Origin of the sequence: Synechococcus sp. CBW1107, from assembly GCF_015841355.1 — a bacterium.
Taxonomy (GTDB): Bacteria; Cyanobacteriota; Cyanobacteriia; order PCC-6307; family Cyanobiaceae; genus Regnicoccus_A.
The window spans coordinates 877825-931781 of sequence record NZ_CP064908.1 but is presented as its reverse complement, the minus strand read 5'-3'; the positions used below and the strand labels follow the sequence as shown (position 1 = coordinate 931781).

Annotated in this window: 62 protein-coding genes (2 of these 62 only partly in view); 35 read left to right on the top strand and 27 right to left on the bottom strand. The window is 66.6% G+C overall.

Annotated features, from left to right (window positions below; genetic code table 11):
• The 5 genes from I1E95_RS05005 to I1E95_RS04985 all read left to right on the top strand — a co-directional run.
• Positions 1-2648, top strand: partial view of an efflux RND transporter permease subunit gene (locus I1E95_RS05005; RefSeq protein WP_197165989.1) — the 3' portion only. The gene continues 766 nt to the left of window position 1, outside the view; 2648 of the gene's 3414 nt are visible here — the last part of the coding sequence; its start codon lies off the left edge, out of view; it ends in the stop codon at positions 2646-2648.
• Entirely contained in the window at positions 2648-2932 is a 285-nt protein-coding gene (locus tag I1E95_RS05000; RefSeq protein ID WP_197165982.1) for a hypothetical protein, read from the top strand. The genes I1E95_RS05005 and I1E95_RS05000 overlap by 1 nt, the downstream gene beginning before the upstream one ends.
• Before the next feature lie 190 nt (positions 2933-3122).
• Positions 3123-4133 carry an efflux RND transporter periplasmic adaptor subunit gene (locus I1E95_RS04995; RefSeq protein ID WP_197165980.1) on the top strand — a complete coding sequence of 337 codons (1011 nt, stop codon included), beginning with the start codon at positions 3123-3125 and terminating at the stop codon, positions 4131-4133.
• The gene (locus I1E95_RS04990; protein WP_197165978.1) at positions 4130-7405 is read left to right on the top strand and encodes an efflux RND transporter permease subunit; all 3276 of its coding nucleotides are present in this window, start codon (positions 4130-4132) and stop codon (positions 7403-7405) included. Before I1E95_RS04995 ends, I1E95_RS04990 begins: the two co-directional genes overlap by 4 nt.
• A 1-nt stretch (position 7406) precedes the next feature.
• Positions 7407-7697 carry a hypothetical protein gene (locus I1E95_RS04985; protein ID WP_197165977.1) on the top strand — a complete coding sequence of 97 codons (291 nt, stop codon included), beginning with the start codon at positions 7407-7409 and terminating at the stop codon, positions 7695-7697.
• Positions 7698-7705: 8 nt separating this feature from the next.
• Here I1E95_RS04985 and I1E95_RS04980 read toward each other — a convergent pair whose 3' ends face one another.
• Positions 7706-9397, bottom strand: coding sequence for an alpha-D-glucose phosphate-specific phosphoglucomutase (locus I1E95_RS04980; RefSeq protein WP_197165975.1), 1692 nt, complete (start codon positions 9395-9397; stop codon positions 7706-7708).
• Between the two features lie 105 nt (positions 9398-9502).
• Here I1E95_RS04980 and I1E95_RS04975 point away from each other — a divergent pair, with 105 nt between their 5' ends.
• A complete protein-coding gene (locus I1E95_RS04975; RefSeq protein WP_197165973.1) occupies positions 9503-9877 on the top strand; it encodes a hypothetical protein in 375 nt (124 codons plus the stop codon).
• A gap of 35 nt (positions 9878-9912) precedes the next feature.
• On the opposite strand, the gene I1E95_RS04970 is transcribed toward I1E95_RS04975, so the two are convergent.
• The 7 genes from I1E95_RS04970 to I1E95_RS04940 all read right to left on the bottom strand — a co-directional run bounded on the left by I1E95_RS04970 (position 9913) and on the right by I1E95_RS04940 (position 16155).
• Positions 9913-10395: a hypothetical protein gene (locus I1E95_RS04970; protein WP_197165971.1), complete on the bottom strand. Its 483-nt coding sequence runs from the start codon at positions 10393-10395 to the stop codon at positions 9913-9915.
• A gap of 38 nt (positions 10396-10433) precedes the next feature.
• On the bottom strand, positions 10434-11651 hold the full coding sequence (locus I1E95_RS04965; protein ID WP_197165970.1) for an FAD-dependent oxidoreductase: 1218 nt from the start codon (positions 11649-11651) through the stop codon (positions 10434-10436).
• On the bottom strand, positions 11648-13111 hold the full coding sequence (locus I1E95_RS04960; RefSeq protein ID WP_322781923.1) for a phospholipase D-like domain-containing protein: 1464 nt from the start codon (positions 13109-13111) through the stop codon (positions 11648-11650). The genes I1E95_RS04965 and I1E95_RS04960 overlap by 4 nt, the downstream gene beginning before the upstream one ends.
• A 57-nt stretch (positions 13112-13168) precedes the next feature.
• On the bottom strand, positions 13169-13342 hold the full coding sequence (locus tag I1E95_RS04955) for a hypothetical protein (protein WP_197165968.1): 174 nt from the start codon (positions 13340-13342) through the stop codon (positions 13169-13171).
• Positions 13342-14451, bottom strand: a complete 1110-nt coding sequence (locus I1E95_RS04950; protein WP_197165966.1) for a DUF4912 domain-containing protein — start codon at positions 14449-14451, stop codon at positions 13342-13344. Before I1E95_RS04950 ends, I1E95_RS04955 begins: the two co-directional genes overlap by 1 nt.
• A gap of 199 nt (positions 14452-14650) precedes the next feature.
• The gene (locus tag I1E95_RS04945) at positions 14651-15412 is read right to left on the bottom strand and encodes a phycobilisome rod-core linker polypeptide (protein WP_197165964.1); all 762 of its coding nucleotides are present in this window, start codon (positions 15410-15412) and stop codon (positions 14651-14653) included.
• Between the two features lie 116 nt (positions 15413-15528).
• Positions 15529-16155 (bottom strand): phycobiliprotein lyase, encoded by a 627-nt coding sequence (locus I1E95_RS04940; RefSeq protein ID WP_197165962.1) that lies wholly within the window; start codon positions 16153-16155, stop codon positions 15529-15531.
• A gap of 55 nt (positions 16156-16210) precedes the next feature.
• Between I1E95_RS04940 and I1E95_RS04935 the strand changes: the two genes are divergently transcribed.
• On the top strand, positions 16211-17110 hold the full coding sequence (locus tag I1E95_RS04935; RefSeq protein ID WP_231594876.1) for an EamA family transporter: 900 nt from the start codon (positions 16211-16213) through the stop codon (positions 17108-17110).
• Here the strand turns inward: I1E95_RS04935 and I1E95_RS04930 are convergent.
• Entirely contained in the window at positions 17076-17465 is a 390-nt protein-coding gene (locus tag I1E95_RS04930) for a hypothetical protein (RefSeq protein ID WP_197165960.1), read from the bottom strand. The genes I1E95_RS04935 and I1E95_RS04930 overlap by 35 nt on opposite strands.
• Positions 17458-18126, bottom strand: coding sequence for an iron-sulfur cluster biosynthesis transcriptional regulator SufR (gene sufR / locus I1E95_RS04925; RefSeq protein ID WP_197165959.1), 669 nt, complete (start codon positions 18124-18126; stop codon positions 17458-17460). Before sufR ends, I1E95_RS04930 begins: the two co-directional genes overlap by 8 nt.
• 303 nt (positions 18127-18429) lie before the next feature.
• Between sufR and I1E95_RS04920 the strand changes: the two genes are divergently transcribed.
• The 7 genes from I1E95_RS04920 to I1E95_RS04890 all read left to right on the top strand — a co-directional run bounded on the left by I1E95_RS04920 (position 18430) and on the right by I1E95_RS04890 (position 24583).
• Entirely contained in the window at positions 18430-18801 is a 372-nt protein-coding gene (locus I1E95_RS04920) for a ferredoxin-thioredoxin reductase catalytic domain-containing protein (protein ID WP_197165957.1), read from the top strand.
• 5 nt (positions 18802-18806) lie between these two features.
• A complete protein-coding gene (sufB, locus tag I1E95_RS04915) occupies positions 18807-20249 on the top strand; it encodes a Fe-S cluster assembly protein SufB (protein ID WP_197165955.1) in 1443 nt (480 codons plus the stop codon).
• Between the two features lie 65 nt (positions 20250-20314).
• Positions 20315-21103, top strand: coding sequence for a Fe-S cluster assembly ATPase SufC (sufC, locus tag I1E95_RS04910; RefSeq protein ID WP_197167109.1), 789 nt, complete (start codon positions 20315-20317; stop codon positions 21101-21103).
• A gap of 11 nt (positions 21104-21114) precedes the next feature.
• On the top strand, positions 21115-22359 hold the full coding sequence (locus tag I1E95_RS04905) for a SufD family Fe-S cluster assembly protein (protein WP_370594576.1): 1245 nt from the start codon (positions 21115-21117) through the stop codon (positions 22357-22359).
• Between the two features lie 5 nt (positions 22360-22364).
• Positions 22365-23666 carry a SufS family cysteine desulfurase gene (locus I1E95_RS04900; protein ID WP_197165951.1) on the top strand — a complete coding sequence of 434 codons (1302 nt, stop codon included), beginning with the start codon at positions 22365-22367 and terminating at the stop codon, positions 23664-23666.
• 14 nt (positions 23667-23680) lie between these two features.
• Positions 23681-24076, top strand: coding sequence for a L,D-transpeptidase (locus I1E95_RS04895; RefSeq protein WP_197165949.1), 396 nt, complete (start codon positions 23681-23683; stop codon positions 24074-24076).
• 180 nt (positions 24077-24256) lie between these two features.
• The gene (locus I1E95_RS04890) at positions 24257-24583 is read left to right on the top strand and encodes a hypothetical protein (RefSeq protein WP_197165947.1); all 327 of its coding nucleotides are present in this window, start codon (positions 24257-24259) and stop codon (positions 24581-24583) included.
• A gap of 6 nt (positions 24584-24589) precedes the next feature.
• On the opposite strand, the gene I1E95_RS04885 is transcribed toward I1E95_RS04890, so the two are convergent.
• Positions 24590-25321: a methyltransferase gene (locus I1E95_RS04885; RefSeq protein WP_197165946.1), complete on the bottom strand. Its 732-nt coding sequence runs from the start codon at positions 25319-25321 to the stop codon at positions 24590-24592.
• 100 nt (positions 25322-25421) lie between these two features.
• On the opposite strand from I1E95_RS04885, the gene I1E95_RS04880 reads away from it, so the two are divergent.
• The 6 genes from I1E95_RS04880 (at position 25422) to I1E95_RS04855 (ending at position 31646) form a co-directional block, all read left to right on the top strand.
• Positions 25422-26393 carry an integron integrase gene (locus tag I1E95_RS04880; RefSeq protein WP_197165945.1) on the top strand — a complete coding sequence of 324 codons (972 nt, stop codon included), beginning with the start codon at positions 25422-25424 and terminating at the stop codon, positions 26391-26393.
• A gap of 1078 nt (positions 26394-27471) precedes the next feature.
• Entirely contained in the window at positions 27472-28326 is an 855-nt protein-coding gene (locus I1E95_RS04875; RefSeq protein WP_231594875.1) for a DUF389 domain-containing protein, read from the top strand.
• 432 nt (positions 28327-28758) lie between these two features.
• Positions 28759-29244, top strand: coding sequence for a hypothetical protein (locus I1E95_RS04870; protein ID WP_197165943.1), 486 nt, complete (start codon positions 28759-28761; stop codon positions 29242-29244).
• 130 nt (positions 29245-29374) lie between these two features.
• Positions 29375-29665, top strand: a complete 291-nt coding sequence (locus tag I1E95_RS04865) for a type II toxin-antitoxin system RelE/ParE family toxin (protein ID WP_197165942.1) — start codon at positions 29375-29377, stop codon at positions 29663-29665.
• Between the two features lie 9 nt (positions 29666-29674).
• Positions 29675-29983, top strand: coding sequence for an addiction module antidote protein (locus tag I1E95_RS04860; protein ID WP_197165941.1), 309 nt, complete (start codon positions 29675-29677; stop codon positions 29981-29983).
• 400 nt (positions 29984-30383) lie between these two features.
• Positions 30384-31646: an RNA-directed DNA polymerase gene (locus tag I1E95_RS04855; RefSeq protein WP_231594954.1), complete on the top strand. Its 1263-nt coding sequence runs from the start codon at positions 30384-30386 to the stop codon at positions 31644-31646.
• Between the two features lie 168 nt (positions 31647-31814).
• Here the strand turns inward: I1E95_RS04855 and I1E95_RS04850 are convergent, their stop codons facing one another.
• The 3 genes from I1E95_RS04850 to I1E95_RS04840 form a co-directional block, all read right to left on the bottom strand.
• A complete protein-coding gene (locus tag I1E95_RS04850) occupies positions 31815-33071 on the bottom strand; it encodes an IS256 family transposase (protein ID WP_197161565.1) in 1257 nt (418 codons plus the stop codon).
• A 412-nt stretch (positions 33072-33483) separates the two neighbouring features.
• Positions 33484-33651, bottom strand: a complete 168-nt coding sequence (locus I1E95_RS16805; protein WP_231594874.1) for a hypothetical protein — start codon at positions 33649-33651, stop codon at positions 33484-33486.
• Between the two features lie 119 nt (positions 33652-33770).
• Positions 33771-34178, bottom strand: a complete 408-nt coding sequence (locus tag I1E95_RS04840) for a nucleotidyltransferase family protein (RefSeq protein ID WP_197165938.1) — start codon at positions 34176-34178, stop codon at positions 33771-33773.
• Positions 34179-34290: 112 nt separating this feature from the next.
• Between I1E95_RS04840 and I1E95_RS04835 the strand changes: the two genes are divergently transcribed.
• The 7 genes from I1E95_RS04835 (at position 34291) to I1E95_RS04805 (ending at position 36974) form a co-directional block, all read left to right on the top strand.
• Positions 34291-34515 carry an AbrB/MazE/SpoVT family DNA-binding domain-containing protein gene (locus I1E95_RS04835; protein WP_197165937.1) on the top strand — a complete coding sequence of 75 codons (225 nt, stop codon included), beginning with the start codon at positions 34291-34293 and terminating at the stop codon, positions 34513-34515.
• A gap of 296 nt (positions 34516-34811) precedes the next feature.
• On the top strand, positions 34812-35057 hold the full coding sequence (locus I1E95_RS04830) for a hypothetical protein (protein ID WP_197165936.1): 246 nt from the start codon (positions 34812-34814) through the stop codon (positions 35055-35057).
• Entirely contained in the window at positions 35057-35401 is a 345-nt protein-coding gene (locus I1E95_RS04825; RefSeq protein WP_197165935.1) for a type II toxin-antitoxin system VapC family toxin, read from the top strand. The genes I1E95_RS04830 and I1E95_RS04825 overlap by 1 nt, the downstream gene beginning before the upstream one ends.
• A gap of 43 nt (positions 35402-35444) precedes the next feature.
• Positions 35445-35687, top strand: coding sequence for a ribbon-helix-helix domain-containing protein (locus tag I1E95_RS04820; protein ID WP_197165934.1), 243 nt, complete (start codon positions 35445-35447; stop codon positions 35685-35687).
• A gap of 15 nt (positions 35688-35702) precedes the next feature.
• Positions 35703-36140 (top strand): TA system VapC family ribonuclease toxin, encoded by a 438-nt coding sequence (locus I1E95_RS04815; RefSeq protein WP_197165933.1) that lies wholly within the window; start codon positions 35703-35705, stop codon positions 36138-36140.
• 232 nt (positions 36141-36372) lie between these two features.
• Positions 36373-36594: a hypothetical protein gene (locus I1E95_RS04810; RefSeq protein ID WP_197165931.1), complete on the top strand. Its 222-nt coding sequence runs from the start codon at positions 36373-36375 to the stop codon at positions 36592-36594.
• The gene (locus tag I1E95_RS04805) at positions 36591-36974 is read left to right on the top strand and encodes a type II toxin-antitoxin system VapC family toxin (protein ID WP_197165930.1); all 384 of its coding nucleotides are present in this window, start codon (positions 36591-36593) and stop codon (positions 36972-36974) included. Before I1E95_RS04810 ends, I1E95_RS04805 begins: the two co-directional genes overlap by 4 nt.
• A gap of 47 nt (positions 36975-37021) precedes the next feature.
• On the opposite strand, the gene I1E95_RS04800 is transcribed toward I1E95_RS04805, so the two are convergent.
• From I1E95_RS04800 to I1E95_RS04780, 5 genes are read right to left on the bottom strand one after another with little or no spacing between them, the layout of a single operon-like run.
• Complete coding sequence (locus I1E95_RS04800; protein ID WP_197165929.1) at positions 37022-37180, bottom strand: hypothetical protein; 159 nt, start codon at positions 37178-37180, stop codon at positions 37022-37024.
• A 23-nt stretch (positions 37181-37203) separates the two neighbouring features.
• Positions 37204-37431, bottom strand: coding sequence for a nucleotidyltransferase substrate binding protein (locus tag I1E95_RS04795; protein WP_197165928.1), 228 nt, complete (start codon positions 37429-37431; stop codon positions 37204-37206).
• On the bottom strand, positions 37341-39242 hold the full coding sequence (locus I1E95_RS04790; protein ID WP_197165927.1) for a transglutaminase domain-containing protein: 1902 nt from the start codon (positions 39240-39242) through the stop codon (positions 37341-37343). The genes I1E95_RS04795 and I1E95_RS04790 overlap by 91 nt, the downstream gene beginning before the upstream one ends.
• The gene (locus I1E95_RS04785; RefSeq protein ID WP_197165925.1) at positions 39233-40138 is read right to left on the bottom strand and encodes a hypothetical protein; all 906 of its coding nucleotides are present in this window, start codon (positions 40136-40138) and stop codon (positions 39233-39235) included. Before I1E95_RS04785 ends, I1E95_RS04790 begins: the two co-directional genes overlap by 10 nt.
• Positions 40125-41036 carry a MoxR family ATPase gene (locus I1E95_RS04780; RefSeq protein ID WP_197165923.1) on the bottom strand — a complete coding sequence of 304 codons (912 nt, stop codon included), beginning with the start codon at positions 41034-41036 and terminating at the stop codon, positions 40125-40127. Before I1E95_RS04780 ends, I1E95_RS04785 begins: the two co-directional genes overlap by 14 nt.
• Positions 41037-41122: 86 nt before the next feature.
• Between I1E95_RS04780 and I1E95_RS04775 the strand changes: the two genes are divergently transcribed.
• On the top strand, positions 41123-42004 hold the full coding sequence (locus I1E95_RS04775) for an ABC transporter permease (RefSeq protein WP_197165921.1): 882 nt from the start codon (positions 41123-41125) through the stop codon (positions 42002-42004).
• A gap of 80 nt (positions 42005-42084) precedes the next feature.
• Positions 42085-42360 (top strand): hypothetical protein, encoded by a 276-nt coding sequence (locus I1E95_RS04770; RefSeq protein ID WP_231594873.1) that lies wholly within the window; start codon positions 42085-42087, stop codon positions 42358-42360.
• Positions 42361-42390: 30 nt separating this feature from the next.
• Here I1E95_RS04770 and trmH read toward each other — a convergent pair whose 3' ends face one another.
• Positions 42391-43080, bottom strand: coding sequence for a tRNA (guanosine(18)-2'-O)-methyltransferase TrmH (gene trmH, locus I1E95_RS04765; protein WP_197165919.1), 690 nt, complete (start codon positions 43078-43080; stop codon positions 42391-42393).
• Between the two features lie 20 nt (positions 43081-43100).
• Positions 43101-44219 (bottom strand): S1C family serine protease, encoded by a 1119-nt coding sequence (locus I1E95_RS04760; RefSeq protein WP_231594872.1) that lies wholly within the window; start codon positions 44217-44219, stop codon positions 43101-43103.
• A 130-nt stretch (positions 44220-44349) separates the two neighbouring features.
• Between I1E95_RS04760 and I1E95_RS04755 the strand changes: the two genes are divergently transcribed.
• A complete protein-coding gene (locus I1E95_RS04755) occupies positions 44350-44688 on the top strand; it encodes an MGMT family protein (protein ID WP_197165916.1) in 339 nt (112 codons plus the stop codon).
• Positions 44685-46055 (top strand): 16S rRNA (cytosine(967)-C(5))-methyltransferase, encoded by a 1371-nt coding sequence (locus tag I1E95_RS04750; protein WP_197165914.1) that lies wholly within the window; start codon positions 44685-44687, stop codon positions 46053-46055. The genes I1E95_RS04755 and I1E95_RS04750 overlap by 4 nt, the downstream gene beginning before the upstream one ends.
• Positions 46056-46077: 22 nt before the next feature.
• On the opposite strand, the gene I1E95_RS04745 is transcribed toward I1E95_RS04750, so the two are convergent.
• The 3 genes from I1E95_RS04745 to I1E95_RS04735 are packed head-to-tail and all read right to left on the bottom strand — an operon-like array spanning position 46078 to position 49463.
• Positions 46078-48237, bottom strand: a complete 2160-nt coding sequence (locus I1E95_RS04745; protein WP_197165912.1) for a transglycosylase domain-containing protein — start codon at positions 48235-48237, stop codon at positions 46078-46080.
• A 7-nt stretch (positions 48238-48244) separates the two neighbouring features.
• Complete coding sequence (gene chlG, locus I1E95_RS04740) at positions 48245-49171, bottom strand: chlorophyll synthase ChlG (protein ID WP_231594952.1); 927 nt, start codon at positions 49169-49171, stop codon at positions 48245-48247.
• A 58-nt stretch (positions 49172-49229) separates the two neighbouring features.
• Positions 49230-49463 carry a DUF2862 domain-containing protein gene (locus I1E95_RS04735; protein ID WP_197165903.1) on the bottom strand — a complete coding sequence of 78 codons (234 nt, stop codon included), beginning with the start codon at positions 49461-49463 and terminating at the stop codon, positions 49230-49232.
• A 45-nt stretch (positions 49464-49508) separates the two neighbouring features.
• Between I1E95_RS04735 and hisF the strand changes: the two genes are divergently transcribed.
• Genes hisF through ubiE form a run of 3 tightly spaced genes read left to right on the top strand, consistent with a single transcriptional unit; the run spans position 49509 to position 51467 of the window.
• On the top strand, positions 49509-50342 hold the full coding sequence (hisF, locus tag I1E95_RS04730) for an imidazole glycerol phosphate synthase subunit HisF (protein WP_197165901.1): 834 nt from the start codon (positions 49509-49511) through the stop codon (positions 50340-50342).
• A gap of 42 nt (positions 50343-50384) precedes the next feature.
• A complete protein-coding gene (locus I1E95_RS04725) occupies positions 50385-50729 on the top strand; it encodes a hypothetical protein (RefSeq protein WP_231594871.1) in 345 nt (114 codons plus the stop codon).
• Positions 50730-50753: 24 nt separating this feature from the next.
• Positions 50754-51467, top strand: coding sequence for a bifunctional demethylmenaquinone methyltransferase/2-methoxy-6-polyprenyl-1,4-benzoquinol methylase UbiE (ubiE, locus tag I1E95_RS04720; RefSeq protein ID WP_197165899.1), 714 nt, complete (start codon positions 50754-50756; stop codon positions 51465-51467).
• 26 nt (positions 51468-51493) lie between these two features.
• On the opposite strand, the gene I1E95_RS04715 is transcribed toward ubiE, so the two are convergent.
• Positions 51494-52285 carry a hypothetical protein gene (locus tag I1E95_RS04715; protein ID WP_197165897.1) on the bottom strand — a complete coding sequence of 264 codons (792 nt, stop codon included), beginning with the start codon at positions 52283-52285 and terminating at the stop codon, positions 51494-51496.
• Entirely contained in the window at positions 52176-53459 is a 1284-nt protein-coding gene (locus I1E95_RS04710) for a hypothetical protein (protein WP_197165895.1), read from the bottom strand. The genes I1E95_RS04715 and I1E95_RS04710 overlap by 110 nt, the downstream gene beginning before the upstream one ends.
• Positions 53460-53571: 112 nt before the next feature.
• Between I1E95_RS04710 and I1E95_RS04705 the strand changes: the two genes are divergently transcribed.
• Positions 53572-53715, top strand: coding sequence for a hypothetical protein (locus I1E95_RS04705; protein WP_197165894.1), 144 nt, complete (start codon positions 53572-53574; stop codon positions 53713-53715).
• Between the two features lie 20 nt (positions 53716-53735).
• On the opposite strand, the gene I1E95_RS04700 is transcribed toward I1E95_RS04705, so the two are convergent.
• Positions 53736-53957 carry the 3' portion of a hypothetical protein gene (locus tag I1E95_RS04700; RefSeq protein WP_197165892.1) on the bottom strand. It continues 66 nt past the right edge of the window, so 222 of the gene's 288 nt are visible here — the last part of the coding sequence; the start codon falls outside the window, past its right edge; it ends in the stop codon at positions 53736-53738.

Sequence of the window (53957 nt, the reverse complement as noted above, 5' to 3'; positions counted from 1 at the left end):
TGCGCAGCACTGACGATGGCGGGCTGGTGCGGCTCAGAGATGTGGGTCGAGTCGAGCTTGGCGCTGAAACCTACGACGCGAACGCCACCGATATCAGGGCTGTTCCGTCAGTGGGTCTGCTGGTGTACCAGTTGAGCGGAAGCAATGCTCTTGAGGTGTCTCGGGGTGTCAAGAAGGTGCTCGACGAGTTCAGTCTCACGATGCCCCCTGGCATCAAGATCGAGCAGATTTATGACAATACTGATTTCATCAATGCGTCGATTCAGGGAGTGACCAACTCCCTTCGTGATGCCGTGGTTCTTGTTGTGCTGATCCTGTTTCTGTTTCTGCAGAACTGGAAAGCCACGCTCGTGCCTGGCATCGCCATTCCCGTGGCTTTGGTGGGCACCTTCCTGTTCGTGAAGGTGGCGGGCTTCTCGCTCAACCAGCTCACCCTGTTCGGCCTTGTGCTGGCAACGGGTCTGGTGGTCGATGATGCAATCACTGTGATCGAGGACACCTCCACAAAGAAGTCTCAGGGAATGACCGCCCTGGAAGCAGCCATGAGCACCATGAACGAGCTGTTCGGTGCAGTGATCGCCACGTCGCTGGTGCTCTTCGCTGTGTTCATGCCGGTGCTGTTCTTCCCCGGCGCCACAGGAACGATCTATCAGCAGTTTGCCGCCACGATCATCTTCTCGGTGGCGATTTCCACTTTCAATGCCCTCACCTTCTCGCCGATGCTCTCGGCTCTTCTGCTCGCCCGTGAGGGTGATCCGCCGAACCGTCGCACCTACGCCATCGCAGGCACCTCGATCGGCTTTGTCTACGGGCTGCTGGTCAGCGGTGGCGGCGTGCTGGCTGTGCTGGCCTGGGTGGTCGGCGGCCTGCTGCTGGGCTACCTGCTCGGACTGATCACCCGGCTGCCCATGCGCCTGCCTGTGACGGTGGCGGCAGCTGTCCTGGGCCTGGTGCTGGGTGATGTCTCCCGTCCCCTGGCTGTGGGTCTTTTCGCGCTGATCGGGCTACTGGTCGGAGCCTTTCTGGGCCCCATCTTCAGCCGTTTCAATCGCCTCTATGCGGCCGGTGAGGGGGGGTACAAGAAAGCCCTGGCCTGGGTACTCAGCCATCGAGGACTGATCATGGGGGTGCTGGTGGGCGGAGTGGTGCTCACGGGCGTGGCTTTCACCTCGATCCCCTCAGGCTTCGTGCCGATCGAGGATCAGGGTTATGCGATCGGTTTTGTGCAGGCCCCGGATGGCGTCTCCGAGCAGAACACGCGCAAGATCAATACCAAGGTTGCCGAGATTCTGCGCAGTGAGCCCGACATCGGTACCGCTGTGATCATCAGTGGATTCGGTCTGGATGGCAACGCACCCAATAAGGGCCTGTTCTTCTTCGGCACCAAGAACTGGGATGATCGCCCCAACCCTGATCAATTCATGGACCAGATTGTGGAACGTCTGAACCGCAAGCTCTCCGTTATTGATGGAGCCAGGATCTTTGTGGTGGAACCACCGGCCATCCCCGGCTATGGAACGTCTGGTGGATTCGAGTTCCAGATGCTGGATCAGAGTGGCGGAGCACTCAGTCTTCCCGAATTCTTTGCCAATGCAAATCAGCTGATTGGCAAAGCCCTGCCCACAGGTATTTTTAGCAGGGTGTTCACGCAGTTTTCGCCAGAATCTCCTCAGCTGAAAGTGAATGTGAACCGCGATCAGCTCGCGGCCCTGAATGTGGATTACGGGCAGGCGATGCAGACGTTCAGTTTCTACTTCGGTGGAGCTTTCATCAACGACACCTTTCAGGAGGGCAAGATCCGACGGGTCTATGTGCAGTCGGATGCTGCCTTCAGGGCAACGCCGCAGCAACTCAAGTCGCTGTTCGTGAACAATCGCCTCGGTGAGCCGATCCCCCTGGCCGAGGTGTTCACGGTGGAACCTGCCTCCGGTCCATCCGTGATCCCCCATTTCAACCTGTTCCGCTCCATCAAGGTGGAAGGATCCCCAGCGCCAGGCCGCAGCTCAGGTCAGGCGATCAAGGGCATGACCGATGCCTTTGCCCAGCTGGGCACCAATGGTCTGAGTTTCGACTGGACCGGCCTCTCGAGGGAGGAGGTGAAGGCCGGCGCCCTGGCCATTGTGATCTTCGCTTTCGGCATTCTCGTGGTGTATCTGGTGCTTGCCGCTCAGTACGAGAGCTACAGCGATCCGTTGATCATTCTGATGACGGTGCCCACCGCCATGCTCGGTGCTCTGGCCTTTCTGGCAGCGAGGGGCGAAGTGCTCAACATCTATGCCCAGGTGGGGCTGGTGATGCTGATCGGCCTGGCCGCCAAGAACGGGATTCTGATCGTCGATCTGGCCAATCAGCGCATGGCCGAGGGAGCCACTCCCTATCAGGCGGCGAAGGAGGCGGCTGAATCCCGCCTCCGGCCGATCCTGATGACGGCGATCTCCTCCCTGTTCGGCTTTCTTCCCCTTGTTCTCGCCAGTGGGGCCGGCGCCCGCAGCCAGGCGTCCCTCGGCACGGTCGTGTTCGGAGGCCTGATGGTGGCCACGGTGCTCTCGCTGTTTGTGGTTCCGGTGTTCTATGTGGTGATGAAACAGTTAGGTGCGTCCGGCACGGACCAGACACCGCCCCCCGCCGTCACCTCCCCCTCCTCCTGATGGCCAGTGCACCGGAGCCCCTGAACGGACGCCGCATCGTGATCACCGGTGTGGTCGGAGCTCTGTTCGGCCTGGCCGTCAGCCTGTTCCTGCAGGCGATCGTGACCAACACGACCGTGACAGTGAGCTCCTATGCCGTGTTCTGGTTCCGGCTGCTCCTGGGTGCCTTCGGCACCCTGGCGGGCATGGCGATCGAAACGGTGCGTCAGCTGCAGGTCACCAATCCGGATCCTGCTTACCGCAAACCCGTCTTGCGCGGAGGCCACCCTCGGGAACGGCCGTGACGGGTGTTCTCCTCTCAACGGATTCAGCCGCGGCCATGGACAGAGAGTCCGAGCTGCGTCAGCCTTGGCGCATCTTGTGACCAGCCTCTTGCGGCCCCGCCTGAGCCTCCTGGCGATCACCACGCTTGCTGTTCTGGGGTCCCAGGCAGGCTGCGGTCGGACTGAACCAGCGGCCCCTCCACCGCCTGCGGTGAAGCTGGTTTCACCGCGTTCCCAGCTGTTCGAGGATTCCGCTGAGTATCAGAGCACCCTCGAGGCCATCCGCGAGGTGAAGCTCGCCGCCGAAATCGACGGGCGCATCGTGGCGATGCCGATGCAGGAAGGTCAGCGTGTCAAGCCCGGGCAATTGCTGTTCCGGCTGGATCAGGTGCAGCAGCAGGCCTCCACCAGTGCCGCAGCCTCGGAAGCCCGCAAGGATGTGCTCAACGCCGAGCGTTACATCTTCCTGAATGATCAGGGAGCGGTCTCCACCAAGGAGCGTGACTTCTACATCACCCAGGCCCTCCAGAGTCGCGACCAGCTGCGTTCCACCCAGGCCACTCTGGGCTACAAGAACGTGCTGGCGCCGATACCCGGTCAGGTCGGCAGCATCAACGCCAAGCTCGGCGACGTGGTGCGCGCCGGCGGCGTGGTCACCAGTGTGATCGACAACTCGATCCTGTGGGTGCGCCTCGATGTGGCCGGCGAAGACGCCTACCGGGTGCGCCAGGGTCTGCCGGTGCTGCTGCGGGTTCCGGGGCGCTCCGAGCTGGTGGCCAGGGGCGCCGTGAGTTTCGTCGCGCCCTCGCTTGACAAGGAACGCCAGACCCTGCTGGTCAAGGCCACCTTCGCCAATGCACAGGGCTCCCTGCGCAACAACCAGCGGGTGAATGCCACCCTCGTGTTCGATCAGGCCACGTCCCTGGCCATCCCAGCCCAGGCGGTGCTGCTGCAGGCCGGCAAGACGTTTGTGTTCCTGGCCCTGACCCCCCAGGAGGCCCGCCAGCGCCTGGGCCGGGAGATCGAGCCGCCGCCGCCGGCCGGTTCCCTGGTGGCTGTGCAGGTTCCTGTGACCCTGGGAACGCTTCAGGCGGGTGTCTACCCGGTTGAAGCCGGACTGCAGACGAGCGATGCAGTGATCCTCGGCAATCTGGCCCAGTTGCGCAGTGGCCTGGCGGTACGCAGGGCCACCGGCGCCCCGCTTCCCCAGACTCGTCCATGAGCCTGTCGGATACCTTCATTCGCCGCCCCGTGCTCAGCACGGTGTGCAGCGTGCTGATCTTGCTGGCGGGGGTGATCAGCCTGCCTCTGCTGCCGATTGAAAACCTCCCCAACATCGCCCCGCCCACGATTCAGGTGAACGCCAGCCTGCCGGGCGCCGATGCACTCACGGTGGAGAGTGCCGTGACCGGCCCGCTCGAGGAGCAGATCAATGGCGCACCGGGGATGGACTACATCACGTCCACCAGCACCGGAGAGGGCAGCAGTCAGATCAATGTCTATTTTAAGGCTGGCACCAATCCTGATATCGATCAAGTGAATGTGCTCAACCGGGTGCAGACGGCCACTCCCCAGCTGCCCCCCCAGGTGAATGCCCAGGGTGTGACGGTTCAGCAGACTTCAGGCAGTTATCTGCTTGTTTATAATATCACCTCCAGTGAAGGCCAGTTCGATCGCAACTATCTGAACGGTCTGGTGCAGCTCAATTTGGTCTATCCGCTCACCCGTGCGGATGGAGTCGGCCAGGTGAACATCTTCGGGGCCAGTGATCCAGCCTTCAGGCTCTGGGTGGACCCACTGAGGCTTTCTCGCTTCAATCTCTCCATCACCGATGTGGTGAATGCACTGAAGTCGCAGAATGTGGTGGTGATCGCTGGCAGCATCGGCGGTCCGCCATCTCTGCCCAGGAATCGTAGTACATTCCCAATTCTGGTTAATGGTAATCTTGAAACAGTTGCAGAGTTTGAGCAACTCATCCTGGCCAAAGGTTCCGATGGTGGACTGATTCGGCTCGGAGATGTCGGCCGGGCTGAGTACGCGTTTCAGAATTTCAATCAGGCGGCCGTGAACGCCATCAGCGGCCACCCGTCCGTCGGCTTCGGCGTGATCCAGCTGCCGGGCAGCAACGCCATCTCCACGGCCAAAGCGGTCGATCAGGTGCTCAGCCAGTTCCGCAACACCCTGCCGCCGGGTGTGGTTCTGGAGAAGGTGTTCGATCAGACCGACTTCATCAATGCATCGATCGAAGGAGCCCTCGATGCCCTGCGCGATGCGGTGGTGCTGGTGCTGCTGATCATTTTTCTGTTCCTGCAGGACTGGAAGGCCACAGCCGTGCCTGCCCTGGCCCTGCCGATCGCGCTGCTTGGAGCGATGGTGTTCGTGAAGGCCTTCGGCTTCTCGATCAATGAGCTCACCCTGCTCGGAATCATCCTGGCCACGGGCCTGGTGGTGGACGACGCGATCGTGGTGGTGGAGGCTGTCTCGGCCCGGATCGAGGCAGGAGATCCTCCGTTCGTGGCTGCCTCCAATGCCATGAAGGAACTCACTGGCGCCATCCTCGCCACCGCATTGGTGCTGCTGGCGGTGTTCGTGCCCGTGGCCTTCTTCCCCGGCGCCACAGGGGTGATCTATCGCCAGTTCGCGCTCACGATCGTGTTCTCGATCCTGGTGTCCACCTTCAACGCGATCACCGGCAAGCCTCTGCAGTCGGCCCTGCTGCTCGGTGGTGGCAAAACCGAGCCCCGCGGCTGGCGCTGGACCGCCATCGGCGGAGCCCTCGGAGCCCTCTACGGCACCCTGGCCGGCGGCTGGCTCCTCGCGTTGATCCTCGGAGTGGCCGGAGCGGTGGTGGGCTCCTTCCTGATGCCGATCTTCGAGGCCTTCAACAGGGGCTTCGAACAGCTGGCCCGCTCCTACGCGGCTCTGCTCCAGCAGGTGATCAGCCTGCGGCGGCTGGTGCTGGGGGGACTGCTGGCCGGTGTTGTGGTCACCGGCATCTCCTTTGTGGTGATCCCCACCGGCTTCGTGCCCACCGAAGACCAGGGCTACGGGCTGGGCATCATTCAGTTGCCGGCCCAGGCTTCGATCGAGGCCACCATGGAGGTGGCGGATCAGGCCCGGAAGGTGATTGCCAAGGAAACCGATGTGGTGTCTGGGGAGATGGTGGGTGGAGCCGGCTTCAACGGTGGCTCGCTCAATCAGGGCATCTTCTTTTTCGGCCTCAAGCCCATCGAGGAGCGCACCAGGCCTGAGCAGTCCGCCGACGCGATCATCAAGCGCATGAACAAGGCCTTCGCTGAGATCCCCGGCGCGATCGTGCTGGCCCAGGCGCCGGCCGCCGTGCCGGGCTTCGGGGCCCAAGGGGGGCTTTCCTTCCAGTTCAACGACCTCAGCAATGGCGGCTACAGCCCCACCGAGCTGTCCGGCCTGGCGCGAGAACTAATCGGCAAGGCCCGGACCACCGGCATCTTCGGAAATCTCTACACCCAGTTCGTGAGTGATGCCCCGGTCTGGCGGCTGGACGTGGACCGCGACCGGATGGCCTCGCTCGACATCGATTACAGCGCCGCGATGGAGGCTCTGGGCACCCTCACCGGCGGCAGCTTCGTCAATCAGACCTACGAGCAACAGCAGTACCGGCAGGTGGTTGTCCAGGCGGATGCCAGCCATCGCGGCATGATCCAGGATCTGAACAACCTCAACTTCAGCAACCGTGCTGGCCAGCTGGTGCCGCTCTCGAATGTGGTGAAGGCCCGGCTGGACAGCGCTCCGCCGATCATCAGCCACTTCGACCTTTACCGCACGGTGCTGATCCAGGGGGTGGAGGCCGCCGGAAGGAGCAGTGGCCAGGCGATTGACACCATTTCCGAGGTGTTCCGTCGCTTCAACTTTGCCAACATCGGCTCGGCCTGGTCGGCACTGACCCGCTCGGAGGTGCAGGCCGGAGCCCTGGCGATTCTGGTGTTCGCCCTGGGGATCGTGGTGGTGTACCTGGTGCTCTCTGCCCAGTACGGAAGTTACATCGATCCCCTGATCATTCTGATGACCGTGCCTCTGGCCATGCTCGGGGCGCTGATGTTCCTGGTGCTGCGCGGCCAGGTGAACAACGTGTATGCCCAGGTGGGCCTGGTGACCCTGATCGGCCTGGCGGCCAAGAACGGCATCCTGATCGTGGATCTGGCCAACCAGCGCATGGAGCAGGGCATGACGGCGGCGGAAGCGGCGATGGCGGCAGCCTGCTCACGGCTGCGCCCGATCCTGATGACGGCAATGGCCGCCCTGGCCGGTTTCTTCCCCCTGCTGGTGGCCAGTGGTGCCGGTGCCCTCAGTCAGCAGTCGCTGGGGGCGGTCATCTTCGGCGGGTTGCTGGTGGCCACCGGGCTGAGTCTGTTCGTGGTGCCCTCGTTCTATGTGCTGATGAAGCAGGCTGAGGCGGCCTGGTTCCCCGCCAGTCAGGAGACCGAACCTGTGCTGCCGGCGGGTCCGTCCAGCTGAGATGCCCCTCCCCAGGCCCGCCGGGTATCAACCGAGGCGCCAGTTGCGGGTTGATCGGCGTCGCATCGTGCTGGCCGGAGTGATCAATGTCTGTGCGGCCCTGCTGTTGTTGAGCCTGGCCCATCGGGTCTCGCGAACACCGGGTCAGCTGTTGCCACCGATCCATCCCCGCTTCTGGGTGCTGGTGAGCGGGGTGGCCGGGTTCTGCGGCATCTGGGGCGAGAGCCTGCGACAGATCGGCCTCACCCGCCGTGGCGAGCCCGGAGGCCCGCTGGATGAACGGGAAGACTGACCATCGTCTCAGGTGATCACCGTGGGTCGCTCCATGCCCGTGCGGCTGCGGATCTCGGCAAGCTGGTCGGCGGCGGTGATCAGGTCAGCGAGGGCCTGCTGGGGATCCTGGCCGAGGTTGCCGCCCGAGCCCACGTAACTCTCCAGGTAGAGGCGCAGGGTGGCCCCCTGGGTGCCGGTGCCGGAGAGTCGGAACACCACCCGGCTGCCGTCATCCAGCAGCAGGCGCAGACCCTGGCCGCTGGTGAGGGAGCCATCCACCGGGTCGGTGTAGCTGAAGTCGTCGGCGGTGGCGATGCTGCGGCCGGCGAAGCCGGTCCCCACCAGGGTGGGCAGCAGGCCCTTCAGGCGGTCGTAGAGGCCATGGGCCCTGTCGCTGGCGATCGCTTCGTAGTCGTGGCGGGAGTAGTAGTGGCGGCCGAAGCGGCTCCAGTGGCCGGCCATCACCTCGGCCACCGAACAGCGGCGTGTGGCCAGGATCTGCAGCCAGAACAGCACCGCCCAGAGACCGTCCTTCTCGCGGATGTGGTCACTGCCGGTGCCGAAGCTCTCCTCACCGCAGAGGGTGATCCGGCCGGCATCGAGCAGGTTGCCGAAGAACTTCCAGCCCGTGGGGGTTTCGAAGCAGGGAATGGCCAGCTCCCTGGCCACCACATCCACCGCGGCGCTGGTGGGCATCGAGCGGGCCACCCCGGAGAGGCCGCCGGCGTAACCGGGGGCCAGGGTGGCATTGGCGGTGAGCACCGCCAGGCTGTCGCTGGGGTTCACGAAGCAGCGCTGGCCCAGGATCATGTTGCGGTCGCCGTCGCCGTCGCAGGCGGCCCCGAAGCGGTAGGTATCGCCATCGAGCAGCAGCTCGGCCAGCTCATGGGCATAGGTGAGGTTGGGGTCGGGGTGTCCGCCGCCGAAATCCTCCAGGGGTGTGCCGTTGCGCACCGTTCCGGCCGGGGCCCCCAGCAGCCCCTCCAGCAGGCGGCTGGCGTAGGGGCCGGTGACGGCATGCATCGCATCGAAGGCGATCGGGAAGTCGCCCCGCAGCATGGCGCTGATCGCGTCGAAGTCGAACAGGCCCTGAAGCAGGGACACGTAGTCGTCGACCCCGTCGATCACCTCGATGCGCAGGTTGCCCAGGGGGCAGATTCCGGGTGCCTCCAGGGACGGTGTCCCGCCGTCAACGATCCGGTAGCTCTCCAGCTGGGTGGTGGCGCTGTAGATGGCATCGGTGATCGATTCGGGGGCCGGCCCGCCATTGGCGCCATTCACCTTGACGCCGAAATCTCCCTCGGGACCGCCGGGGTTGTGGCTGGCGGAAAGAATGATGCCGCCGATGGCCCGGTGCTTGCGGATCAGGTTCGAGGCGGCGGGGGTGGAGAGAATTCCGCCGGTGGTGGTGATCAGTCGGGCCACGCCGTGGGCGGCGGCCATGCGGGAGATCACATCGATGGCCCGGCGGTTGCCGTAGCGGCCGTCGCCGCCAAGGATCAGCGTGCCCCCCGCCACCCCGGGCATCACCCGGAACACCGCCTCCACGAAGCTCTCCAGATAGTGGGGCTGCTCGAACTGACGGCTGCTCTTGCGCAGGCCGGAGGTGCCGGGTTTCTGGTCGGTGAAGGGGGCGCTCAGGAGCACCTCACGAACCGATGGTGATGGAGAGGCGTCCGTGGCAGCGGCGGGAGCATCGGAAGAGGCGCTGCTGGTCATGGATGCCAACCTGGGGTGACGCCACGCTAGCCCTGCAGTCAGGCACCCTCGGACACGTCGGGAGCTCCTGGCTAGCCTCGCTGAAGTGCATGATTCCCCAAGCCGATGGCCTTCCCCTCCGCCCAGTCGAGCCGGATCCAGGGGCTGTTGCTGGCGCTGGTCGCCCTGTCCGTCAACTCGGCTCAGGCCGGAGTCATGGGGGCTGCGCCGGCCAAGCCGTTGCCCGAGGCCATCAGCGTCAGCCGGGCCGCAGCCACGGCCGTTCTTGAGAAATCGGGCACCTCAAGCTGCCTCACCGGCAAGCTCACCAATGCCCTGCTCGGCCTCTCCTCCAGCTGTGAGGCCCAGGGTGATCGCTCCCCCCTCTGTGAGCTGGCCAACCGGGCGGCGGTGACCACCGGCTGGTCGATGGAGTTCATGGAGCGCACCTCCAGGGAGTTGCTGAAGCTCTCGGATACCCCCGTGGCCACGACTCCCTGAGCTGAGGGCGGCCACCACCGGGCCGGGACAGCCCCTCAGCGGCCGACCGATCCGAAACCGAAGCCGGAGGGGCGACTCCCGCCTGCGCCTGGAGCACCACCGCCTGTTGCACCAGGTCCGCCTGGACCGCCTGATCCGTCCTTGTTGGCCACAGGTTTGCTCACCGGCCGGCAGCTGCTGACCACCTTCCCAGCGGCGGCATCGATGCCGTCACGCCGGCTCAGGCTGTTGCTCGTGTCGGTCACGGCAATCTGGACCACGGCCCAGAGAGCGTCCTTGCAGAAGCCCGAGAGCAGAGGGTGATCCATCAGGGGATCCGCCAGCTTGCGGGCCCGGTCGCAGGTGGCGGCGGTGTTCTCCCTGCCGCAGTCGAGGGCGGCCAGTTGAACCTTGCGCAGCGTCTCGGCACTGGGGTAGATGGCGTAGCTGTCGTTGGCCCGGGCCGGCCCCATGGCCAGGCCGGGTGCAGCGAGCATCGCGGCGCTCAGCAGCGTGACGGCAAGGCTTGATCGGACCATCGATGCGCTGCAGCAACTTCATCCATCATGGCGGCGGCTCAGACCGAGAGCCGAATCGGGGCCAGGCCCTGCCGCAGGGGCCTCTGGCGCCGCTGCCAGGAGTGTCCGATCCGCTCCCCCAGCCATGGAGCCAGCAGCACCAGGCCGCGGCGCAGCAGGGGTGATCGACGCAGCAGCTGGGCCTGGCGAGCCTCCTGCTGCTGCAGAGCCTGGGCCCTCCGGATCTCCGGCCAGCGCTGGGCCTGGATCTGCTCCAGGCTCCTGTCGATGGCCGCGGCATCTCCCGCCGTCAGGGGCGCCAGCAGGTGGTTGGTGGCCACGATCGCGTCGCGCAGGGCCATGTTGATCCCCTGCGCCCGGATCGGGCTCATCGGGTGGGCGGCATCGCCCAGCAGCAGCAGACCGGGGCGGTGCCAGCGGCGGCAGCAGCCCACCTGCACCGAGAGCTTCAGCGGCGCGCTGATCGCCGGGGCCACCTGGCGCAGGTGATCGGCCAGCCAGCCGTGGGCCATCGCACCAAAGGCTTCGCCCCAGGCCTCGGGGCTGCGCTCGATCCGCTCGCCGGGGCTGAGCACCCAGCCCAGCTGCAGGTCCCCTGGCAGGGCACCATGGAAAAGGCTGCAGGCGCTGCCGTCCTCCCCCAGCAGCATGGTGAAGACGTTGTCGCTCTCGAAGCGGGGGTGGCTGGGTAGGTGGAACCAGAGCAGATCGATGGGGCTGCTGCGGCGCTCCAGCTCCAGGCCTGAGCGCTGCCGCACCAGCGAGGAACGGCCGTCGGTGGCCACCACCAGGGAGGCCTCAAGCCGGCTGCCGTCGCTGAGCACCACCCCGGCGATGCGGCCCCCGGCTTCCATCAGATCGACCACCGCCTGCCCCGGTCTCCACTGGAAGCCGCTGGCCCGGCTGGCCCGCTCCAGCAGGGCGTCGAGCAGCGCCGGCTGGGAGATCAGCGTGCAGGGCTGATCTCCCTCCAGGGGTTCCTCGACGCGGAACAGGTCCCGGCCATGCAGCTGGAAGGACCAGGCGCTGAGAGGCCGCTGAGGCAGGCGGGCGAGCAGGGGGCCGCAGCCCATGTCCTCCAGGGCCGCCAGGCCCGAGGGCATCAGCCCCTCGCCGCGGAACTGGCGCTGAAAATCCCGCGCCGCTTCCACCAGGGTCACCGGCACCCCCCGCTCGGCCAGCAGCATCGCCAGGGACGCGCCGGCCGGTCCGGCCCCCACGATCACGACGGCCTGGGGGGATGGGGCTGAACTCATGGTTGCTGTGTGGCGGTGGCCAGGGCCCGCGGAGTGCCCTGGCCACAGGTCTGGCGGATCCGCTCCAGCTTGCGCCGCAGCCGGGGCGTGATCCCCAGTTCCGCCCCCTGCCACATGCGGTCCTGCTCACGGGTGAAGTGGGCCGCCAGCTGGGGCGACTCCACGATCATCAGTGTTTCGTCATTGCCATGGGCGGCGGACGGACTCCAGTTGAACGAACCCGTGATCACGGTCCTGCCATCCACCACGGCGAACTTGTGGTGCAGCTTGTCGCCGCGAGCCAGGAGGGGTGTTCCCACCCCCTCGATCGGCTGAGCCCAGGGGCTGTTCCCCTGCTCCAGTTTGCAGAAGCGATCCGGCATCGAGACTCCCAGCAGATCGAGCACCTCCGAGAAGCTGCGGCTGGCGAAGCCAGGATCCGCCAGGAGCCGGATCGCCACGCCTCGCTGGCGCAGCTTGGCGAGCCGGTCGGCCAGCCCCTGGGCGGAGAAGACGAACAGACTCAGATCCAGCCGCCGCCGGGTCAGGGCCAGGCGTTGATCGAGCAGCCGCAGGCCCTGGCTGGGATCCTTGCGGCGATGGGGAGCGAAGAGCACTTCGACCCGGGTGGGTCCCACCATCACGGCCTGCACGGGCCCCTCTTCCTTGGCGATGCCGAATCGGCTGTCGGCCAGGCCGCCGGGACCATCCCCCCACATCCGGCTGAATTCGCCGCCGAACAGCGCGGCGAGCTCCCGGCTCTCGAAGCGCAGCAGGTGGTTGACGTTGCCGAGGGTGCGGCGGTCGTCGGGATCGCCGTGGATGCAGGAGGGCGTGAAGTTGGCGGAGCCGGTCACCACCCAGCGCTGGTCCACCACCATGAACTTGTGGTGCATCAGGCCACTGCCCGCGCTGCCATCGGCTGTGTCGTCGATCAGGGGGATGCCACCGCGCTGCAGGATGCGGACGGCATCGCCTCGGTCGCGTTCGCCGCCGCTCAGGCGTCCGTCGTGGTCGGTGTCGGCCAGGGCCAGCAGCTGGCGGTAGCGTCCGAGCTGGTGGGAGCTCAGCCCTGCGGGCAGCTGTTCACTGAAGGGGGTGCTGTAGGTGTTCTCGAGGATCACCCGCACGCGCACTCCCTGGCGCTTCCGCGTCACCAGGGCTTCGGCCACCCGGGGCAGGGACAGCTCCTGCACGGCCACGACAATCTCGCTCTGGGCCCGTTCGATCGTGTCGAGCACCAGCCGCTCAAGGTCATCGCCCCTGCGACGCTCGCCGCTGATCGGGCTCCTGTAGTGGTGGTCGGCGCGCTGGTTGAAGGCCACCTCCACTCCCGCCGGCAGAGGCAGATCCGCCGGGGGTGAGCCCAGGATGCGGGCGGTGGCGGAGCAGCCGCCAAGGGCAACAGCGAGCAGGCCAGCCACGAGAGCGAACGCCCGGGTGGCTGGCCTGGAGGGATCGACGGTGGACTGGGGACTCACGGACAGCTCATGGCGGCTGTCCTGAGCATTCCCCGCTGAGGGGGAGTTGGACTGACCTCAGTGGTGACCTGGCATCTCGGCGGTGCGCAGCATCAGGACGAACCAGAGGGTGCTCACCAGCACAGCCATGCCCACGGCTGTGCCGATGCCCACTTTGACCATCAGGATGGGCACGAGGAACGGCAGGGCGAGGGTGCCGGCCAGCGGGGTGAGGGCCACGAAGGTGCGCATCAGAACCACTCAGCCACGGCCTGGCTGGATGGATTACTGTTGTCTTCGGGGGTGGTGCGCTCGAACTTCAGGGTGATGCTGCGTTTCTGCTCGCCATCGGCGGCCACCGCCTGGATGGGATAGAGCTGCTGGCCGTCGCGGAATGGCACCTGCACGCGGAAGGTGCCATCGGGGGAGAGGGGCACCTCTTCATCGCCGATGGTGAGTTTGGCGGCCGGATCGGTGGCGCCGTAGACGATCAGCTCGGCGTCGGCCACGAGCCAGAAGGAACGCTGGCGGGGTGCCACTCCACCGATGCCCGAGTCGTTGCGACCACTGGCCCAGAGGCCGATGCCCGAATCATGAAGACTGCGCCGGCCTGCAGCGGAGTCGGAGTCCTCGAGCTCGTGGAAGGCTTCGGAACCGCGGCCGAAATGCTTCCAGCGCACCGTGGCGGTCTGGTAGAGACGCTCGTGCAGGCCGCTGTCCGCTCCGGTCGGGTTGGGGTTGCTGTGGGGATAGGCGGTGGCCACGGTCATGTCCGAGGGGGCCGCTTCCAGGGAGAAGGGCACGAACTGGTCGAGGATCTGCTCGCTGGGATGCAGGGCAGGCACCCGGGCCACGGCCGAGAAGCCCATGGAGAGCCAGCCTCCACCGTGCTTGCGGTACCCCAGTTCAACGCGGTAATCGCGGTCACTGAGGGGTACGGGCAGGTACCACTCGGTGGCATGGCTGTCGACGGGCACCTCCTGGAGGGTGTGGGGGTGAGCGGCGCCCGAGGGCAGTCCGGTCACGTCGGCGACACGAAGGCAGAGCTGGCCGGCTCCGGCCTCGATGGCCCTGGTGCGCTCGGCTTCGGCGATCTCCCAGAACACGTAGGCCCACTGGGGGTCCCGGGGCAGGAACACCACCTTGGTCTCGGCCTCCGGGCGCGGAGCCGGACTGAAGCCGGCCTCCAGCCGCTCGAGGCTTGGAGAGGAGGAACCGGGTGCTGCGGATGGCTCGGAGCTGGTGAACTCTCCTTCGCCCTTGACACTGTGGATTTCGTTCAGCAACTCCTCCTTGGATTTGCGGCTGTAGAGGCTCACGCCGAGGTCACTAGCGATCTGGCGGAGCTGACGCAGGGTCATGCGAGCCAAGGACGAGAGAGCCTGAGTCACCGTTTCTCCGGATTTCGTTTGGGATCAGTTTGCGATGAAACCCGCCGATCTCAGTCCTCCGGGCGCCCTCCGTCAGCAACAGCTGACTGGGCCTCAGCTGGATGGCCATGAAAAAAACGGCGGGGTGAACCGCCGTTCTCAGGGAAACCTTGGGGCAGAGCCGCTGGTGTCAGCGGCCGACGCTGCGGTAGGGAACCTTGGAGAGGTAGTCCATGCCGGTGTTGCCCGAGGACGCGGCACCTGTCCGCAGGGCAGGCAGGGAGCGCACCCAGGGCAGGTAGTCCTCGGGGAAGCCACCGCGGCGTTGCCGCGCCCATTTGGGCAGCGACTTGGCGGTCCCGGTGTAGACGATCTGGGGGAAGCCCAGGATGCCCCGGTAGTAGGCCTCGTAGCGGGGCGAGGTGATGTTGAAGGGGGTTTCTCCCACTTCACGGGAGCCCACCACCCGGTTGCGGTGGTAAGGCACGGTGTCGTAGCCGAAATTCTCGAGATACTCGTCGCTGTCGAGGATCTGATCGACGGCGCCGGCCACGCCCTTGGTCATGATCACCGCGGACCAGGCGATCTCCTCGGCTTTGCCATAGACCTGGCGGCCCAGCAGTTTCTCCACCAGGTGACGCGCCACCCGGTAGTTGCTGTTCAGGTTGTAGAAGCTGCGGGTGAAGGTATCCGAGAGGCAGAGGGCCCGGATGAAATCACGCACGGTGATCTGGCCATCGCGCAGCTGCGACTCCAGGATCGTGTCGCGGTCGACCTTGAAGGCGTGGAAGAAGATCTGACGGTAGGCCGCTTCGATCACCACGTTCTGGGCGTTGCGATCAAAGGCCTTGTCCAGCGAGACGCCTTTCGGATCCTCGTCGGAGCCCACGCGAAACGCCTTCACTCGAGAGTTCTGGCTGGTGGGTGCGTACTTCAGAAGCGGGATCGCCACGCGAACATCGTCATCCGTCGCTGTGGATCGTAGAAGTCAGGCCCGATCGAACCCCGCCCGTGGCGGCAGGGCTCACAGTCCGTAACGTTTGACACGTCCGCCGGGGTCAGACCGCCCTACCAGCCGAAGGCCGAGATCAGCGTTCTGCGGGGGGTGGTGGCGAGGCCCGCGGCGCCTTCGCCTGAATCGCTGGTCTCCCCGTCAGCACCGTTCTGCGGGCAGCGGCTTTCCATGCAGAACGACGCGGTGTTGGAGAGTCCTTCCACGGTGCTGGTGCGCAGGCGCAGGTTGGTGTTGGGAAACCAGAAGCGCTCCAGGCTGCTCATCGTTTCGTAGGCCGTCGTCAGCAGCAGGCCATCCCGGTCATCCATGCGGAAGTGGCCCGCCACAGGTGCGGTCTCCGCGTAGCCGCGGTCCCGCAACAGCAGTCCCTCGCGTCCCGAGGAGTCGGTGGGGATCAGACCGAACACCGACTCCCCCTGATGGGCTTCGCCGGCTTTGTCCCAGGCCATCGAGCCGCTCCAGCGCACCTGGCAGCCCCCCACCAGGCCCGCCGGGTCCTGGTCGTGCAGCTCGGCGATCGCCCTGAGGCGCGGGTCACTGGCCTCCACCTCCATGACCTCGATCATTGACCCGCCGGCCTCGGCGCGCCGGTGCAGCAGGTGGTGGCTGGTGCGCTGGGAGCGCCAGCGCCCGCAGCTGAGCCTGAAAAAACTGAGGGCATCGGCGATCGGAACGCTCACGGGGACAGCACGGCTGCAGCGATGATCGCAACTCCCTCACCCCAGCCGTAGCCCGGTGGCCACAACGGGAGTCGTGGCGGCCCTGGCCGCAGCCCTCTGCTGGGCGGTCTCCAGCAGTCTCTGGCGCCGTCTGCCCACCTCCCTGAGCGCAGCCCAGCTCAACCTGGTCAAGAACCTGCTGGCCGTCGGGATTCAGGTGCCGGTGCTGCTGCTGGGGGGCTGGCTGGTGCCGCTTCCTGCGCTGCTGCTGCTGCTGGCCAGCGGTGTGCTCGGCATCGCCCTGGGTGACAGCCTCTACTTCGCGGCCCTGCGCCGGCTGGGGACCCGTCGGACGCTCACCCTCGAAGCGGGTGGGCCGGCGCTGTCGCTGCTGGGCGGGGCTCTGTTCCTGGCCGAGTGGCCCCGCTGGCCCCAGGGGGTGGGGGTGGTGCTGATCTGCCTGTCGGTGGCCCTGGTGGCCCGCCAGCAGCCCCCGGCCGGCGGTCCCGACCTGGCGTCCCGGCCCTCGGGAGGGCAGCACCTCGGCCTGCTGCTGGCCCTGGCCGCGCTGGTCTGCGGCAGTGGCGGCGCCCTGCTCTCGAGGGCGGCGCTGCGGGATTCGGCTCTGCCTCCGCTGCAGTCGGCCACCCTGCGCCTGGCGGCGGCGGCCCTCGTGATGCTGCCGCTGCTGTGGCGGCTGCCGCCCCCGGGCGTGCGCCCGCGGCCCCTGAGGCGGCGCTGGCCCCTGGTGCTCCTGGCCACTCTGCTGGGCACCAGCGCCGGCATCGTGCTGCAGCAGACGGCTCTCCAGCATCTGCCAGTCGGGCTTGCCGTGGCCCTGCTGGCCACCGCTCCGGTGCTGGCTCTGCCCCTGGCGGGGCTGGAAGGAGACCGGCCAGGCCCCACGGGGCTGCTGGCAGCGGTGCTGGCCCTGGCCGGCGTCAGCCTGGTGGCGGGGCTTGGCTGGAGCGGCTGAGGCGGGTTCTGGCCTCGGCCTCCGCCCAGGAGATCAGGTCGCCGATGTCGAGGGCGAGGGGGTCCAGTCCCCGGCTGTCAGCCAGCTCCTGCAACTGCAGAGCGCCGCGTTCGAGCTGGGCGAGGAACACCTGCTGAAACTCGGGATCGGCGGCCAGGGTGCCGTGACGCGCCATCCAGGCGAGCAGGACAGGGCGGGTCGGCAGGGGACCGCAGCGGCTGCCGGCTGCCTCCTGCAGGGTGCGCAGGCAGTGGGCCAGCACACGCAGGTGATGGCGCTCGAGGCTGGGGAGCAGGGTGGCCTCAAGGAGGGCCAGGTCGCCGCTGGCGAGGGGACCGGCAGGGGCCTCAGCCATCCTGAGAGAACTGGGCGGCTTCAGCGCCTCGAGGGGTGATGCGGAATCCGCAGGAGTGGCCGGATTCGAGACGCCAGTGCACACGCTCCACGCTGCAGTCGGGAAAGGTGTGGCGCATCTGCTGCAGTTCCTGGTCACACAGCACGGGGAACTGTTCAGCGAGGCGGGAGACGGAGCAGTGGAATTCGCTCATGCACCAGGAGAGTCCGTCGGGCTCGGGGTGGCAGTCGCTGACGTAACCCTCGCTGCAGCGCAGTTCCACCAGCCGTTCCAGCCGCTCGAGCAGCGTGCCCGTGCCGATCCGGCGGCGGTAGTCGAGGGCCTTGGCGATGGCCTGCTGGCGCAGGAGGGTCTGCACGGTGTCGGCGGGCAGGCTGTCGGCCAGGGAGGTGAGCAGGCCGATGGCGAAATTCTCGCTGCCGTTGGGGAACTGGTCGTGGCCCTCGGCGGTGAGGTGCCAGTGGTTGCTGGGGCGGCCGGGGCCTTCTCCACTGGAGCTGCTGGCCACGAGACCGTCGTCCTCGAGGCTGCGCAGATGGCGGCGCATGATCTGCACCGACACTCCCAGGAGCTCAGCGAGCTGGGCAGCCGTGGCCTCACCCTGACGCAGGAGGAGGGCCAGAGCTGCTTCTCGGGTTGGGGCCTGGGTGGAGGCGCTCATCGAACACTTAGCCCGGTTCGTCCGGTCGCGAACCTTCTGCACACATTGCCACGCTTGTTCAACAGTTGTGGCAACGGGCAGTTCACAATGGCGCCAGGCCCCATCGCCAGCTTGGCTGCCCTAAGGTTGCCAGTAACGAAACAACCGGGTTTCGTAATTCAATGGTGCCGTCACCCCGGTCCGTTGGTTCTTCCCGGGAATTCCAGCAGCCTCCCCGCCCTGCAGCCGCCGGGTTCCGCCTCCACCATCCCCCGCCCGGGTCCTCCGCTGCGGCCTCGGTGACTCTCTCGTTCTTCTGAATTCATGTCCGACGCCCCCTCCGCCACGGCCGCCCCCAGCAGCGACAGCCTGGAGCTGATCCGGCGCTTCGCCGAGGCCTACGCCAAGCGGACCGACACCTACTTCTGCAGCGATCCCGGGGTGACGGCGGTGGTTCTCGAAGGGCTGGCGCGGCACAAGGAGCAGCTGGGCGCCGCTCTCTGCCCCTGCCGCCACTACGAGGACAAGCAGGCCGAGGCCGAGCAGGCCTTCTGGAACTGCCCCTGTGTGCCGATGAGGGAGCGCAAGGAGTGCCACTGCATGCTCTTCCTCACGGAAGACAATCCCTTCCGCGGAGACCAGCAGACCATCGGTCTCGAGGAGATCAAGACCCATATCCAGCCCCCTGCCGCCTGAACGCCATGAGCAGCTCCACCAGCGTCGGCGATCTTGTCAGTCAACCCTATAAATACGGGTTTGTCACAGACATCGAAACCGACAAGATCGACAAAGGTCTCAGTGAAGATGTCGTCCGGCTCATCTCCTCCAAGAAGGAGGAACCCCAGTTTCTGCTTGATTTCCGTCTCCGTGCCTACCGGCAGTGGCTGAGGATGGAGGAGCCCGACTGGGCGGCCCTGGGGCATCCGGCGATCGATTATCAGGAGATGATCTACTACGCCGCGCCTCGCCAGCAGGAGAAGAAGGCGAGCCTGGATGAAGTGGACCCCAAGCTGCTGGAAACTTTTGACAAGCTCGGTATTCCGCTGAGCGAACAGAAGCGTCTCAGCAATGTGGCTGTTGATGCTGTGTTCGACAGCGTCTCGATTGCCACCACCTACCGCGAGAAGCTGGCGGAGCATGGGGTGATCTTCTGCTCGATCAGTGAGGCCGTCAAGGATCACCCCGAGCTGATCGAGCGCTATCTCGGAACGGTTGTTCCCAGCAACGACAACTTCTTCGCGGCCCTCAATTCCGCCGTGTTCAGTGACGGCTCCTTCGTGTTCATCCCGAAGGGCGTGGAGTGTCCGATGGAGCTTTCCACCTATTTCCGCATCAACTCCGGTGACACCGGACAGTTCGAGCGCACTCTGATCGTGGCCGAAGAAGGTGCCTCGGTGAGTTATCTTGAGGGCTGCACCGCCCCGATGTTTGACACCAACCAGCTGCATGCGGCGGTGGTGGAGCTGGTGGCTCTCGACGATGCCTCGATCAAGTACTCCACCGTTCAGAACTGGTATGCCGGTGATGAGAACGGCGTGGGTGGCATCTATAACTTCGTGACCAAGCGAGGCCACTGCCGCGGCGACCGCAGCCACATCAGCTGGACCCAGGTGGAAACGGGCTCGGCGATCACCTGGAAGTACCCCAGCTGTGTGCTGCAGGGAGCCCATTCGGTCGGAGAGTTCTACTCCGTGGCCCTCACCAACAATCTCCAGCAGGCCGATACCGGCACGAAGATGGTGCATGTGGGCCCCCACACCCGCTCCACGATCGTGAGCAAGGGCATCAGCGCCGGCCGTTCCTCCAACAGTTACAGGGGGCTGGTCCAGATCGGGCCCAAGGCCTGGGGTGCCCGCAACTACAGCCAGTGCGATTCGATGCTGATCGGTGATCAGGCGGCTGCCAACACCTATCCGTACATCCGTTCGCAGCAACCCGAGGCCAGCGTGGAGCATGAGGCCAGCACCTGCCGCATCTCCGCCGATCAGCTCTTCTATCTGCAGAGCCGGGGAATCGGTTTCGAGGAAGCGGTGTCGATGATGGTGAGCGGCTTCTGCCGTGATGTGTTCAACCAGCTGCCGATGGAATTCGCGGCTGAAGCCGACAAGCTCCTGGCTCTCAAGCTGGAGGGGTCTGTGGGCTGATCCCTCAGGCGCTGTTGTCCCGGAGCATGGCTCCTTTCTCTGTTGTTTCCCTTGTTCCGCCAGCTGTGATTCGCCCCGACGCCGACACGCTTCTCGAAATCGTTGACCTGCAGGCCCGGGTGGAGGACAAGCCGATCCTCAAGGGCGTCAATCTCACGATCAAGGCTGGAGAGATCCATGCGGTGATGGGCCGCAACGGCAGCGGCAAGAGCACCCTCTCCAAGGTGCTGGCCGGCCATCCCGCCTACACCGTCACGGGCGGCCACGTTCTCTATCGCGGCGCCGACCTGCTCGATCTCGAACCGGAGCAGCGGGCCCGGGCGGGGCTGTTCCTGGGCTTCCAGTATCCCGTGGAGATCCCCGGGGTGAGCAACCTCGAGTTCCTGAGGGTGTCCACCAATGCCCGCCGTCAGGAGAAGGGGGAGGAGGAGCTCGACACCTTCGCCTTCGAGGACCTGGTGCGCGAGCGGCTGGAGGTGGTGCAGATGGATCCCGCCTTCCTCGAGCGCAGCGTGAACGAAGGTTTCTCGGGCGGCGAGAAGAAGCGCAACGAGATTCTGCAGATGGCTCTGCTCGATCCCCTGGTGGCGATCCTCGATGAAACCGATTCCGGCCTTGACATCGACGCTCTGCGCATCGTGGCGGGTGGCGTGAACCACCTGGCCAGCCCCGACAACGCCACCCTGCTGATCACCCATTACCAGCGCCTGCTGGATGTCATCACCCCGGACTACGTCCATGTGATGGCCGGTGGTCGCATCCTGCGCACCGGAGGCAAGGAGCTGGCCCTGGAGCTGGAGGAACGCGGCTACGACTGGGTCGACCAGGAGCTGGCCGTTCTGGAGGTGGCCTGATGGTGGCTGCGATGTCCAACTCCGCTGCTGTGGACGCCTCCAACTGGGTGACCACGTTCCTGGAGCGTTTGCCGGCCCCGGCCGGTCCGCTCGAAGCGGTGCAGTGGCGCGGCCGGGAGGCGCTCTCCCGCCAGGCGCTGCCCTCCCGCCGCCAGGAGGACTGGCGCTTCACCGACCTCGGCCCGCTCACGGCCCTGGCCCCTGCCCCTGCGGCGGCCAGCGAGCCGGGTGAGTGGCCCGAGCAGCCCAGCGCTGCGGCGGTGCGCCTCTGGCTCGATGCCCCTGGCGATCTTCTGGCTGGACAGGACCTGCCTGCCGGACTTTCACCGCTCAGCCCTGAGGAGGTGCAGCTGGCCCTGGGGCACACCCTGGCCGCCTGCAGCTGTGAGCAGCACTGGCCCGTGGAGTTGAACCAGGCCAGCGCCACCCGGGTGCTGGCCCTGCGCGTGAGTGGTGCAGTGGCGCCAACCCTGGAGCTGGTGAGCCAGGCCGCCGGCGACGGGGTGCTGCGCCCCGTGCGGGTGTTGCTGCTCCTGGAGGAGAAGGCCAGCCTGGAGGTGCTCCAGGTGCAGCTCGGTTCCGGTGGCAGCCTCTCAAGCCTGGTGATTGAAGCCCAACTCGGCCGCGAGTCCACGCTGCGCCACGGCCTGCTGGCCCTGGGTGAGGGCCAGGCCTGCTTCTTCGGCCATCTGGCGGTGGAGCAGGAGCCCCGCAGCCGGCTCGAGTCCACATCGGCCAGCCACGGCTGGGCGCTCTCGCGCTTTGAGCCGCGGGTGGTCCAGGTGGATGGCGACGCCACCACCAGCCTCAAGGCCCTGCAACTGGCCGATGGCCAGCAGCTGGCGGACACCCACAGCCGTGTGGAATTCCGCGGACCCGAAGGCCGGCTGGATCAACTGCACAAGGCCATCGCCGACGACCGTGGCCGCAGTGTGTTCAACGGGGCGGTGAAGGTGCCCCGGGCGGCCCAGCGCACCAATGCCTCACAGCTCAGCCGCAACCTGTTGCTCTCCAACCAGGCCCGGATCGACACCAAGCCCGAGCTGGAGATCGTGGCCGACGATGTGCGCTGCGCCCATGGCGCCACCGTGAGCCGGCTTCAGACCGACGAACTGTTCTACCTGCAGAGTCGGGGCCTGTCGGCGGCGGTGGCCGCCGGCCTGCTCAAGCGTGGCTTCTGCGACGAGGTGCTGCGGGCGCTCCCCGCCGCCGCGGCTGCCTGGAGGCCGCTGCAGCGACTGCTTGGGGAGGACTGATCACGATGCCGTTCACCGCCTCCGCCCCCGCTCTCCAGCCTCCTGCCCCGACGCAGTCCGCCGCCGAGGATCTGGCGGCTGTCACCCGCGCCGATTTCCCGCTGCTGGCGGATCAGGCCTGCCTGGGGCAGCCCCTGATCTACCTCGATCACGCCGCCACCAGCCAGAAGCCCCTGGCGGTGCTCGATGCCCTGCAGCGCTACTACCGCCACGACAACGCCAACGTGCACCGGGGCGCCCACCAGCTGAGCGCCCGCGCCACCGACGCCTTCGAAGGCGCCCGCGACAAGACGGCCCGCTTCGTGGGCGCCGCCACGCCGCGGGAGATCGTGTTCACCCGCAACGCCAGCGAGGCGATCAACCTGGTGGCCCGCAGCTGGGGGGATGCCTTCCTGCGGCCCGGCGATGAGATCGTGCTCACGGTGATGGAGCACCACAGCAACCTGGTGCCCTGGCAGCAGCTGGCCGCGCGCACCGGTGCCCGCCTGCGCCACGCCGGTCTCACCGCCAGCGGCGAGCTGGATCTGGAGGATCTGCGCGCGCAGATCAGCGAGCGCACCCGGCTGGTGAGCGTGGTGCAGATCAGCAACACCCTCGGCTCCCACAACCCGATCAGCGCGATCGCCCAGCTGGCCCATGCCGCCGGGGCGCTGCTGCTGGTGGATGCGTGCCAGAGCCTGCCGCACCTGCCGGTGAACGTGCAGACCCTTGGAGCCGATTTCCTGGTGGGGTCGTCCCACAAGCTCTGCGGCCCCACGGGCATGGGTTTCCTCTGGGCGCGGGAAGCGTTGCTGGAGGCGATGCCGCCGTTCCTGGGTGGCGGCGAGATGATCCAGGACGTGTATCTGGATCACAGCACCTGGGCGGAGCTGCCCCACAAGTTCGAGGCGGGAACGCCGGCGATCGGTGAGGCCGTGGGCATGGGTGCCGCCATCGATTACCTCACGGCCCTCGGGCTCGAGCGCATCCACGCCTGGGAGCAGAGGCTCACCGCCCACCTGTTCCAGCGGCTGCAGGCGATCGACGGGCTGCGGGTGCTGGGTCCCACCCCCCAGCAGCAGCCCGACCGTGGCGCCCTGGCGTCCTTTGTGGTGGAGGGGCTGCACGCCAACGACATCGCCGCCCTGCTGGATGCCAGCGGCATCTGCATCCGCAGCGGCCACCATTGCACCCAGCCCCTGCACCGCCACTACGGCATCAGCGGTTCGGCGCGCGCCAGCCTCAGTTTCACCACAACAATCGAGGAGATCGATCGCTTTGCCGAGGAACTGGCGAGCAGTGTGTCCTTCCTGCGGGAACACGGCTGAGCAGGGGCTGCTTGATGCTGGAGCTGGTGGCGGCGCTGCTGATCGATCTCTCCGACCAGAAGCTCTACGCCTACGACGATCGGCAGCGCCTGCTCTATGCCGCCCTGGTCTCGACGGGCCGCCCCGCGACGCCGACCCCCACAGGGCAGTTTCAGATCGGCAGCAAGTACAGCGAAACGACGCTGGTGGGGCCCGATTACCGCATCCCCGCCGTGCCGAACGTGATGTGTCTCAGCGGTGGCGGCCTGGCTCCTGATCGCCTGTGCATCCACCCGGCACCCTGGCAGGAGCGTGCCGGGGAGTGCTTCGGCGTGGCCCGCAGCCACGGTTGCATCCGCACCACGAGCGCCACGGCCCGCTGGCTGTTTCCGCGCACCGCCGTGGGCACGCCGGTGGAGATCCGGCCCTGAGCAGAGCTCAGCCCCCCCGCGGGAGCACAGCTGGAGCGGGAACTCTGAGTTTGCGGAATGTTGGCATCACGCTTGAGGCCATCAATCACTCGATGGAGGCTGGTTTAATAGGGTGCGGCCTGGATTTCGTGCACAGCTTTATCACGGTCACGGCAGTCTTCGATCACTGAATTAAGACGCATGGGTTTTCATCCAACGGTGATGCTCCTGATTGGAGGAGTGATTCTCACCATCGGTGATCTCGCCATCAAGATCTGGATCATCAAGGAGAATCGACCAGCCTTCTGGCTGGGCATGATGATCTATATGGTGGGCATGGCCATCCTTGCCCATGCCTTTCGCTACAGAAACATCGCTACAGCATCGATCATCTGCGTGGTCTTCAATGTGATCACACTGATTCTGGCAACAAGGCTGATCTACGGCGAGAGCATCAGCAAGCAGCAATATGTGGGAATGGGGGTGGGGGTGCTGGCGATCATCATCCTGGAATCCGATCAGGCCTGAGTGGATTCAGAGGGGTGTGAGCCTGGCCAGGGCTTCGGCTCGGTGCTGTCCGCGCCAGAGCCACTGCCAGCCCCAGCCGCAGGCTTCGGCCATTGATTCAATGGCCGCGGCGTCGGCTGGAAAATCGAACTGGCTGAGGTGATCGATCACCCTCTGGCCTTCTTCGGCGGGGATTGACGTCCAGCCCTTGCGGATCCGCTGCACGTAGCGCTGCAGGTAGCTGTCGCGGCTTTCACCGGGATCCCGGAACACGTCGGCCCAGAGCAGCATCCCGTCGGGGGCCACGCGGGAGCGGGCTCCAGCGAGGAACTGGCCCTTCTGTTCGTCGCTGAGGTGATGCACGGCGAAGGAACTGTGGATCAGGTCCACCGGAGCGGTGCTGGCGGAACCGGCATCAGCGGGGACGGATCCTTCAAGGGCCCAGGAGAGCAGATCCTGCTCCCGCCAGGCGCAGGGGTAGGGCACCCCCTGCAGCTGCGCGGCGGCGCGGGGCAGCACGGGGGCGGAGAGATCAAGCCCGTGGTAGGAGCCCAGGGGCAAGCGGCGCAGCAGCGGCGCCAGCAAGGCGAGGTCCCCGCAGCCCAGGTCCACCATGTGGGGCTGCGGCGATCCAGGGGGCCGCTGGGCCAGCCAGCCCTCGATCGCCGCGGTGGTGGCCGCTGAGAGCGCCTGATGCTCCATCAGGTCGTGGTCGACCACCCGGCGGTAGGTGCTCCATTGGCGGTCGAAGAAGTCCATGCCTGAGGCCGGGCGGCCGTTGCGGTCTGCCGCCGATCGTGCGCTGAGCGTAGGCGCCCTGGCGTGGGAACACTTCACGCAGGTTGCTCAACCTCTGCTCATGGTCCCTGTAGCCCGCTCCCCCGGATTGATTCAGCGCTACCGGGAGGAACTGCAGGTGCGGCACTACGCCCGACGGACCGTGACGACCTACGAGCAGTGGCTGCGCCGCTTTCTGCGCTTTCACGGGAGACGGCATCCCCGCGAGATGGGCAGTTCTGAGGTGAATGCCTTCCTCAACCACCTGGCGGTGGACCTGCAGGTGAGTGCCTCAACCCAGAACCAGGCCCTGAGTGCGCTGCTGTTTCTGTTCCGGGAGCTGTTGGAGCGGGATGTGGCGCTCGACGGTGTGGTGCGGGCGCGGACGAGCAAGCGGCTGCCGGTGGTGCTGACGCCGGAGGAGGTGCGGGCGGTGCTGGAGCGGATGGATGGCGTGGAGGCACTTGTGGCGGGGCTGCTTTACGGCAGTGGGCTGCGGCTCCTGGAGGCCCTGCGGCTGCGGGTGCAGGACCTGGATTTCAGCCGGAAGCAGCTCACCGTGCGCGATGGCAAGGGGTCCAAGGATCGCCGCACCATGTTGCCGAGCCGTGTCGGGGAGAAGCTGAGGCTGCACCTGGAGAAGGTCCGTCGGTTGCATCAGACGGACCTGGCCGAGGGCTATGGCCGGGTGCAGCTGCCGCATGCGCTGGGACGGAAATACCCCAATTCCGCGGTGGAGTGGTCCTGGCAGTGGGTGTTTCCGCAGACGCATCGCTGGACTGATCCAGCCACCGGCCAACAGGGTCGGCATCATCTGGATCCCAGTCTGATCCAGAAGGGTGTGCGGCGAGCCGTGCTGGCGGCAGGTGTCAACAAGCCGGCGACACCTCACACCTTCCGCCATTCATTTGCCACCCACCTGCTGGAGCGAGGGCAGGATATCCGCACGATCCAGGAATTGATGGGACACAGCGATGTCAAGACTACGATGATCTACACGCATGTGCTGAATCGAGGCCCTCTGGGCGTGAGCAGCCCCGCCGACCTTTTGTAACGGCACAAACGGCCTTAGGCGGATCCGCCTAAGAATCCGTGACGTGTGAGGGATCTCGGCTACTTCAGCGCGAGGACAAGGTTTTCACGCTGTTGCTCTCAGGCCGAGCCGCTCGTATGCTGCTAAGAGAGGCAAGATGGCGGTATTCACTGGATCCGCCCATTCAGCGTTCGAAGGATCGTGAATCCACCTGGTTGGCTTATGATCACGAGTAGGCCTGCGTTCTTCCAAAAGTGTAAGTGTCAAACCGAATGGCCGGGATAGCTCTCAAATGCCAAAACGAAATCTTCTTCCCTTTTACAATCTCCAGCATTAGAGAGGCAGCTTTGAATGGATAGACGCAGGTACTGGCGTGTTGTCGTTTGGGGTTCTGGATTCGGCGCTGATGGAGGTCTCTGTCGTACGCCAGAGGAGGCAGATGATGCAGTGGACTATTTAATCCAGTGCTTGGGTTGGGAGCCTGAGATGGTCTCCGTTGAAGAGCTTGATCTTACCCTTGCGGAAAAGAATGAGATTGCGAAAATGAACCGACCATCCGAGTGGTTTACAGGCCCAAGGGGTGGCACGTACCGTCTTAGCGGAACCGGACGATCACGCATTTATATCTAAGAATTGCTCAATTTCCCCCGCCGTCAGGAAAGTTGTCGCCTGTAACTTTGACCCCAAGGCCCCAAGCGATCACATGGGCGGCGTTGCCGCAAAGCTATCCTGGCGGACATCAGCAAGCAGATGAGTTCACCCGCCCTTCATCCGTACTGCATCTGAAGCTGAGGACTGCGGACGTTTCCTGTGGGGAAACGACACTTCGAACAACCAGATGCAGAAGGCGGTAGCAATAGCGACCTGCTATGCCGAGATTCCTGCTCGCTTCTGATCTGGAGCGTTAGGTGGATAAGCCTGCTCGCGCTTCTGTTGCCGGAAACCTAGTGTATCGATGACAACTCCGCCTCCCACAGGAATACTCCGCAGCGACGACTCAGTTGTTCAAGGTGTGGGCATTTGGGGCATCCCCAACTACCACACCACATTAGAGCGGCGTGCCGTCGCTGGAGGGGCCATAACTGGCGGGTACCTCTCGATGGTGGTGGCTGCGACCGTGATGGCCACGGCTGGACTGTTGCTCAACAGCGCGGCAGCCGTCATCGGTTCGATGTGTGTCGCCCCTTTTATGGCGCCCTCACGTGCAGTCTGTATCGGTGCGCTGTTTCGTAACAGGGCTGTCTTCTTTGGAGGAATCGTCAAGCAGTTCGTCGGCCTGCTGGTAATTGGTGCCTGTGTAGCTGCTCTAATTACGTCTGCACTGCGACAGTATTTTCCGGGCATCGACATTACGCCCGAGATCGCACTTAGAGCGATGCCGACATCACGAGACGTGGCCTTGAGCGTGCTTATTGCGGTTTCAGCGGGCGCGGCCGCTTCGCTTGCGCTGATCACAGAACCCAGCACCATAGAACGGCTGTGGGGACAGGTCATTGACGCAGTCATCGGGGTCCAGGTGGCTATCTCGCTCATTCCCCCAGCCGCGGTAATCGGCATCGGATGGGCGCTCGGAAGCCCCGAGCACAGCTGGAATGCATTTGGCCTGCTGGTGCTCAACGTAACTGCGTTGGACCTCGTTGGCAGCATCACAATCCTCGTGATCCGCGGGGTGCGTCGTCGTCACCTCGAGCTCAAGAAGAGTATCCGCGAGACCGTTGCACTGACCCTCCATTATGTTCCCGGTTTCATTCCGATTGGGAGCACGGTCAACGTGACGCTGTTGGGGGAGAAGGACGCGCTCGTTGACGTCATTTTACGGCGGCGTTTCGGCGGCAAGATCCCGGAGACGTTGGCGGCCACGATTTCAGATGACATCCTAGAGAAGACCTTCTGCCGAGCTAATGTCAGCGTGGAAGTCATTCCGATGCTGACGCACGTCCGCGCACTAGGGTGATCGAGCGACCGCGGTGAACGGTTTACTAGATCGATTGTGGATCACGGAATCACTCCTGTTTGGCTTCCGTACGGTGCATCCACCTAACAACCGGTTGCAGCGGACGGCGCCGCGCGCCGCCGCTGAACCGGAGCGTTAGGAGGAGCCGAATCCAGCCTTGCAGCTATGATTGCAAACCTTCAAATCACAGTTGAGCAATGGAAGAAACTCAGCGAACTCGGCTAGTCCAGCATTTGGAGCAGAAATGGACGAATAAGAACTGCACCATGTGTGGAGAGTCTGCTTGGAATGTACCGGAGGAGATCTACGAGTTGAGGGAGTTTCATGGTGGTGGTTTAGTGGTTGGCCCTGTACCTATAGTTCCAGTACTTCCGGTCACATGCTCAAACTGTGGAAATACAGTCTTGATAAATGCAATAGTAGCTGGCGTTGTTGCTCAAGAAGGTGGCAGCAATGACTGAACCATCAGTATTTACGACATCTAGGAAGTATACGATTCTACAGCCAGTTGAGCAGGCGGCATTCTTCCTCCCGGTTGAGGAGTGGAATGATCTCAGGGAAAAAGTTGATCAGATTGAAGATGATGCGAATCTCTGGCATACAATAGGAGGTATTCTGGTTGGAATTGCCGGATCCGCATTCTTCGGGGCGTTGGCTTTCCATTGGATGCCGCCAAAAGACTGCATTGCCGGAAGGACTGCCACAGGAGCGTGTAGCGTCCAGGAAGTTGCTAACTATACACCTGCCTATTTGTGCTGGGGCCTATTCGCTGCGACAAGCTTGTCTGGAGGCTTATCATTCTTTTTTGGTAGCAGACAAGTCGTTGCTCAGAGGAGGGATAAAGCTAGCGTTCTTTCGGACATGGACCGTATTCTAAAAAGATATGAGAAGCCAGCCGATCTTTCGCATCCCTCCTAACATCCAGATACAGAAGACGGGGGGCGAAGAATGTTTCCATGCCAAAGATTTGCCCCGCTTCTGATCTGGAGCGTTAGACAGACGAAAGGAGTGGGTTGCGCTTGCGTATCTCTTGGGATACAGTGCTTCCATGCTGGAGGTTCGGGAGACTACCGCTTATGCCAATTGGTTTAGGGGCCTGCGTGATCGCGCAGCCAAGGCGCGAATAGACATTCGAGTAAGGCGTCTATCTCTTGGTAATCCTGGGGATGTACGCCCAGTCGGGGAAGGCGTCTCCGAACTTCGGATTCAATTCGGCCCAGGCTACCGAATATATTTCATCCAGAACGGTGAGGAGTTCATCCTGCTTCTAGCAGGTGGAGACAAATCCTCTCAAGCACAGGATGTTAAGCAAGCTAAAAGTCTTGCGCGAAACCTTTAGGAGAGACTCATGACTAAGACGTTTACTACTCGCTGGGATCCTGCAGACCATCTTGTAAGCAGCGAAGACCAGGCTGCCTATCTTGAAGCAGCACTCGAAGATGGCGACCCCAAGGTCATCGCTGCCGCGTTGGGTGATATTGCTCGTGCCAAAGGAATGACACAGATCGCCCGTGACGCTGGCCTTGGTCGTGAGAGCCTCTACAAGGCTTTGTCAGCTGGTGGAAATCCAGAGTTCGGTACGATCTTAAAGGTTATCTCTGCGCTAGGTCTTCAGTTGCATGCAAGTCCTGCAGATGAGGCGAAGGCAACTGTCTAACACCGCCATTCACCTGAGCCGCCACCGCAAAGTGATCAGCTGTACGCATCACTCTTTGCGGCCAGGTGATGGCAAGCGTTGGACTGACTCTTTTACCTTGGTGGCATTGTGATTCTGAAAGACATTCTCGCGAGGGGTTACTTTCCCAGAGAACTCCCGAACCCGTTCACAACTGAAACGCTTGCTAGCACCTGTACCGCACCAGGTGCCACTCTGCCTTCAGGTTTTCAGCTTGACTCTAGCCAGCGTAATGGTCGACTAGAGACGACAAAGCCGGCACGTTACTCTTTGGCCCGTGGTGGTCTTCTTCGCCGCGCCCTAGATGTTCCAAATCCAGTCAGTCAACATGCACTGGCACTTGAGATAGTATCTAACTGGACCGACTTAATTCCGGCTGTTGGTGGTACTATTATGTCGTCAACAAATCCAGTATACGCATCCTCGGGAAGGGGCTATACAAGCGTCTAAGCCCCAAAGCCATCGTGCGCTAGACGCAGTCGAGTCAAGGCGCAACAACAGATTTATTCTAAAGACAGATATTAGTCGTTTCTATCATTCAATCTACACCCATTCTCTTCCTTGGGCACTGCACACTAAGGCGGTTGCTAAGCGAGTGAGAGACAACACGCTATTGGGAAACCGGTTAGATCTGCTTGTGCGATCCGCGCAAGACGGACAGACAGTCGGAATACCAATTGGGCCTGACACATCTCTAGTTCTTGCTGAAATACTGATGCAGGCCTGTGACAAGGAATTGATAAATGCCATTCCAGGCCTGCGAGGTCATCGCTATATTGACGATTATGAACTTGGCTTTAGAAGTAGGACGGAAGCCGATGAGGCGTTTCATCGACTAGAGAGCATCTTGGCAAAGTATGAATTAGCCCTAAATCCAAGGAAGACAAAGGTAATTGATTTACCGGCGCCTCTTGATTCGACCTGGGTGGCTCAATTGAGACGACATCCGCTCGACTCTGCAAAGGCAAGATCCCAGCTAACCGAACTCATTGACTATTTTACTCTTGCTTTTTACTTGGCGGATATTCATTCAAGCCAACCAGTCTTGCAGTATGCAGTTGCCCGTGTGAGTGGTATCAAAATCGATCCCAGCAACTGGAACATCTTTTGCACTCTGCTCCTCAACTGCGCAGTTCCGGAGCCAGCCTGCCTTCCGTATGTACTTCAGACACTCATTCGCCGCGTGAATGATGGTGAACCCTGCCCCCATGCAGCCCTAGAGCAGGCACTCTGCACGATCATCACGGAACACGCACGCCTTGATCACACCAGCGAAGTGGCATGGTCGCTCTGGGCCTGTCTCGCATTGAGAATCCAAATCGATTCCGCCTCAGCAACGGCACTTGTTGAGTGCGACAACTCGTTTGTTGCACTTCTCACACTGCATGCAAACGACATAGGCCTCATACCAGGAGGCATAGTTTCTACCCTTTGGAGCAGCTATATGACTGCTGAAGCGCTCTACGACGAGAACTGGCTACTAGCTTATGAAGCGAATATCAAAGGGTGGCTTCCATCGGTTCATGGCGCCGACCACGTTAATAGCGATCCTCGCTTCAGCTTTCTCAAGAGTGCTGGTGTCAGTTTTTATGATTTGGCCGCTGCAGCACCACCTGCTACGGTAGCGCCCCTCCGAGTGGTGTAACTCAGGAGGTCCTGTGACCCTCTCCGGAGGGTGAACAGGAGCAGTCAGGGGATGACTGCTTGGAAGCTGATTGCGCAGCTCCATTGATCCATTATGAACCCTGATCGCTGAATTGGCAACTCAGCGATCGATGTGTTCTGTGTAGATCGAGGTAGAAGCTGGTGCGCTTCAGCTGATGGTTGCAGCCGGCTGGGCGTTCGGATCTGCATCGGTGAGCTCCAAGGGCTCTTCTGGCTCTGGGATCTTGGCCATGGTGGCCTCAGAGAAGAAGCGGCGACGCTCCAGCTGCCATTCCTCCTGCTGCTCCAGCAGCTGGCTGCCCACCAGGCGCACGATCGCTGGATCATTGGGGAAGATGCCGACCACGTTGGTGCGGCGTTTGATCTCCTTGTTGAGGCGCTCGAGCGGGTTGGTGCTCCAGACCTTGCGCCAGTGCTCCTGGGGGAAGTGCAGGAAGGCCAGCACGTCGTCCCGGGCGGCTTCCATCACGGGCACGGCGCCGGGGAACTGCTTGCGCAGCATCTCGGTGACCCGCTGCCAGTGGGCGCGCACCTGATCTGGAGCCTGGATCACGAACACCGCTTTCATGGCAGCGGCCACCATGTCCTGGCCGGCCTTGGGCACATGGCTCAGCAGGTTGCGCAGGAAGTGCACCCGGCACCTCTGCCAGCTACTGCCCTGGAACATCCGCTTGATCGCTGCCGTCAGGCCCAGGTGGGCATCCGAGATCACCAGGCGGGTGCCGTCGAGGCCACGCTCCTTGAGTGAGCCCAGGAACTGACGCCAGAAGCCCTCCGCCTCGCTGTCGCCCACGGCAATGCCGAGAACTTCGCGGTAGCCGAGGGCATTGATGCCGATCGCCACCACCACCGCCCGCGACACCACCTGCATATTTCGGCCCAGGCGGCCGTGGAGGTAGGTGGCGTCGAGGTAGACGTAGGGAAAGCGGGCATGGTCAAGCGGCCGGCCCAGAAAGGCTTTCACCTGCTCATCGAGCCCCTGGCAGATGCGGCTCACCTCCGATTTGGAGATGCCGCTGGCCCCGCCCAGCGCCTCCACCAGGGCGTCGACCTTGCGGGTGGAGATCCCGCCGGTGTAGGCCTCCATCACCACGGCGTAGAGCGCCTTGTCCACCCGGCGGCGTGGCTCCAGCCAGCTGGGAAAGAAGCTGCCCTGCCGCAACCTGGGAATGGCCAGGCTGAGGTCGCCCACCTGGGTGGTGAGCAGCCGCTCCCGGTAGCCGTTGCGATGGGTGGAGCGCTGATCGGGGCAGCGCTCATGGAGTTGAGCGCCCGTGAGGGCAGAAACCTCGGCTTCCAGCAGGTCCTGGAAACCCCGGCGCACGATCTCTGGGATCAGGGCGCCAGCGGTGGTGCCCTCCATGAGCTGGCTCAGCTCGGAGGCGCCACTATGGGTGAGGGTCATGGTCTGTGTTCGGTTTGGTGGTAGTTCTCCGAACAGGGTCACAGACCGGCCCACCCATTGCCACAGCTGAAATCTGAGGGAGGTGAGCCGTCAGCCCCGGCTACGCCGGGGCTGATCCTCCTGAGTTACACCACTTGCTGGGACGCCGCTGGGCATCCTTGAGCGATTAATGGATATGGAAGCCCAGTTGGGCTATGGATAAGGACGCGAAGAGTGTCTTCTGCCCGAAGGCCAGGGCTCTCGGCCGGGAAGGTTGTCCCCCGGCTCTTGCGATCAGCCGTTGTCAGGTTGGATGGAGACGACGGAGGCTGGCTCCACTGTGGTGGCGCTGGCCCTTGCGCACGGCCGCCGATTCGTGAGCTTTGATCAGTGCATCAGCCTGGATCTTGACCGCCCAGGGCCAGCACAGAGCTCACTCGGCGGCCTTGATCGCGGCCTGGCACTCCTGTCTCAGGGCGTCGATCTGACGCAGAAGGTACTCCCGCGGCGCCGGCAGTGGAAAGGGCCCTTCTGCGTAACGGGCTTCCACCGCGAAGGTCTGCAGGTCCAGCAGCGCCGGATCCAGTGAAAGGCCAGCCATGGCGGGGAGTTCCGTCAGATCAAGCCGCTGCGGCGGACGGGCATCAGCCAGCACGATCCAGGCTGAGTTCCAGCGCCCTGAGATGGCGCTGCACGATCGCCAGCAGCAGTGCGGCGTCTTCAGCCGGCGGCATACAGCACCTTCCCCTCGCGGGCCACATCGCCCATCACATGCCAGCGCGATCCCGCCAGATGAGCGGCATCCGCCGCGCCCACCACCACCAGATCCACATTCTGGCCCAGCAGTCCGAGGGCGTCCCGGCATCGCCGCCAGCAGACACGCTTCTGCTCCGGGGTAAGGCTGGCTTCCGCACAGATCACGGCCAGATCCAGATCCGAATCCGCTCGCGCCTCACCACGCCCGCGCGAACCGAAGGCCACCAGCGCCCGGATTCCCGGCTCACGGCAGAGCCTCTCCAGGCCGGCCTGCAACCGGGCCGGCTCCAGCCCGGGACCCAGCTCCACCGAGAGATCCAGGGGCTTGGCTGCCTGCCAGGGCAACGGTGCCGTCGCGCTCACTCCAGCCATGATTCAACGTCAGCTGTGGCGGAGCCACATCCACAGCTCGGGCCTGGCGGACTGATCCAGCCCTGCCTTAAGTAAGGAATCCTTGTTTCCGGGGGATGGCCCGGTTGCTGCCTTGGTCCTGGCTAAGCGCACCAGCAAGAACCAGCTGACCTTGCCCAAGGCTGTGGTGGAGGCTGTCGGTGTTGCCGACGACTACGACGTCGCCTGCGAGAACGGTCGCATCGTGCTCACACCCGTGCACCCTGAGGCTGCCGCTATGGTGCGGAGGCGCCTGGCGGAGTTGGGGATCACGGAATCAGCTGTGGCAGACGCCGTGGCCTGGGCTCGCCAGGAGTGATCCGCGTTGTTCTTGACACCAACGTGCAGGTGTCGGCGCTGCTGTTCGAGAACGGCCGGCTGCTGGGGGATGTGCTCCCCTGGTGTGAAACCAACCCTGGCCGCCGCCCATTCAGAGCTCGAACCCGCTGGCCTCGACTCGGCCTTCAGCCCAGCTTCCGAGACCGAGGTGGGCCGGCTGATGGAAGCCTGATCGGCCCCCCATTGCGCCTGAGTGGCGGCAGCACAGGCCTTCATGGTGCATGCAATCTGCATGTACCAAGAGGTAGTTTTTGATCATTCGCTGCGCCAGGCTCCATGCCCTCCCTGCAGATTCGCGACCTGCCGGAGCCCTTGCACCTCCTGTTGCAGCGCCGAGCCCGCCTGCATAAGCGCAGTCTCAGCCAGCAAGCCCTGGCGGATCTGGAGGTGCTGGCCGGTGGCGACCCGCGGCAGCGCCGCCAGCAGGCCCTGGAGCGAATCGAACAACGCTGGCAGCAGCGCCCGGCCCTGCACTGGCCCGAGGCGCCGGAAGATCTGATCCGTGCCGATCGCGTCCGCTGATGGCGGCCACCTGTGTGCTGGATGCCTCAGCGGTGCTGCGGGTGATCACCCATGACCCGATGGGCGCCGCCTGGGCTCGGCGCCTGCAGGAAGCGCCCCTGGTGCTGGCGCCGGAGCTGATGCTCACCGAGGTGGCCAACGCCCTCAGGAGGCTTCAGCGCGCCGGCAGCCTGGCTGGGCTGGATCCGCAGTTGCTGCTCACCGATGCCCGCGATCTGGTGGACCAGATCGAGCCTGATCGCCATCTGCAGGTGGAAGCCCTGGCCCTGGCACGGCGGGAAGCCGCCGACTTGCTCACGGGGGATCAACGCCTGCAGCGGCTTGCGGCTCAGGTGCTCCCCTGACCTGGACACGAGCCAATCGATGCGCTGATGCTATGGTGCGTTGATGCGCACCACGCTGGATATCGAGGACGACGTGCTGGCCGCGGCCAAAGAGTTGGCCCGGAGGCAAGGGCTCTCAGCCGGCAAGGTCGTCTCCCAGCTCTTGCGATCCGCCTTGTCAGGCGGGATGGAGAAGGCGGAGGCTGGATCCACTGTGGTGGCGGGGTTCCGCCCATTCCAGGAGGCCAGTCCGAAACTGGTCACCAACGATCAGATCGACCAGCTGCGTGATCAGGATGGCCTCTGATGTTGGCACTCCTTGATGCGTGCCCTGCTTGACATCAACGTGATCATCGCCCTTCTGGACCGTGGCCATGTGATGCACGGGGCCGCTCGACGCTGGATGGAGCAAGAGCTCGGCCATGGCTGGGCCACCTGCCCAATCACTGAAAACGGCGTGGTGCGGATCATGTCGCAGCCTGCCTATCCCAATCATCGCCCTGTCGCTCAGGTGGCCGATCGCCTGGCGGAAGCGTGTAACCATTCCAGCCACGCATTCTGGCCCGAGACGATCAGCCTGTTGGAACCCGGCCTGATCCGCTGGGAGCGACTGCTGGGCCCCCGCCAGATCACCGACAGTTATCTGCTGGCACTTGCCGTGACGCACGGCGGCCGATTCGTGAGCTTTGATCAGCGCATCGGCTTGGATCTTGTGCCCAAGGCCAGTACCGAACATCTTGCGATGATCGAAAGTCCTTGATCGCGGCCTGGCACTCCTGCCTCAGCGCGTCGATCTGACACAGCAGTTGGTCGCGCGGCACCGGAGGTGGAAGGGGCCCTTCTTCCTATTGATTCCCGGCCGACGGCAGAGCCGCTCCAGGCCGGGGGCCGGTGGAGCCATGTCCCAACGCTATTTGTGGCCAGGTCAGATGATTGCTAGCGTGATAGCGGCTTGCTCTAGGCTTGCTTATGGCTAGCAAGCGATTGGCGCCATGCGAACCCTTTACCTTCGCAATGTTCCCGACGACGCCGTGCAGCGCCTGGAGCGCCTTGCCGCCCTGGCGGGCCTGCCGGTAAGTGTCTTTGCCGTGCGGGAGCTGATCGAGGCGTCGCGTCGTGCCGACAACGCCTCCCTCCTCGACGCTCTGCCCGACCTGCCCGTGCCCACCTCGGCCATCACCGAAGCCCTGGCGGCTGGGCGGCAGGAACGGTGATCGTAGCTGATGCGTCGGCCGTGGTGGCGGCGCTGGTGCATGAGGGCCCGGCCCGGCGGGTGCTGGCCACGGCTGTCATTCACGCGCCCCATCTGCTGGATGTGGAGGTGGTGTCGGTGCTCAGGCGCCTCAATCTGGCCGGCACCCTGGCTGCGGGCGATGTCGAGAACTGTCTTGCGGCCTTCCAGGCCATGGGCATCCGGCGCAGTGGCCATCGTCCCTTGCTGGCGAGGGTCTGGCTGTTGCGCCACAACCTCAGCGCCTGCGACGCCACCTATGTGTCGCTGGCCGAGGCCCTCGGCTGCCCACTGCTCACGGCCGATCGTCGTCTGGCTGCTGCCCCAGGCCCCGAGTGCCCCATCCAGCTCCTGCCTGGCTGACCATCAGCGGGCAGGACCCGCCGCCCTGGATCCGTGATCCTCGGCGTCTATGTCGTTGGCGGCAGGGGCGAGGGGGTTGGTCTCGACGCACGGCTCAGCAGGCACCGTCCCACCCGCTCCACATGGGCGCGCAGATCCTCGTTCAGGTGGGCTTCCAGCGAAAGATCCACCTGCCAGGGCAGCAGCAGATCATCGATCGCCTCCATGGGCAACCCAGGCACCGGTTGTGTTACGGCAGGCGCTTCTCGAGCGTGGTGCGCAGCTGATCGGCCAGGCCTTCACTTCGCAGCAGATCACGGAGGGTGTTCCACCCCAGCTCGAGGGTGGTCTCGAACGCCTTGATCAGGCCCTGCTCCTCACGTTCGTTCAGGGCTGGCGGTTCGAAAAACCCTTCCAGCTGCTCCAGGGCCCTGCAATAGTTCGAGAACCGCTGCTGCCAGCGCCCATCTGCTTCCATGGCTGAACGGTGAGAGTGGTTCTGCGCCGAAGGCGTCGCGCCGCCCGTGCGAGCCGCGCCCGGCTGTTGCTTCCCCCAGCCTCCGGCGGTGCGAAGCGCAGGCTCTGGTAGCTCGCCGCCAGCTCCGCCAGTCCCGCCGCCAGCTCCGGGCGCTCTGCCCCGGCCCGCCGGCAGAAGTGCTCCAGGCTTTCGCCCGCCTCCGGCTCCAGGCCGCCGCGTCGCAGGGGCATCAGCGCCCACTCCAGTCGTCGCCGCACCGGGTCGCCGCCATGCCGCTGCAGCGCCGCCAGCAGGGCCAGACCGCCGGCCAGGGCCAGCCCCACCGCCAGCAGCAGCAGCAGCCCCAGCCACTCGCGCCGCTCGCCCAGCAGCCGCTGCAGCAAGGTCTCCTGCTCGGCGCGATCGAAGCCCAGCCACCAGCGGCTCCAGGCCACATCCAGCCCCCACCACTGCCGCTGCCCCCAGGTCCACCAGCTGGTGCGGGCCGCCGCGGCCGCCGTCACGGCACCGCCGCCGCCCCCCGCCCAGGTGGTGGGATCCACCCGCCGCCAGCCTTCCCCTGGCAGCCACACCTCGCTCCAGGCATGGGCGTTGCTCTGGCGCACATCGAGGAACGGGCTGCCGCTCAGCGGCTCCACCCAGGTGCCGCCCAGGTAGCCGCTCACCGCCCGCGCCGGCACCCCCGCCGCTCGCATCAGGGCCGTGTAGGCGCTGGCGTAGTGCCCGCAGAAGCCCTCCCGCCGCTCGAACAGGAACGCATCCAGGCCGGCGGTTTCGGGCAGGGCTCCGGGGTTGAGGGTGTAGCGGAAGGGCTGGCCGCGGAACCAGCGCTCCGCCGCCGCCAGCCGCGCCTCGGCGCTCGGCAGCGCCGCCCAGCTCTGGCCCAGGGTCTCCAGCCGCGGCTGCCGGCCCGCGGGGAAGGCCAGATCCACCGGAGCGGGCGGCAGCTGTCGCCAGCTGCCGGTCATCTCCTTCCCCGCCAGGCGGTAGGTGCGCCGCTCGGCCGCCGCCTGCCGCAACAGCAGCTCGCCGCTCCGGTGCAGCCGCAGGGCCCCGTCACCGCCAGCCGGCGCCCGCGAGGTTCCGTCCCACGGCACCGCCGTGAACCGGCTCGGCTCCATCAGCCACAGCTGCGTGGCCGGCCCCGCGGCCGGCGGCAGCGGGATCGTGTCACCCTCCAGCCGCCGCTCGCCCCGTTGCCAGCTGCGGCCATCGAAGCGCTCGTGCACCAGCACCCGCCAGTAGCGCTCCGCCGGCGGCGGCGGACCCCCCGCCGCGAAGGCCAGCCGTGCCGCCGGCGCGTCGTTCGTGGCCAGCCGCGCGATCCCGCCCGGATCCAGGTCGGCGCTCAGACCCGTCTGGGCCACCCGGTCATCCGGCGCCGGCAGCGGAACGAGCGGATCCAGCCGCGGCGCCAGCACCAGCAGCAGCAGTGCCATCGGCAGCGCCGCCAGGGCCACCTGCAGGCTGCGGCTGAGCAGGGCCCGGGCGTTCAGCCCCGCATCCAGCTCCAGCGCCAGCAGCCCCGCCAGCGCCGCGATCGTGGCGGCCCCCTGCAGCAGCGTCGGCCCCAGCTCCGGCCGCTGCGCCGCCAGCAGCCCAGCCACGATCAGCTGCAGCAGCGCCACCAGCCTCCGCTCGCCCAGGCTCCTGGCCTCCAGCAGCTTCAGGGCCGCCAGGCCCAGCATCGCCGCCGTCATCCAGGCCAGGCTGCCCCCCTCCAGTCCCGGCAGGCCCGCCGCCAGCAGCGCCAGCGCCAGACCCTGCCAGCTGCGCCACTGGCGCCAGTGGCGGGCGCCCCTCAGCGCCACAGGGCCAGCGCCTCCAGGCAGCGGTCGCGGTGCCCCATCCCCCGGCCTTCCGCCAGCACTAGCCCGCCGGCCACCAGCCCCCAGGCCTGGCCTTCGCGCTGGCAGCGCCAGATCCGCTCGCTCAGGTGTTCCAGCGCCTGCTCCAGCGGCAGCGTCGCCGCCACCGTCAGCAACGGGGCCGGTTCTGCGTCGGAGCGGAAGGTCTTGGTGTGCCGGCCCCGTCCGGCCGCCAGCAGCTTCCAGGCCAGCCGCCCCTGGCTGTCCTCGGGCCGGTGGGGCCGCACGTCGTGCCAGTCGGCGCTGCCCGTGGCGGCGGCCACCGCCGTGGCCTCGGCCCCCGGCGTCTGCCGCCCTACCTCGGCCACCGGGCCCGCCACCCGTGCCGGCCACACCAGCTGCGCCACCGGTGGATCCCAGCGGGTCCAGCAGACGAACAGCCCCAGGGGCGCCGTGGTGCGGATCCCCAGCCGGCCCGGCTGCTGCCGCCCCCGCCGGCTGGCCCGCCATGGCACGCTCAGCCCGTGTTCCCCCGCCGTCAGGGCCCCGGGCCGGCTGATCGGCCCCTCCCCGAAGCGCAGCTCCAGCCCCTCACAGCGGCCCCGGCAGCGCAGCTGGAGCGGGTAGGCCAGCAGGTCGTCGGCGAAGCCCGGTGCCGGCTGGCCGCAGCGCAGCTCCAGCCCCATCAGGTTGAAGTGGGTGAGGTGCAGCGCCAGCAGCAGCAGCGCCAGCATCAGGAAACTCAGCAGCAGCGGACCGTTGCGCTGCAGCTGGATGCCCACCACCTGCAGCAGTCCCGCCCCCGCCAGCCACAGCCAGCCGAAGCGCGTCGGCACGATGTAGAGCGTGCGCAGCCCCAGCCGCACCCGCTCCCCCCGCAGCGGCTCACCGAAGTCCATCCACCCCGCGCCGCAGCTCCCGGCTCAGTTCGCCCGGCTCGTTGCGGGGCTGGCCCCCGTCCAGCCGGTGCTCGCACACCGGCGTCAGCACCGCCTGCACGTCGTCGGGGAGCACGTGGTCGCGGCCCTCCAGCAGCGACCAGGCCCGGGCCGCCGCCAGCAGCCCCAGCCCCGCCCGCGGCGACAGCGGCATCCCGCCCATCCCGCTGACGCGGCTGCGGGCCAGCAGATCGAGCACGTAGTCGATCAGGGCTTCGCTGCAGTGCTGGCCGGCCGCCTGCCGCTGCAGGGCCAGCAGATCCGCCGGTCCCAGGCCGGTGGCGATCGTGTCGGGATGGCCGCCCGCTCCCGTGAGCAGCGCCTGCTCCGCCGCCCGCTCCGGAAACCCCAGGCTCAGGCGCATGAGGAAGCGGTCGAGCTGCGATTCCGGCAGCGGTGCCGTGCCGCCCTGATCCAGACCGTTCTGGGTGGCGATCACCAGGAACGGATCCGGCAGCGGGTGGCTGGTGCCGTCCACGCTCACCCGTCCTGCCGCCATCGCCTCCAGCAGGGCGCTCTGGGTGCGGGGGCTGGCCCGGTTGATCTCATCGGCCAGCAGCACCTCGCTGAACAGGGGGCCGGGGTGGAAGCGGAAGCCGGCGCTGGCCGGCTCGAACACGTTGATGCCGGTGAGGTCGGCCGGCAGCAGATCGCTGGTGAAGCTCACCCGCTTGAAGCCCAGACCGAAGCTGCGGGCCAGCGCCTCCGCCAGCGTGCTCTTGCCCACCCCCGGCAGGTCCTCGATCAGCAGATGGCCGCGGGCGAGCAGGCAGGCCAGCGCCAGCTTCACCGCCCGCTCCTTGCCCAGCAGCACACCCCCGATCGCCGCGATCACCGGTTGGAGGGGGGAGCGCGTCAAGGGGCCGGCTCTCGCGGGACGTCACCGCGCTCACCCTAAGGACCGCAGCCGCTGCCCCAGACTGGCCACGCCGAGGCTCGCCGCCGATGACCACCCAGCCGAGCTCCGGGCTTCTGCGCCGTTGGCGGCCCACCGACCTCTCCGGTCGCATGGCCCGCTGGGGGCTCGTGATCGTGCTGGTCTACGGGCTGATCGCCCTGCTCACGCCGCTGCTGATCCACCTGGGCCTGCTGGCCGACCCCAACAGCGGCCTGGAGAATCCGATCTACGCCACCCCGTCGCTGCAGCACTGGTGCGGCACCGACCGGCTCGGGCGCGACGTCTGCGTGCGCACCCTCTCCGGCGCCGGCGTGGCGCTGCAGGTGGTGCTGCTGGCGCTGGTGGTGGCCCTGGTGATCGGCGTGCCCCTGGGGATGCTCAGCGGCTACCTCGGCGGCTGGTTCGACCGGGTGCTGGTGCTGCTGATGGACACCCTCTACACCCTGCCGGTGCTGCTGCTCTCGGTGGTGCTGGCCTTCCTGCTGGGCCGGGGCCTGCCCAATGCCGCCGCCGCCCTCTGCGTGGTGTACATCCCCCAGTACTTCCGGGTGGTGCGCAACCAGACCGCCCAGGTGAAGGCCGAGCTCTACATCGATGCCGCCCGCACCCTCGGGGCCGGACCGCTCTGGATCCTGCGCCGGTATCTCTTCCGCAACGTGATCACCTCGGTGCCGGTGCTGCTCACCCTCAACGCCGCCGATGCGGTGCTGGTGCTCGGGGGCCTCGGCTTCCTCGGCCTCGGCCTGCCGGAAACCATCCCCGAGTGGGGCGGCGACCTCCAGCAGGCCCTCACCGCCGTGCCCACCGGCATCTGGTGGACCGCCCTCTACCCCGGTCTGGCCATGTTCGTGCTGGTGCTGGGGCTCTCATTCCTGGGGGAAGGGCTGGAGGCCTGGGTGAGTGGCGGCGATGGGGGGCGCGGGGCCTAGGCCTGGGGTTGGTTCGCTCGGCCTGTCCGTATTCGGACTCAGCGGCTGCGCCGGACCCTCCAGCCGTGTAAGACAGGGGAGTGGTCTTCGTTGCCTCGATGCCCCCCTGGCTCACCCTCCTGCTGCTGGCGTTCTCCGTGTTGCTCTGGCTGCTGGGCAGCGCCAACGGCGACGACGTCATCGGCCTGCTCGAGCGCCTGCTGGCCCTCGGTGCGCTGGCGGTGGTGCTGCTGGTGGCGCGGCCGCTGGCGCTGGAGATCCTTGGCGTGGGCGTCGCCCTCTGGCTGCCCCGGGCCTACAACGGCCAGGCGGCCGTGCCGCTGGCCAGCCGCGACGACGTGCTGATCCCCTTCTGAGCCGCCGCCAGACGTTCGCCGCCGCCGGCCTCAGCAGCGCAGCTTCAGGCTGCGGGGCAGCTCCTCGCTGATCTCCCCCTCGGCCGTGAGCGCAGGATAGGGGCGCCCCTGGCGCCGGCACCACTCCGCCACCTGCGGGTAGGCCCACTCGAACAGCAGCCCGTCGCGGGCCCCGGGCGGCAGCCCTTCACCGGCCTCGGGCACCAGACCCGCCGCCTGCCGCTGCCGCAGCGCCTCGAACAGCAGCACCGCCGCCGCCACCGACACATTCAGCGACTGCACCATGCCGCCGGTGGGGATGAACAGGGCCTGATCCACCATCGCCGCCGCCGCTTCGCTCAGGCCCCACTTCTCCGCCCCCAGCAGGAAGGCCGTGGGGCCGCGGAAGTCGCACTGGCGGTAGTCCACGGCCTCGGTGCCCAGCTGGGTGCCGTAGAGCCGGAAGCCCCGCTGCTTCAGCTGGCCCAGCACCTCCTCCACCCGCTCGTGGGGGCGCAGCGGCACCCACTTCTGGCTGCCCTGGGCGGTGCTGTTGAAGGTGCGCGGTCGGCCCTTGAGGCTCACCACATGGGCCTCCAGCACCCCCACCGCATCGCAGCTACGCAGGATCGCCGAGAGGTTGTGAGGCTTGTCCACCGCCTCCAGCACCACCGTGAGATCGGCCATGCGCCGGTCGAGCACGGCGCGGATCCGCTCGAAGCGGCGGGGCAGCAGGGGCATGGGCGCGGTGCGGGCTGCGCTCAGTTCAGCACCGGATCCAGCCCGGGGATGAAGGCGAGGCTGTCGCCGCTGCTGCGCACCGCCACACCCCCCTCGAAGCGGCGGAAGGTGCCCTCATCGTTGCGAGCCCGGCCGCCCTCGTCCTCGGCGCGGATCGCCACGCGCCCGTCGCGGAAGAAGGCATAGGCGTTGCGGGAGCCATCGGCCCAGGCCAGGTCGTAGAGGGTGCCGCCGTTGCGGCCGCTCACGCGGTTGATGCGGCAGGGGATCTGCTCCTCCTCACCGCCCGCGGCGCGGAACAGGCAGACCGTGTCGTCGTCGCTGTCGGTCTCAGGGCCACGAGCGGTCTCGGGCCCGCGGGCGGTCTCTGATTGGCCCTTCGCCGGCAGCTGCGCCAGGAACTCGCGCACCACCTGCGACGACACCGCGAAGTTCAGCCCCTCGCTGTCGCCGAACTTGAAGGTGGCGATCCCGGCCACGCAGTTGCCCGCATCCAGCACCGGCCCGCCGGAGTTGCCCGGGTTCACCGCCGCATCGATCTGCAGGATCTGGTCGTTGCCGCGCAGGCTGCTCACCACACCGCGGCTGAGGCTGAACTCCAGGCCCTTCGGGGCACCGATCACGAACACCTCCTGGCCCACCGCCGACGACTGATCGCGCATGCGCAGCACCTTGCCGCGCTGGCCTTCCACCGCCAGCAGCGCCAGGTCGCTGGTGGGTGCCTCGCCCGATCCGCGCGCCACCACCCGGGCCCGGTCGCTGCTGCCGTCCACCCACTTCAGCCGCACCACCTCGCTGCCGTCCACCACGTGGGCATTGGTGGCCAGATAGGTCATGCCGTTCTGCTGGGCCACCACGAAGGCGCTGCCCAGGCCGCTGCCCGTTGACACCACCGCCACCCCGTCCCGGGCCGAGCGGAACACCTCCTCGGCGCTCTGGCGGCCCGCGGCGCAGGAGCTGGGCTCGATCGCCTCCGCCCTGGCGGCCGGTGCGGGCAGCGTGGCGGCCGCGACTCTCGCCGACGGCGCCTCGGCGGTGGCGCGCACCAGGCCGCAGCCCGAGAGCGTCAGGGCGAGGCCGGCGGCCCCCAGCTTCAGCCCCCAGGCGCTGCGGCTGATTCTGCTGTTGCTGTGCATCATGGTGGCCCGTGAAGGGGGCTCGAAGGGAGTTGTGACTCCGTTCTATGGCCGTGATCGGTCCGCTCCGATCGGCCGTCCGCCAGGGCTGATGACAGGATCTTCCCGCCGCTCCCTCCGGTCAGCCCTTGTCATGGTTGATGGCACTCCGGGCTTCGATCAGCGGGTGTGGGAGGCCGTGATGCTTGTTCCCGCCGGCCGGCTCGCCACCTACGGCCAGATCGCCGAGTGGATCGGCGCCTACGGCTGCGCCCGCCAGGTGGGCTGGGCCCTGCGTCGCCTGCCCCTGCCCTCGGAGGTCCCCTGGCACCGGATCGTCAATGCCCGCGGCTGCATCAGCCTCAGCCCCTCCCGCGAAGGCAGCGACTGGATGCAGCGGCAGCTGCTGATCGGTGAGGGCATTCCGGTGGATGAGCAGGGCCGTCTGCCGCTGCGGCGCTATCTCTGGAGACCGCCGCCCCCCGCCGTTTGAGCGCCACCTCAGCCGCCCCAGCCACGCCGTCCCCGGACCCCGCCGCGATCGGGCTGGAGGCCCGGCGCGTGGCCTGGCGCGTGCTGCAGGCCGTTGCGGCCGGCGCCTACACCGACCTCGCCCTGGAACGGGAGCTGCGCCGTTCCCCCCTGGCGCCCGCCGATCGCGGCCTGGCCACGGAGCTGGCCTGCGGCGCCATCCGCCAGCGGGCCCTGCTCGATGGCTGGATCGATGCCCTCGGCAAGGTGAGCGCCGAGCGTCAGCCGCCGCCGCTGCGCTGGTTGCTGCACCTCGGCCTCTACCAGCTGCTGTTCACGGCCCGGGTGCCGGCCTCGGCGGCGGTGAGCACCACCGTCGAGATCGCCAAGCGTGATGGCCTGGCCCGGCTGGCGCCGGTGGTGAACGGCCTGCTGCGGGCCTGCCTGCGCCGGCGGCAGCCCCTGGCCGCCGGCGCCGCCCCCTGGGAGCCCCTCCCTGTTCCCGCTGATCCCGCCGCCTCCCTGGCCCTGCGCGGCTCCCTGCCCCCCTGGCTGGCCGCCGGGCTGCTGGAGTGGCTGCCGCCGGAAGGGGCCGAGGCCTTCGCCCTGGCGGCCAACCAGCCCCCCGCCCTGGATCTGCGCGTGAACCACCTGCGCGTCAGCCGCGAGCAGGTGATCGAGGCCCTCGCCGCCGCCGGCGTCAGCGCCGAACCCCTGCCCGGCCTGCCCTGGGGTCTCAGCCTCGGGGGCCGCAGCGGTGATCTGCGCTCCCTGCCCGGCTACGCCGACGGTCACTGGAGTGTCCAGGACCGCACGGCCCAGACGATCGCCCCCCTGCTCGATCCCCAGCCCGGGGAGCGGCTGCTCGATGCCTGCGCCGCCCCCGGCGGCAAGAGCACCCACCTGGCGGAGCTGATCGGTGATGCCGGCACCGTGGTGGCGGTCGACCGCTCCGAAGGCCGCCTGCGCCGCCTGCGCGACAACGCCCGCCGTCTGGGCCTGAGCGCGATCGAGCCGCTCACCGCCGATGCCGCCGTTCCCGGAGCCATCGGCGGCCTGCCCTTCGATCGCATCCTGCTCGATGCCCCCTGCTCGGGCCTGGGCACCCTGGCCCGCCACCCCGATGCCCGCTGGCGCATGACGCCGGCCGGCATCAGCGAGCTGGTGGCCCTGCAGCGCAGCCTGCTGGAGGCGATGCTGCCGCTGCTGGCTCCCGCCGGCCGGCTGGTGTACGCCACCTGCACCGTGCACCCCGGCGAGAACAGTGCCCTGATCGCTGGCTTCCTGGCGGAGCATGCCGGCTGGCGGCTGCTCTCCCAGCAGCAGCACTGGCCGGCGCCCCAGGCTGGCGACGGGTTCTATGCGGCGGTGCTGCAATCCCCGGGCTGAGCCGGGGGAGCGCGGCGCGGGGTCAGGGAACGGGCGGCGGCGGCACCGGTGGTGGCGCCACGGGCGGTGGGGCCACCGGTGGCGGGGCCACCGGGAAGGAGGGGTTCACCGGCGGCGGCACCGGGGGTGGTGCCTGGCGGGCCGGTGTGGGCTCGGGGCCGGGAGCCGAGTCGCGGCCGGAGCCCCTGGACGGCTGGCTCGGGGTCGGTGCTTCCGGCAGTTCGGGCAGGGGAGGCAGGTCGCGGCCGGGCTCGCTCGGCGGTGGCGCCGCGGACGGCTCCTGCCGGTCGCGCTCTTCGCCGGGGGTGGGCAGGTTGCTGGGCCGCCCCGGCTGGAAGGTGGACTTGGCCTGTTTGGTGGGTTTGAACGTGCCGGTCAGCACCGGCTTGGGCGGGAACTGCCGCACCGGCAGGTCCTTCACCACCACCGCCATGTAGCGGCCCCAGGCCGCGGCGGCCGAACCGCTGTCACTGCCGGTCTTGCGGTTGTTGTCGTAGCCCAGCCAGATGCCGGTGGTGAGCTGGGGGATGCCGCCGATGAACCAGAGGTCGCGGGCCCCCTCCGAGGTGCCCGTCTTGCCCGCCACGGGGCGGCCGGGCAGGGAGGCGGCGCCGCCGGTGCCGCCGGTCACCACCCGCTGCAGCATCCACACCATGGCGTCGGCGAAAGTGCTGTCCACCGCCCGCCGACCCTTGTCGCCATCCACCCGGCGGCTCCAGAGCAGCTCACCGTTGGGACCGCTGATCTCCTCGAACGGTGTCGCCGGCACGAACACACCCCGGTTGATCACCGCCGCGTAGGCCGTGGTCATGTCCAGCACGGTCTGCTCGTAGGCGCCGAGGGCCATCGGGTAGAAGCGCCCCAGCTCCCGCGTGATGCCCAGGCTCTGGGCCGTGGCGATCACCTTGTCGAAGCCCACCTGCTGGAGCAGGCTCACCGCCACGGTGTTGAGCGAGTTCTGCAGCGCCGTGGCCAGCGACACCCGTCCCAGGTAGCGGTCGCCGAAGTTCTTGGGGCAGTACCCCGCGAAGCAGCGCTTGGCGTCCACCACCGTGTCCTCCGGCTTCATGCCGGCCTTCAGGGCGGACAGATAGACAAACAGCTTGAAGGTGGAGCCGGGTGAGCGCAGGGCCTGGGTGGCGCGGTTGAACTGGCTCTTGTTGAAGTCCTTGCCGCCCACCATCGCCCGCACCAGGCCGGTGCCGGGCTCCACGGTCACCAGGGCCCCCTCCATGCCGCCGTAGGCGCTGGCATCGATGACCTTCTGGGCCTCCTCCTGCCAGGCCAGGTTGAGGCTGCTGCGGATCGTCAGACCCCCCACTTCCAGCTGCTCGGCGCTCAGCACCTTGGGCAGCTCCTGGGCCACCCAGCCGGTGAAGAACGGGGCGCGGCTGTTCCAGTACTTCGGCAGGGCGGGCTTCAGCTCCAGCGGCGTGGCCCTGGCCTCCGCCAGCTCCCCGGAGTCGATGAAGCCGGCCTGGGCCATCCGCTCCAGCACCACGCCGCGGCGCTGCAGAGCCAGCTCAGGGTTCACCAGCGGTGAATACACCGAGGGCGCCGGCGGCAGCCCCGCGATCAGCGCCGCCTCCGGCAGGGTCAGCTGGTCGGGGGTCTTGGAGAAGTAGATCCAGGCCGCATCGGCCACGCCGTAGGCGCTGGAGCCCAGATACACGTAGTTGAGGTACTGCTCGAGGATCTGCTGCTTGCTCAGCTGCCTCTCCAGCTTTCCGGCCAGGGCGGCTTCCTTCAGCTTGCGGATCAGGGTGCGGTCCTGGCTGAGGAACACCGTTCGCGCCAGCTGCTGGGTGATCGTGCTCGCCCCCTCCTCCACCGAGCCCCGGCTCAGGTTGCGCACCATCGCCCGCATGATGCCGGTGGGGTCGACACCGCCGTGCTGGTAGAAGCGGCGGTCCTCGGCGGCGATGAAGGCCTCCTTCACCAGCTCCGGCATCTGGCCGCTGGGCACCTTGTCGCGCGTGGCCGGACCCAGCTTCTGCAGCACCTCCCCATCGGCCGAGAGGATCGTCACCGTGCCCGGTCGGTTGAAGGTGCTGATCCGGCGCGCGTCGGGCAGCAGGCTGTCCACCCCCCTCACCAGGGTGTACACCCCCAGAGCCGTGGCGCCTCCCGCGGCCACGGCGAAGGCCGCGACCAGAAGCAAGCGCAGCCGGCGGTTGCTCACAGCTCCCTCACATCACCACGGTCAGGTTGCTGTGACCGATCGCCAGAGCCGTGACCAGCATCCCCAGCACCAGGAAGGGCTGGGCGCTCGCCTGATATTTCACATCGAAGGCCACCGGATCCCGCAGCAGCCAGATGTCCTGGAAGGTGATCTGGGGAACGATCAGCAGCACCAGCAGTACCGCCGCGAAGTTCTGGCCGATGGCGATCAGCACCGCCACCATCGCCAGCTGGAACAGGTCGATCATGCCGGCGCTGATCCAGCTGGCCCGCTGGATGCCGAACACCACCGGCAGGCTCTGCAGCCCCAGGGCCCGGTCGCCCTCCACGCTCTTGAAATCGTTCACCACCGCGATGCCCAGGCCGGCCAGGCTGTAGGCGAGGGTGAGCAGGGCCGTGGTCCAGGTGAGCCGGCCGAAGAGGGCCTGACCCGCCCACCAGGGCAGGGCGATGTAGCTGGCGCCGAGGGCGTAGTTGCCCAGCCAGCCGTTCTGCTTCAGCTTCAGCGGCGGCGCCGAGTAGATGAAGCTCACGAAGGAGCCCCCCAGGGCCAGGAGCAGCAGCACCGGCGTGCGATGGCCGGCCCAGAGATCCAGGCCCCAGGCCACGGCCAGGCCCGCGATCAGCAGCACCCAGATCTGAAGCTTCACCTGGGGCAGGCTGATGGCGCCCGAGGGAATCGGCCGGTAGGGCTCGTTGATCGCGTCGATCTCGCGGTCGTAGTAGTCGTTGATCGTCTGGGTGTAGCCGGCCAGCAGCGGGCCGCTCATCATCATGCAGGCCAGTGACGCGCTCACCTCGGGCAGTGTCCAGTGGAAGTTGCCCGAAGCCGCCGCGCCGCAGATCACACCCCAGATCAGGGGGATCCAGGTGACGGGCTTCATCAGCTGCAGCCGCAGCTTCCAGAGGGAACTGGTGCCGCTGGCACCCTTCATGCCGAGCAGCTGGCGGGCGCCGCCGCCGTTGGTGCTGGGTTCTGGAGCGTCGCTCAAGTCAGACCGCGGCGATTTCGTCGTCGAAGAACCAGCCGGTGCTGCCGTTGGACAGCTCCACCACCACGCCGATGCCGCTGCCGTCGGTCATCTTGAAGTCGCGGACGGTGCCGGTGGCATCGCTCTGCAGGGTTTCGACCAGCTCGGCGGGGATCTGATCACGCACCCGCGTGATCCGCACCTTCGAACCGATCTTCACGGCACTCGAGGGGCCTGAGGTGGCAGCCTGGGACATGACCGGCGCGACTGGATCGGGTGGCGCAACCTTAACAGCGAGACCATGGTGGCCCGGCGCATCATTCCCTGCCTCGACGTGGCCGACGGCCGGGTGGTCAAGGGCGTCAATTTCGTCGGCCTGCGCGATGCCGGTGATCCCGTGGAGCTCGCCTGCCGCTACGACGCCGCCGGCGCCGATGAGCTGGTCTTCCTCGACATCGCCGCCAGCCACCAGGGCCGCCGCACCCTGGTGGATCTGGTGCGCCGCACCGCCGAGGCCGTCACCATCCCCTTCACCGTGGGCGGCGGCATCAGTGCCGTGGAGGGCATCACCGAGCTGCTGCGCGCCGGGGCCGACAAGGTGAGCCTCAACTCCTCGGCGGTGGCGCGGCCGGAGCTGATCGGCGAGGGCGCCCGTCGCTTCGGCTGCCAGTGCATCGTCGTGGCGATCGATGCCCGCCGCCGCACCGATGGCTCCGGCTGGGATGTCTACGTCAAGGGAGGGCGCCAGAACACCGGCCTGGATGCCGTGGCCTGGGCGCGGCGGGCGGTGGCCCTCGGCTCCGGGGAGATCCTGCTCACGTCCATGGATGGCGACGGCACCCAGGCCGGCTACGACCTGGAGCTCACCCGCGCCGTGGCCGAGGCGGTGGAGGTGCCGGTGATCGCCTCCGGCGGCGCCGGCAGCATCGATCACATCGCCGCCGCCCTCCTTGAGGGCAGGGCGGCGGCGGCGCTGCTGGCCTCCCTGCTCCACGACGGTGTGCTCACGGTGCAGGAGATCAAGACGGATCTGCTGGGGCGGGGGCTGGAGCTGCGGCCGCTGGAGGCGGAGTCGCTGGCCCTGGCCGCTGCGGGCCAGGGCCCCACGGCGGGCCGCAAGCTGTCGTTACATTGATTTGCACGCCTTTACGTAGGCTCTCCACCGCATTCCCTCGCCGTGCCGGCCCTGCAGCCGCCTATCTCCACCGCCATCGGCCTGCTGATGGTGGCGCTCGTGGTGGCCTTGGTGGCGTGGGCACTGCAACTGATGCAATCGGCCAACGACCGCCGCGACTTCTCGCTGATGCTCGCCGGCTGCATGGTCTGCTCCGCCGCCGTGGGACTCGCCACCGTGATGGTGCTCACCCTCACCGGCCCCAACCGGCTGGCGATCCGCGCCATCGGCTTTCCCCAGCCCACTGAGGAGCCCGGGATCAGCCTCGATGCGGTCAACCTGCCCTGGGATGCCCCACTCGATTGCCTGCTGGAGCCCAGTCGCTGCCCCGACCTGCGATCGTCCTGAGCGTCCCCCGCTCTTCTCCCGCCGTTGAAGCCCGGTGATCCCCAGGCGGTGCGCGAGCTCTTCGAGGCCATCGCCCCCCGCTACGACCAGCTCAACGACTGGCTCTCCCTCGGGCTGCATCGCCTCTGGAAGCGCCAGGCGGTTCTCTGGCTGCGCCCGGGGCCCGGCCAGCACCTGATCGATCTCTGCTGCGGCACCGGCGATCTGGCCCTGGTGCTGGCCGGCAAGGTGCGCCCCGGCGGGCAGGTGCTCGGTCTCGATGCCGCCGCCGCTCCCCTGCAGGTGGCGGCCGCCCGGGCGGCGCGCCAGCCCTGGCTGCCGCTGCAGTGGCGTCAGGGGGATGCCCTCGCCACCGGGCTGCCCTCCGAGTCCTTCGATGGGGCGGTGATGGCCTACGGCCTGCGCAACCTGGCCGATCCGGCCGCGGCCCTCAGCGAGCTGCGTCGGTTGCTGCGCCCGGGCGGACGGGCGGCGGTGCTGGATTTCAACCGTCCGGATCCCGGCAGCCCGGCCGGGGCCGCGGCGGCGGCTTTCCAGCGCCTCTACCTGCGCCGGATCGTGGTGCCCACCGCCCGGCTGTTCGATCTGCCCGAGCAGTACGCCTACCTGGAGGCGAGCCTGCAGCGCTTTCCCAGCGCCGCCGCCCAGGTGGAGCTGGCCCGCGCCGCCGGCTTCAGAACCGCCCGCCACCGCAGCCTGGCCGGCGGCCAGATGGGCCTGCTGCAGCTGCTGGCCTGAGCGGTCCCCCGGGCCTGGGCCCCGCCTCAGGGGGAGAGGAAGGCCAGGTCGTGCTCGGGCGGGGCGAACATGGCTTCGAGCAGCTCGCGGCGGGCCGGATCGAGTCCGTCGAGCGGGCCCGCCTCTCCCGTGGCCTCGCGCCGCATCCGGCCCAGCAGATCGCCGATCTCCTGGTTCAGCTCCTCGCCGTAGGTGAACGCCTCCGGCGTCTCGATCCGGGCCGCCACCGTGTCCCGGATCCGGCTCGTGCGCTCCACCAGGGTCTGCCAGGCCAGGTCCTTCGGGTCCGCGCCGGCCGGTGCGGGCTCCTCCAGCCCGTGCACTCGCCGGTAGGCCGCCAGGTAGGTGTCGAGGAAGGGCAGATACCTGTCCTTGTGGCGCATGTCGTTGAAGAACACCCGCCAGGGGGAATTGATCCAGGCCCTGCGCTGCTCGGGCTCGCGCAGACCGGCGCGGATCACGAAGGCGTAGGGGAGCACGAAGTGGTCGAAATTGGTATGGATCCGATCGATCAGCTGCGCCACCCCCTCCACCGCGTACTCCCCCTTCAGGCGGTACTTGAGGGCGTTGTTGGGGAAGGCGTAATAGAAGAGCAGGTCCGCCAGCGTGCGGCAGTCTTCCGGCCGGTGATCGATGCCCACCAGCCGGGCCACGTCGTCGGTGTAAAAGCCGTAATAGACGAGGTGGTCGTGGCCCGTGGGAGGGGCCTCACCGTAGTAATGGCGGTTGTAGGCGGCGATCCGCTCCTCCAGATTGCCGGTGATGCGCTGCCGGAACGCCTCGTTGACGATCAGCTTGTGCACCAGCAGGCTCTGCATCTCGGCGATGTTGGCCAGGCCGCCGGTGTAGGGCCGGGTGAGCCCGAGACAGTGGATGCGCTGCAGGTCCTTGGATGCGCTGCAGGTCCTTGGGCAGCACCCCCATGAAGTTGTCGCGGTAGCGGTACGTGTAGGGGGTGGTGCCGTCGATCAGGATCGGCGGCAGCCTCGGCTGCTCCGCATCCCCGCTGAAGCGGTGATCGAAGGGAATCTCCAGGCCGTCGTGATGCACGACCCGGGCCTCCAGGTCCACCGGAGTCTCACGGGGCACCACCACCACGCGGCCGGTGTGGATCCACAGGGCGATGTCGTTGAGCAGGTAGCCCTCCTCGATCGCCTCCTCGAGCCGGTGGCCGAAGCTGGCGCTGTAGGCGTCCACCGGCCAGTACTTGATCGCCACCGAGCCGCTGTGGGGGCTGGCGGCCGCTCCGGCCTTGCGGTTGTCACGAACGATGGCTGGAAACTGGCTGCCCAGCAGGGCCGGATTGTCGGGGGTGAAGGAGGCCTCGTAGAAGCTCGAGTAGAGCTCGTGGGACACATACCTGAGGTTGTGATACTCGAGCTGATCGAGGGTGAAGGCCCTGTCCCCGATCGGCACCACCTTGTCCCTGGGATTGAAGCCGCCGCAGCGGATGATGATCCGGTTACCGCCTGCGATCAGTTTCGAGATCATCAGGTTCACCGAATCTCCGATCATGTCGAACAGGATCGTCTGGCCGGTCACGCTGTAGTCGGTGTCGAGCAGATGCGAGAGCACCTTGCGCTGATAGCCCGTGGCCACCACCACGTTCCGGGCCCGCAGCAACTGCCCTGAGGCGGTGTGCACCAGGCTGTGGGTCTCGAAGTTGTCGATCCGGAGCACCTCATCCCGGATGAGATGGCGGCGATGCTGCTCTCGCCAGCGCTTGTGCATGGCGAAGAACTGCTGGGCGGTCGGGTAGAAGTCGGTCTCGAAGTCCTGAACCAGATCGAAGGAGTAGAAACTGGTCAGATAGCTCGAGACCAGATCGAAATCCAGGCGGCCGCGCTCTTCGAGCCGATCCCAGACGCTCAGTTCTCCAGCGGAGACCACCCGGAAGTCGGTACCGGTGCGCTCCAGCTCACGGATCAGCGGCACCGAGCTGAACCCGAAGCCGATGATCAGAACCTCGAGCTCCAGGCTGGGTTGGGTCATCGTCGGTCACCAGCGTGGGCGGGTGGGGGAGTTGTCGGGGAGCCGGTCCTGAGCCGCCCCCTGCGAGGAGCCCTCCCCCGGTCTGTCGAATGATCCGTCCGGGAGCTGATCCTTGCGGAGCCCGAAATATAACGTCAGCTTTCTCAAGTCCAGTGAGGATCCCGCTGATCCCCGGGCGGTTCTCTGGTGGCGCGCCGGGGTCGGCCACCGAGCCCTGGCCGCCGGGCTGATGGGCCTGCTGGAGCTGGTGGCCTGACGCCTCGCCGGGTCGCGACCTCAGCCGCAGTAGTCCTTCACCCAGGACAGAGCATCGGATTTGCTGAGTCCCTCGAATTCGATGTCGTAGTCGCGGCTGTCACACCATCCATTCACGTAGGAGCCGTCATCCCAGAAGATGCCGATCGACTCCTGGTCCCGGCACACCTTCACGGCATTGCCGCCGTCGTCCCTGTCGAAGCGGCAGTCGCTGTTGCGCCACTCCGCCGCCGAGGCCGGCGC

Excerpts from the sequence above, each read along its gene's own strand:
- I1E95_RS04965 (WP_197165970.1), bottom strand. The coding sequence starts at position 11,651 with ATGAGTTCAGCCCCATCCCCCCAGGCCGTCGTGATCGTGGGGGCCGGA.
- I1E95_RS04875 (WP_231594875.1), top strand. The coding sequence starts at position 27,472 with ATGGTGGTGGCTGCGACCGTGATGGCCACGGCTGGACTGTTGCTCAAC.
- I1E95_RS04975 (WP_197165973.1), top strand. The coding sequence starts at position 9,503 with ATGGCCTTCCCCTCCGCCCAGTCGAGCCGGATCCAGGGGCTGTTGCTG.
- chlG (WP_231594952.1), bottom strand. The coding sequence starts at position 49,171 with ATGAAGGGTGCCAGCGGCACCAGTTCCCTCTGGAAGCTGCGGCTGCAG.
- I1E95_RS04810 (WP_197165931.1), top strand. The coding sequence starts at position 36,373 with ATGCGAACCCTTTACCTTCGCAATGTTCCCGACGACGCCGTGCAGCGC.
- I1E95_RS04795 (WP_197165928.1), bottom strand. The coding sequence starts at position 37,431 with ATGGAAGCAGATGGGCGCTGGCAGCAGCGGTTCTCGAACTATTGCAGG.
- I1E95_RS04985 (WP_197165977.1), top strand. The coding sequence starts at position 7,407 with ATGCCCCTCCCCAGGCCCGCCGGGTATCAACCGAGGCGCCAGTTGCGG.
- I1E95_RS04715 (WP_197165897.1), bottom strand. The coding sequence starts at position 52,285 with ATGCAGAGCCTGCTGGTGCACAAGCTGATCGTCAACGAGGCGTTCCGG.
- I1E95_RS04840 (WP_197165938.1), bottom strand. The coding sequence starts at position 34,178 with ATGGCTGGAGTGAGCGCGACGGCACCGTTGCCCTGGCAGGCAGCCAAG.
- I1E95_RS04815 (WP_197165933.1), top strand. The coding sequence starts at position 35,703 with ATGCGTGCCCTGCTTGACATCAACGTGATCATCGCCCTTCTGGACCGT.
- I1E95_RS04950 (WP_197165966.1), bottom strand. The coding sequence starts at position 14,451 with ATGACCCTGCGTCAGCTCCGCCAGATCGCTAGTGACCTCGGCGTGAGC.
- sufR (WP_197165959.1), bottom strand. The coding sequence starts at position 18,126 with ATGAGCGCCTCCACCCAGGCCCCAACCCGAGAAGCAGCTCTGGCCCTC.
- I1E95_RS04930 (WP_197165960.1), bottom strand. The coding sequence starts at position 17,465 with ATGGCTGAGGCCCCTGCCGGTCCCCTCGCCAGCGGCGACCTGGCCCTC.
- I1E95_RS05000 (WP_197165982.1), top strand. The coding sequence starts at position 2,648 with ATGGCCAGTGCACCGGAGCCCCTGAACGGACGCCGCATCGTGATCACC.
- I1E95_RS04885 (WP_197165946.1), bottom strand. The coding sequence starts at position 25,321 with ATGGACTTCTTCGACCGCCAATGGAGCACCTACCGCCGGGTGGTCGAC.
- I1E95_RS04955 (WP_197165968.1), bottom strand. The coding sequence starts at position 13,342 with ATGCGCACCTTCGTGGCCCTCACCCCGCTGGCCGGCACCCTCGCCCTG.
- I1E95_RS04775 (WP_197165921.1), top strand. The coding sequence starts at position 41,123 with ATGACCACCCAGCCGAGCTCCGGGCTTCTGCGCCGTTGGCGGCCCACC.
- I1E95_RS04920 (WP_197165957.1), top strand. The coding sequence starts at position 18,430 with ATGTCCGACGCCCCCTCCGCCACGGCCGCCCCCAGCAGCGACAGCCTG.
- I1E95_RS04760 (WP_231594872.1), bottom strand. The coding sequence starts at position 44,219 with ATGATGCACAGCAACAGCAGAATCAGCCGCAGCGCCTGGGGGCTGAAG.
- I1E95_RS04785 (WP_197165925.1), bottom strand. The coding sequence starts at position 40,138 with ATGGACTTCGGTGAGCCGCTGCGGGGGGAGCGGGTGCGGCTGGGGCTG.
- trmH (WP_197165919.1), bottom strand. The coding sequence starts at position 43,080 with ATGCCCCTGCTGCCCCGCCGCTTCGAGCGGATCCGCGCCGTGCTCGAC.
- I1E95_RS04710 (WP_197165895.1), bottom strand. The coding sequence starts at position 53,459 with ATGACCCAACCCAGCCTGGAGCTCGAGGTTCTGATCATCGGCTTCGGG.
- I1E95_RS04850 (WP_197161565.1), bottom strand. The coding sequence starts at position 33,071 with ATGACCCTCACCCATAGTGGCGCCTCCGAGCTGAGCCAGCTCATGGAG.
- I1E95_RS04830 (WP_197165936.1), top strand. The coding sequence starts at position 34,812 with ATGCCCTCCCTGCAGATTCGCGACCTGCCGGAGCCCTTGCACCTCCTG.
- I1E95_RS04735 (WP_197165903.1), bottom strand. The coding sequence starts at position 49,463 with ATGTCCCAGGCTGCCACCTCAGGCCCCTCGAGTGCCGTGAAGATCGGT.
- I1E95_RS16805 (WP_231594874.1), bottom strand. The coding sequence starts at position 33,651 with ATGGCTGGCCTTTCACTGGATCCGGCGCTGCTGGACCTGCAGACCTTC.
- I1E95_RS04800 (WP_197165929.1), bottom strand. The coding sequence starts at position 37,180 with ATGGAGGCGATCGATGATCTGCTGCTGCCCTGGCAGGTGGATCTTTCG.
- I1E95_RS04820 (WP_197165934.1), top strand. The coding sequence starts at position 35,445 with ATGCGCACCACGCTGGATATCGAGGACGACGTGCTGGCCGCGGCCAAA.
- I1E95_RS04860 (WP_197165941.1), top strand. The coding sequence starts at position 29,675 with ATGACTAAGACGTTTACTACTCGCTGGGATCCTGCAGACCATCTTGTA.
- sufB (WP_197165955.1), top strand. The coding sequence starts at position 18,807 with ATGAGCAGCTCCACCAGCGTCGGCGATCTTGTCAGTCAACCCTATAAA.
- I1E95_RS04880 (WP_197165945.1), top strand. The coding sequence starts at position 25,422 with ATGGTCCCTGTAGCCCGCTCCCCCGGATTGATTCAGCGCTACCGGGAG.
- hisF (WP_197165901.1), top strand. The coding sequence starts at position 49,509 with ATGGTGGCCCGGCGCATCATTCCCTGCCTCGACGTGGCCGACGGCCGG.
- I1E95_RS04865 (WP_197165942.1), top strand. The coding sequence starts at position 29,375 with ATGCTGGAGGTTCGGGAGACTACCGCTTATGCCAATTGGTTTAGGGGC.
- I1E95_RS04970 (WP_197165971.1), bottom strand. The coding sequence starts at position 10,395 with ATGGTCCGATCAAGCCTTGCCGTCACGCTGCTGAGCGCCGCGATGCTC.
- I1E95_RS04980 (WP_197165975.1), bottom strand. The coding sequence starts at position 9,397 with ATGACCAGCAGCGCCTCTTCCGATGCTCCCGCCGCTGCCACGGACGCC.
- I1E95_RS04900 (WP_197165951.1), top strand. The coding sequence starts at position 22,365 with ATGCCGTTCACCGCCTCCGCCCCCGCTCTCCAGCCTCCTGCCCCGACG.
- I1E95_RS04990 (WP_197165978.1), top strand. The coding sequence starts at position 4,130 with ATGAGCCTGTCGGATACCTTCATTCGCCGCCCCGTGCTCAGCACGGTG.
- I1E95_RS04890 (WP_197165947.1), top strand. The coding sequence starts at position 24,257 with ATGGGTTTTCATCCAACGGTGATGCTCCTGATTGGAGGAGTGATTCTC.
- I1E95_RS04825 (WP_197165935.1), top strand. The coding sequence starts at position 35,057 with ATGGCGGCCACCTGTGTGCTGGATGCCTCAGCGGTGCTGCGGGTGATC.
- I1E95_RS04905 (WP_370594576.1), top strand. The coding sequence starts at position 21,115 with ATGTCCAACTCCGCTGCTGTGGACGCCTCCAACTGGGTGACCACGTTC.
- I1E95_RS04895 (WP_197165949.1), top strand. The coding sequence starts at position 23,681 with ATGCTGGAGCTGGTGGCGGCGCTGCTGATCGATCTCTCCGACCAGAAG.
- I1E95_RS04755 (WP_197165916.1), top strand. The coding sequence starts at position 44,350 with ATGGTTGATGGCACTCCGGGCTTCGATCAGCGGGTGTGGGAGGCCGTG.